Source organism: Streptomyces sp. NPDC048278, from assembly GCF_040652195.1.
In the GTDB taxonomy this organism is placed as follows: Bacteria; Actinomycetota; Actinomycetes; order Streptomycetales; family Streptomycetaceae; genus Streptomyces.
Genome location: NZ_JBEZLP010000013.1, coordinates 1 through 56,925, shown reverse-complemented (window position 1 = coordinate 56,925; position 56,925 = coordinate 1). Strand labels below are relative to the sequence as shown.

General features: G+C 73.6%; 48 protein-coding genes (1 of these 48 only partly in view). 19 read left to right on the top strand and 29 right to left on the bottom strand.

Annotated features, from left to right (window positions below; all coding sequences use genetic code 11):
- On the top strand, nucleotides 1-1,406 hold the 3' portion of the coding sequence (locus AB0D74_RS23160; RefSeq protein ID WP_362590024.1) for a bifunctional serine/threonine-protein kinase/ABC transporter substrate-binding protein. Its footprint begins 790 nt before the window's first position; 1,406 of the gene's 2,196 nt are visible here — the last part of the coding sequence; the start codon falls outside the window, past its left edge; it ends in the stop codon at nucleotides 1,404-1,406.
- Between the two features lie 5 nt (nucleotides 1,407-1,411).
- Nucleotides 1,412-3,535 (top strand): bifunctional serine/threonine-protein kinase/ABC transporter substrate-binding protein, encoded by a 2,124-nt coding sequence (locus AB0D74_RS23155; protein WP_362590021.1) that lies wholly within the window; start codon nucleotides 1,412-1,414, stop codon nucleotides 3,533-3,535.
- A 49-nt stretch (nucleotides 3,536-3,584) separates the two neighbouring features.
- Here the strand turns inward: AB0D74_RS23155 and AB0D74_RS23150 are convergent, their stop codons facing one another.
- The 5 genes from AB0D74_RS23150 to AB0D74_RS23130 form a co-directional block, all read right to left on the bottom strand.
- Entirely contained in the window at nucleotides 3,585-5,588 is a 2,004-nt protein-coding gene (locus AB0D74_RS23150; protein WP_362590018.1) for an SWIM zinc finger family protein, read from the bottom strand.
- Nucleotides 5,585-8,404 (bottom strand): DEAD/DEAH box helicase, encoded by a 2,820-nt coding sequence (locus tag AB0D74_RS23145; protein WP_362590015.1) that lies wholly within the window; start codon nucleotides 8,402-8,404, stop codon nucleotides 5,585-5,587. The genes AB0D74_RS23150 and AB0D74_RS23145 overlap by 4 nt, the downstream gene beginning before the upstream one ends.
- 104 nt (nucleotides 8,405-8,508) lie before the next feature.
- Nucleotides 8,509-9,090: a sugar kinase gene (locus AB0D74_RS23140; RefSeq protein ID WP_362590012.1), complete on the bottom strand. Its 582-nt coding sequence runs from the start codon at nucleotides 9,088-9,090 to the stop codon at nucleotides 8,509-8,511.
- Complete coding sequence (locus AB0D74_RS23135) at nucleotides 9,087-10,232, bottom strand: ROK family glucokinase (RefSeq protein WP_362590009.1); 1,146 nt, start codon at nucleotides 10,230-10,232, stop codon at nucleotides 9,087-9,089. The genes AB0D74_RS23140 and AB0D74_RS23135 overlap by 4 nt, the downstream gene beginning before the upstream one ends.
- A 218-nt stretch (nucleotides 10,233-10,450) precedes the next feature.
- A complete protein-coding gene (locus AB0D74_RS23130) occupies nucleotides 10,451-11,188 on the bottom strand; it encodes a GntR family transcriptional regulator (RefSeq protein ID WP_362590555.1) in 738 nt (245 codons plus the stop codon).
- Between the two features lie 130 nt (nucleotides 11,189-11,318).
- On the opposite strand from AB0D74_RS23130, the gene AB0D74_RS23125 reads away from it, so the two are divergent.
- Nucleotides 11,319-12,329, top strand: coding sequence for a Gfo/Idh/MocA family oxidoreductase (locus AB0D74_RS23125; protein ID WP_362590006.1), 1,011 nt, complete (start codon nucleotides 11,319-11,321; stop codon nucleotides 12,327-12,329).
- A gap of 27 nt (nucleotides 12,330-12,356) precedes the next feature.
- Here the strand turns inward: AB0D74_RS23125 and AB0D74_RS23120 are convergent, their stop codons facing one another.
- The 3 genes from AB0D74_RS23120 to AB0D74_RS23110 all read right to left on the bottom strand — a co-directional run bounded on the left by AB0D74_RS23120 (nucleotide 12,357) and on the right by AB0D74_RS23110 (nucleotide 15,624).
- Nucleotides 12,357-13,538, bottom strand: coding sequence for a cytochrome P450 (locus AB0D74_RS23120; RefSeq protein WP_362590004.1), 1,182 nt, complete (start codon nucleotides 13,536-13,538; stop codon nucleotides 12,357-12,359).
- Nucleotides 13,539-13,625: 87 nt separating this feature from the next.
- Entirely contained in the window at nucleotides 13,626-14,288 is a 663-nt protein-coding gene (locus AB0D74_RS23115; RefSeq protein ID WP_362590001.1) for a response regulator transcription factor, read from the bottom strand.
- A gap of 52 nt (nucleotides 14,289-14,340) precedes the next feature.
- On the bottom strand, nucleotides 14,341-15,624 hold the full coding sequence (locus tag AB0D74_RS23110) for a histidine kinase (RefSeq protein ID WP_362589998.1): 1,284 nt from the start codon (nucleotides 15,622-15,624) through the stop codon (nucleotides 14,341-14,343).
- Between the two features lie 170 nt (nucleotides 15,625-15,794).
- Here AB0D74_RS23110 and AB0D74_RS23105 point away from each other — a divergent pair, with 170 nt between their 5' ends.
- From AB0D74_RS23105 to AB0D74_RS23095, 3 genes are all read left to right on the top strand, one after another.
- Nucleotides 15,795-16,001, top strand: coding sequence for a hypothetical protein (locus tag AB0D74_RS23105; protein WP_362589995.1), 207 nt, complete (start codon nucleotides 15,795-15,797; stop codon nucleotides 15,999-16,001).
- Nucleotides 16,002-16,148: 147 nt separating this feature from the next.
- Nucleotides 16,149-17,249, top strand: coding sequence for an NADH:flavin oxidoreductase/NADH oxidase (locus AB0D74_RS23100; protein WP_362589992.1), 1,101 nt, complete (start codon nucleotides 16,149-16,151; stop codon nucleotides 17,247-17,249).
- A 247-nt stretch (nucleotides 17,250-17,496) separates the two neighbouring features.
- Entirely contained in the window at nucleotides 17,497-18,393 is an 897-nt protein-coding gene (locus AB0D74_RS23095; protein WP_362589989.1) for a DMT family transporter, read from the top strand.
- Between the two features lie 221 nt (nucleotides 18,394-18,614).
- Here AB0D74_RS23095 and AB0D74_RS23090 read toward each other — a convergent pair whose 3' ends face one another.
- From AB0D74_RS23090 to allB, 5 genes are all read right to left on the bottom strand, one after another.
- A complete protein-coding gene (locus AB0D74_RS23090) occupies nucleotides 18,615-19,010 on the bottom strand; it encodes a ribonuclease domain-containing protein (protein WP_362589986.1) in 396 nt (131 codons plus the stop codon).
- Nucleotides 19,011-19,116: 106 nt separating this feature from the next.
- Complete coding sequence (locus tag AB0D74_RS23085; RefSeq protein ID WP_362589983.1) at nucleotides 19,117-19,743, bottom strand: dihydrofolate reductase family protein; 627 nt, start codon at nucleotides 19,741-19,743, stop codon at nucleotides 19,117-19,119.
- A gap of 95 nt (nucleotides 19,744-19,838) precedes the next feature.
- A complete protein-coding gene (locus tag AB0D74_RS23080; protein ID WP_362589980.1) occupies nucleotides 19,839-20,651 on the bottom strand; it encodes an AIM24 family protein in 813 nt (270 codons plus the stop codon).
- 128 nt (nucleotides 20,652-20,779) lie between these two features.
- Nucleotides 20,780-21,892 carry an allantoicase gene (gene alc, locus AB0D74_RS23075; protein WP_362589978.1) on the bottom strand — a complete coding sequence of 371 codons (1,113 nt, stop codon included), beginning with the start codon at nucleotides 21,890-21,892 and terminating at the stop codon, nucleotides 20,780-20,782.
- 49 nt (nucleotides 21,893-21,941) lie between these two features.
- Nucleotides 21,942-23,282 (bottom strand): allantoinase AllB, encoded by a 1,341-nt coding sequence (gene allB / locus AB0D74_RS23070; protein WP_362589975.1) that lies wholly within the window; start codon nucleotides 23,280-23,282, stop codon nucleotides 21,942-21,944.
- 273 nt (nucleotides 23,283-23,555) lie between these two features.
- On the opposite strand from allB, the gene AB0D74_RS23065 reads away from it, so the two are divergent.
- On the top strand, nucleotides 23,556-24,344 hold the full coding sequence (locus AB0D74_RS23065) for an IclR family transcriptional regulator (protein ID WP_362589973.1): 789 nt from the start codon (nucleotides 23,556-23,558) through the stop codon (nucleotides 24,342-24,344).
- A gap of 110 nt (nucleotides 24,345-24,454) precedes the next feature.
- Here AB0D74_RS23065 and AB0D74_RS23060 read toward each other — a convergent pair whose 3' ends face one another.
- Nucleotides 24,455-24,769, bottom strand: coding sequence for a DUF5955 family protein (locus AB0D74_RS23060; RefSeq protein WP_362589970.1), 315 nt, complete (start codon nucleotides 24,767-24,769; stop codon nucleotides 24,455-24,457).
- Between the two features lie 156 nt (nucleotides 24,770-24,925).
- Here AB0D74_RS23060 and AB0D74_RS23055 point away from each other — a divergent pair, with 156 nt between their 5' ends.
- Together AB0D74_RS23055 and aceB are read left to right on the top strand one after the other, a co-directional pair.
- On the top strand, nucleotides 24,926-25,525 hold the full coding sequence (locus tag AB0D74_RS23055; RefSeq protein WP_362589967.1) for a nucleotidyltransferase family protein: 600 nt from the start codon (nucleotides 24,926-24,928) through the stop codon (nucleotides 25,523-25,525).
- Nucleotides 25,526-25,709: 184 nt separating this feature from the next.
- The gene (aceB, locus tag AB0D74_RS23050; RefSeq protein ID WP_362589964.1) at nucleotides 25,710-27,335 is read left to right on the top strand and encodes a malate synthase A; all 1,626 of its coding nucleotides are present in this window, start codon (nucleotides 25,710-25,712) and stop codon (nucleotides 27,333-27,335) included.
- 16 nt (nucleotides 27,336-27,351) lie between these two features.
- Here aceB and AB0D74_RS23045 read toward each other — a convergent pair whose 3' ends face one another.
- The 3 genes from AB0D74_RS23045 to AB0D74_RS23035 all read right to left on the bottom strand — a co-directional run bounded on the left by AB0D74_RS23045 (nucleotide 27,352) and on the right by AB0D74_RS23035 (nucleotide 30,131).
- Nucleotides 27,352-27,639 (bottom strand): Rdx family protein, encoded by a 288-nt coding sequence (locus tag AB0D74_RS23045; protein WP_362589961.1) that lies wholly within the window; start codon nucleotides 27,637-27,639, stop codon nucleotides 27,352-27,354.
- A complete protein-coding gene (locus tag AB0D74_RS23040; protein ID WP_362589959.1) occupies nucleotides 27,636-28,541 on the bottom strand; it encodes a HipA family kinase in 906 nt (301 codons plus the stop codon). Before AB0D74_RS23040 ends, AB0D74_RS23045 begins: the two co-directional genes overlap by 4 nt.
- 78 nt (nucleotides 28,542-28,619) lie before the next feature.
- Nucleotides 28,620-30,131, bottom strand: coding sequence for an IucA/IucC family protein (locus AB0D74_RS23035; protein ID WP_362589957.1), 1,512 nt, complete (start codon nucleotides 30,129-30,131; stop codon nucleotides 28,620-28,622).
- A 111-nt stretch (nucleotides 30,132-30,242) separates the two neighbouring features.
- On the opposite strand from AB0D74_RS23035, the gene AB0D74_RS23030 reads away from it, so the two are divergent.
- The 3 genes from AB0D74_RS23030 (at nucleotide 30,243) to AB0D74_RS23020 (ending at nucleotide 33,930) form a co-directional block, all read left to right on the top strand.
- Nucleotides 30,243-31,748: an IucA/IucC family siderophore biosynthesis protein gene (locus tag AB0D74_RS23030; protein ID WP_362589954.1), complete on the top strand. Its 1,506-nt coding sequence runs from the start codon at nucleotides 30,243-30,245 to the stop codon at nucleotides 31,746-31,748.
- 74 nt (nucleotides 31,749-31,822) lie between these two features.
- Complete coding sequence (locus tag AB0D74_RS23025) at nucleotides 31,823-33,085, top strand: VWA domain-containing protein (protein ID WP_362589951.1); 1,263 nt, start codon at nucleotides 31,823-31,825, stop codon at nucleotides 33,083-33,085.
- Nucleotides 33,085-33,930, top strand: coding sequence for a hypothetical protein (locus AB0D74_RS23020; protein ID WP_362589948.1), 846 nt, complete (start codon nucleotides 33,085-33,087; stop codon nucleotides 33,928-33,930). The genes AB0D74_RS23025 and AB0D74_RS23020 overlap by 1 nt, the downstream gene beginning before the upstream one ends.
- 53 nt (nucleotides 33,931-33,983) lie before the next feature.
- Here the strand turns inward: AB0D74_RS23020 and AB0D74_RS23015 are convergent, their stop codons facing one another.
- Entirely contained in the window at nucleotides 33,984-34,610 is a 627-nt protein-coding gene (locus tag AB0D74_RS23015; protein WP_362589945.1) for a winged helix-turn-helix transcriptional regulator, read from the bottom strand.
- Nucleotides 34,611-34,691: 81 nt separating this feature from the next.
- Between AB0D74_RS23015 and AB0D74_RS23010 the strand changes: the two genes are divergently transcribed.
- From AB0D74_RS23010 to AB0D74_RS22990, 5 genes are all read left to right on the top strand, one after another.
- The gene (locus AB0D74_RS23010) at nucleotides 34,692-35,900 is read left to right on the top strand and encodes a pyridoxal phosphate-dependent aminotransferase (RefSeq protein WP_362589942.1); all 1,209 of its coding nucleotides are present in this window, start codon (nucleotides 34,692-34,694) and stop codon (nucleotides 35,898-35,900) included.
- A 60-nt stretch (nucleotides 35,901-35,960) separates the two neighbouring features.
- Nucleotides 35,961-36,491, top strand: coding sequence for a hypothetical protein (locus AB0D74_RS23005; RefSeq protein WP_362589939.1), 531 nt, complete (start codon nucleotides 35,961-35,963; stop codon nucleotides 36,489-36,491).
- A 3-nt stretch (nucleotides 36,492-36,494) separates the two neighbouring features.
- The gene (locus AB0D74_RS23000) at nucleotides 36,495-37,094 is read left to right on the top strand and encodes a histidine phosphatase family protein (RefSeq protein ID WP_362589936.1); all 600 of its coding nucleotides are present in this window, start codon (nucleotides 36,495-36,497) and stop codon (nucleotides 37,092-37,094) included.
- A gap of 80 nt (nucleotides 37,095-37,174) precedes the next feature.
- Complete coding sequence (locus tag AB0D74_RS22995) at nucleotides 37,175-37,810, top strand: hypothetical protein (protein WP_362589933.1); 636 nt, start codon at nucleotides 37,175-37,177, stop codon at nucleotides 37,808-37,810.
- Nucleotides 37,811-37,923: 113 nt separating this feature from the next.
- Nucleotides 37,924-38,346, top strand: coding sequence for an acyl-CoA thioesterase (locus AB0D74_RS22990; RefSeq protein WP_362589930.1), 423 nt, complete (start codon nucleotides 37,924-37,926; stop codon nucleotides 38,344-38,346).
- 29 nt (nucleotides 38,347-38,375) lie between these two features.
- Here the strand turns inward: AB0D74_RS22990 and AB0D74_RS22985 are convergent, their stop codons facing one another.
- Nucleotides 38,376-38,777, bottom strand: coding sequence for a helix-turn-helix domain-containing protein (locus tag AB0D74_RS22985; protein ID WP_362589928.1), 402 nt, complete (start codon nucleotides 38,775-38,777; stop codon nucleotides 38,376-38,378).
- Nucleotides 38,778-38,908: 131 nt separating this feature from the next.
- On the opposite strand from AB0D74_RS22985, the gene AB0D74_RS22980 reads away from it, so the two are divergent.
- Entirely contained in the window at nucleotides 38,909-40,342 is a 1,434-nt protein-coding gene (locus AB0D74_RS22980) for an MFS transporter (RefSeq protein ID WP_362589925.1), read from the top strand.
- A gap of 113 nt (nucleotides 40,343-40,455) precedes the next feature.
- Here the strand turns inward: AB0D74_RS22980 and AB0D74_RS22975 are convergent, their stop codons facing one another.
- On the bottom strand, nucleotides 40,456-41,319 hold the full coding sequence (locus AB0D74_RS22975) for an NAD(P)H-binding protein (RefSeq protein ID WP_362589922.1): 864 nt from the start codon (nucleotides 41,317-41,319) through the stop codon (nucleotides 40,456-40,458).
- A gap of 93 nt (nucleotides 41,320-41,412) precedes the next feature.
- Here AB0D74_RS22975 and AB0D74_RS22970 point away from each other — a divergent pair, with 93 nt between their 5' ends.
- On the top strand, nucleotides 41,413-42,210 hold the full coding sequence (locus AB0D74_RS22970; RefSeq protein WP_362590552.1) for a helix-turn-helix transcriptional regulator: 798 nt from the start codon (nucleotides 41,413-41,415) through the stop codon (nucleotides 42,208-42,210).
- 50 nt (nucleotides 42,211-42,260) lie between these two features.
- Here the strand turns inward: AB0D74_RS22970 and AB0D74_RS22965 are convergent, their stop codons facing one another.
- From AB0D74_RS22965 to AB0D74_RS22925, 9 genes are all read right to left on the bottom strand, one after another.
- Nucleotides 42,261-43,643 (bottom strand): nucleobase:cation symporter-2 family protein, encoded by a 1,383-nt coding sequence (locus tag AB0D74_RS22965; RefSeq protein ID WP_362589919.1) that lies wholly within the window; start codon nucleotides 43,641-43,643, stop codon nucleotides 42,261-42,263.
- Between the two features lie 231 nt (nucleotides 43,644-43,874).
- The gene (locus AB0D74_RS22960; protein ID WP_362589916.1) at nucleotides 43,875-45,251 is read right to left on the bottom strand and encodes an 8-oxoguanine deaminase; all 1,377 of its coding nucleotides are present in this window, start codon (nucleotides 45,249-45,251) and stop codon (nucleotides 43,875-43,877) included.
- 126 nt (nucleotides 45,252-45,377) lie between these two features.
- Nucleotides 45,378-46,280 carry a factor-independent urate hydroxylase gene (gene pucL / locus AB0D74_RS22955; RefSeq protein ID WP_362589913.1) on the bottom strand — a complete coding sequence of 301 codons (903 nt, stop codon included), beginning with the start codon at nucleotides 46,278-46,280 and terminating at the stop codon, nucleotides 45,378-45,380.
- 6 nt (nucleotides 46,281-46,286) lie between these two features.
- Nucleotides 46,287-46,694, bottom strand: coding sequence for a hydroxyisourate hydrolase (gene uraH, locus AB0D74_RS22950; protein ID WP_362589910.1), 408 nt, complete (start codon nucleotides 46,692-46,694; stop codon nucleotides 46,287-46,289).
- A gap of 37 nt (nucleotides 46,695-46,731) precedes the next feature.
- The gene (uraD, locus tag AB0D74_RS22945) at nucleotides 46,732-47,241 is read right to left on the bottom strand and encodes a 2-oxo-4-hydroxy-4-carboxy-5-ureidoimidazoline decarboxylase (protein ID WP_362589907.1); all 510 of its coding nucleotides are present in this window, start codon (nucleotides 47,239-47,241) and stop codon (nucleotides 46,732-46,734) included.
- 127 nt (nucleotides 47,242-47,368) lie between these two features.
- Entirely contained in the window at nucleotides 47,369-47,737 is a 369-nt protein-coding gene (locus tag AB0D74_RS22940) for a helix-turn-helix domain-containing protein (RefSeq protein ID WP_362589904.1), read from the bottom strand.
- The gene (locus AB0D74_RS22935) at nucleotides 47,734-47,988 is read right to left on the bottom strand and encodes a hypothetical protein (RefSeq protein WP_362589901.1); all 255 of its coding nucleotides are present in this window, start codon (nucleotides 47,986-47,988) and stop codon (nucleotides 47,734-47,736) included. Before AB0D74_RS22935 ends, AB0D74_RS22940 begins: the two co-directional genes overlap by 4 nt.
- Nucleotides 47,989-48,136: 148 nt before the next feature.
- Nucleotides 48,137-49,411 carry an RICIN domain-containing protein gene (locus AB0D74_RS22930; protein ID WP_362589898.1) on the bottom strand — a complete coding sequence of 425 codons (1,275 nt, stop codon included), beginning with the start codon at nucleotides 49,409-49,411 and terminating at the stop codon, nucleotides 48,137-48,139.
- A 34-nt stretch (nucleotides 49,412-49,445) separates the two neighbouring features.
- Nucleotides 49,446-56,903 carry a hypothetical protein gene (locus AB0D74_RS22925; protein WP_362589895.1) on the bottom strand — a complete coding sequence of 2,486 codons (7,458 nt, stop codon included), beginning with the start codon at nucleotides 56,901-56,903 and terminating at the stop codon, nucleotides 49,446-49,448.
- Between the last annotated feature and the right edge of the window lie 22 nt (nucleotides 56,904-56,925).

Sequence of the window (56,925 nt, the reverse complement as noted above, 5' to 3'; positions counted from 1 at the left end):
TCGCCGAGGACTTCCGGCTCCGGCCGCCGACCGCCGACGCGGCGCAGTCGCCGTCGGCCTGGCTGCCGGACCCCGTCGCCCGCATGGTGGCGGCCCGGGCGGCGGAGAGCCTCGCCCTGCCGGACATCGAGCCCACGGTGGTCGACGACCCCGGCGCCGGCCGGCCGGCCCGCCCCGCCCGGCGGCGCCTGCTGCTGGCCGGGGGTGCGCTGCTGCTGGCGGGCGGCGGTACCGGGGCGGCGCTCTGGGCGGCGGGCCGCGACGACGGCTCGGGAGAGAAGACGGCGGCCCGGCCGTCGTACGTGCTCGGCGTGCAGGTGACGAGGAGCGGGGCGGCGGCACCCCTGGCGCGGGCCTGTGAACGGGCCGCGCGGCTGGCCGTCGCCGAGCACAACGCGACCGCGGGCCGCACCTTCGACCTGGGCGTACGGGTCCTGGACGACCACGGGACCGTCGACGGGGCGACCTCGGTCGCCCACGAACTGGCCGCGGACCGCGCCGTCATGGCCGTGCTCGGCCCGGTCACCGAACTGACGATGCGGGCCGCCTCGCGCGTCTACGCGTCGGCCAAGCTCACCCATGTCAGCAGCACCACCGGGCAGAACGACTACTACGTCTGGTCGCCGACCGTCACCTTCCAGACCGGGGTCGGCCACCAGGCGGCGGGCACCGCGATCGCCCTGCAGGCACTGCTGAAGGGCCTGACCGCCCCGTTGGGCATCGTCATCGACCGGTCCGGTGGCTCCGTCGAACACGACCAGGGCAGCATCCTGGTCACCCAGTGGCGGGACACGCTGCACGCCCGGGTGGTCCCGAAGGTCGTCGCCGAGGACACCGACGACGCCCCGGCCGCCGTCGCCTCCATCCTCGCCGCCCAGGTCCGCGACTTCGTCTACCTGGGCCCGCTGGAGGCGACCGTCCGGGCGGCCCGGCAGCTGTCCGCGGCCGGTTTCACCGGACCGCGCTGGATGTCCCATCTCCTCTACGGCTCCGACTTCCCGAAGCTCGCGGGCGCGGCGGGCGAGGGCTGGTTCGTGGTGACGCCGGCCGTCGACGCGAGCGTGCTCAAGACCAAGGCGGCCGAGCGGTTCACGGCGGCCTGGCGCAAGCGGTACGGCGGCGTCCCGGACCCGTACGGCGCCGAGGCGTACGACAGCGTCCGGATGGTGCTGCGCGAGTTCACCAGAACCCTGCCGTCCGGCGGTGGCCGCCCCGAACGGCTCGCGCTCGCCCTGCGGCTCCACAAGGCCAAGTACCAGGGCATCGCACGCACCTACGCCTTCAACCAGTTCAACCAGTTCGACGCCGACGTGAAGGCCATGGCCGGTGTGACCTACGTCCACCAGGTCCACGACGGGCGGTTCGAGCAGATCGGGCCGATCCTGGCCGCGCAGACGAAGGGGTAGCGGAGTTGGAGCGGCTCCGGCCCGCCGACCCGTCCTCCGTCGGCGGCCACCGGCTGGTGGGGCGGCTCGGGGCCGGCGGCATGGGCGTGGTGTACCTGGCCCGTTCGCCGCACGGCGCCTGGGTCGCGCTCAAGGTGATCCGCGAGGAGTACGCGGGAGACCCCGGTTTCCGGGCCCGGTTCCGCCGCGAGACCGAGCTGGCGGCCCGGCTCACCAGCCGCTGGACGGTGCCCGTGCTCACGGCCGACGCGGACGCCCGCGCGCCCTGGCTGGCCACCGCCTACGTGCCCGGCCTGCCGCTGTCCGAGGCGCTGGCGCTGTACGGCCCCTGGCCTTCCGGCCAGGTCCGGACGCTGGGCGCCGCCCTCGCCGCGGCCCTGGACGACGTGCACCGGGCCGGTCTCGTCCACCGGGACGTGAAACCGGCGAACGTCCTGCTCGCCGCCGACGGGCCGCGTCTGATCGACTTCGGCATCGCCCGCGCGGTGGGCGCGACGGCACTCACCACGGACGGCTCGGTCATCGGCTCCCCCGGCTACCTGTCACCGGAGCAGGCCCGCGGCAGGACCGTCGGACCGCCCAGCGACGTCTTCTCCCTGGGCTGCGTGCTCGCCCGTACGGCGACCGGACGACCGCCGTTCGGCGCCGGGGGCGCGGCGGCCGTCCTGTACCGGACGGTGCGCGAGGACCCGGACCTGGCCGGCGTCCCCGAGGAGCTCGCCCCGACGCTGCGGGCCTGTCTGGCGAAGGAACCGGGCGACCGCCCCACGATCTCCCGACTGCTGTCCTCTTTCGGTGAGTTCACGGCGGAGTCGTGGCTGCCGCCCGGCCTGCCCGCGCTGGTCGCGGACCGCGCGGCGCGCGTCCTCGACCTGCCGGTGCCGGAACCCACCGCCCTCTCCGAGGCACCGTTCACCGACACCCCGCCCGCCCCGTCGCGGCGCCGGCTGCTGATCGCGTCGGCGGCGGCCGGCGTCAGCGCGGTCGGCGGCGGCAGCGCCTGGTGGCGGTGGGGCCGGTCCGGGACGCCGGGGTCCGCCAAGGGCCCGCTGCCGAACCGTACGATCGCCCTGCTCGGGGACCTGTCCACCGCCGTCGTCCAGGCCCAGGTGCGCGGCGCCCAGCTGGCGGTCGTCCAGCACAACGCCCGCTCCGACCGGACGTTCGACCTCGCCCTGCGCACGGCCGACGACCAGGGCACCGCGGCCGGTTCGGCCGCTGCGGCAGCCCGGCTCGTGGCCGCCCGCGAGGTGTACGCGGTGATCGGCGCCGGCACCAACGCGGCCGTGCCCGCGGCCGTGCCGGTGTGCACCGAGGCCGGGGTGTGCCTGCTGGTCACCCGCGCCGATTCCACCGCCCTCAACGGCACCAACACGACGAGCTCCCTGAACCTGCGCAGCACCCGCACCACGGGGCCCGGTGCCGTCGTGAAATACCTCAACGTGGTGGCACGGCCGGCCCGGACCGTCGTCGTGCACGACCTCACCGACGCCGACGACGGCGAGGCCACCGTCCGCGGTGTCACCGTCTACGGGATGCTGACGGTGGGCAGAGTCGAGGTGGCCGAGGTCGCCGGGGGTACCGGCTTCACCGACGTGGCCCACGGCCTCGCCGCCCACCCGGACACGGCCGTCCTCTTCGCGGGCGGTCTCCCGGCCCGCGCCGCCGCCTGCGCGCAGGCCCTGACCGACGCGGGGCACCGCGGGTTCCACGGCGGCGACGAACACATCCTCGGCAGGCCCTTCCTGAAGGCCGGCACGGGCTGGTGGATCAGCACGGGGTACTGCGACCCGTCGGCCGACCCGAAGACCCGGGCGTTCGCCGCCGCCTACCGCACCCGCTACCGCACGGCTCCGCCACCGTGGGCGGCCGAGGCCTACGACGCCGTCGGCTACGCCGCGCACGGCCTCGCGGCGCCCAGCAGCGACGAACGCGAGTCGCTGCGCGCGGAGTTGATGCGCAGACCCTGGCAGGGCATCACCCGCAGGTACAGCTACGAGAGCCAGACCCAGTACCTGGAGACCGACCAGGACGGCGGTTGGTTCCTCTACCGCGTCGAGAACGGCAGGGCCCGGTTCGTGGCCCGGCACGACGACATCAAGAACCTCGCGAAGAAGAAGACGTCGTAGGCGCCCCTGGGGGCTGGGGGCCGGGGGCCGGGGGCGGCGGGGCCGGCCGCTAGAGGTCGTCCGCTGCGCCGAGGCCGGTCAGTGCGCCCACCGGGTCGAGGTCGGGGGTGCCTCTGGGCCACCAGTCGTCGTGGCCCGGCTCCGACTCGTAGGCGTACCAGAGGCCGTCGCGGCCGAAGCGGAGCTGGAGGTGGCCGCCGGGGTGCGTGAGGTGGTTGCGTGACGGCCGGAAGGCCGGGAGGTCGGCGGCGAGCAGCAGCGACCGGGCCCGGTCGAAACGGCCGGCCGGCGGGTCCCAGGGCTCTTCCAGTACGGCCAGTCCCTCCCTGCCGCCCTGGCGCCAGGCGGCGACCGCGCGCGCCAGGTCGCCCGGGGTGCGGCCGACGGCGTCCGCGAGCGTGGCGTAGAGGGCGCGGGTGGACGCGGTCAGGCCGGAACCGGGGCGGGCCGCGGCGAGTCGCACCGCGTCCTGCCAGAGGGTCAGTTCGCCGACCGGGTCGTGTCCGGTGGCGAGCAGGGCGTGGGCGCGGGCCGCCGCGTCGGTGGCCAGCTGGTCCAGCGCGAACGGGTCCGGGCCGCCGGGCACCCCCGGATACACCGGCGGCTGCTCGGGGTGGGCCGGAACCGACAACGGAGGTGGCAGCGGCGGGAGTTGACGCGGCAGGAGAGCCTCGGCCGCCCGGACTCCCGGCAGCGCCGCCGGCCGCCGCTCGCGGGCCGCGCGGGCGGCGTTGCGCCGGGACAGCGCGTCCAGCACCTCGCGCTCGCCACGGCCGCGGAGCAGGAGCAGCACGAACGGGTCGGCGTCCAGCAGCCGCGCGGTCTGGTAGCAGAGGGCAGCCGCGTGCTTGCACGGGTGCCCGAAGTCGGGGCAGCTGCACCGGGGTTCGAGCTCACCGGGCCCCGGCAGCAACGCGACCCCGCTGTCGGCGAGGGTCTGCGGCAACTCCTTGTCGAGCAGCGCCGCGATGTCGGCGGGCCGGTCGGCGGCGGCCGTCAGGAGCCGCTCCCACTCGTCCTCGCCGAAGGTCCGCAGCCGCACCTGCACGCGGTACGGGCGGGGCCGGCTCCCCTGCACGTACGCGAGGACCAGCCCGGGGGTCACGGTGATGGCGTCCACGTGCCCGCGCTCGGCGTAACCCCGCCCCCGCACCAGCCGCTTCACGTCCAGCGCGCCCTCTTCCAGCGCCCGCACCCAGGCATTGCCCCACCAGGTCTCGGCGAAGCCGGAGGCAGCGGCGGACGCATGGGAGGGGAGGGACGAGAGGGACGAGAGGGAGGGGAAGGTGCGGCGGAGTTCGGTGTCGCGGTGGGGGGTGGCCATGGTGCGCGGGAGGTGGGGCGTGGCGGTGGGTGCGGGGACGGGAGCGGGGACGGGAGCGGGAGCGGGGGGTTCCGGCTCCGGGCGGTCGGTGACGGTCTCGGGGGCGGGCTGGGGCTCGGAGGTTTCCGGCTCGGCCGCGTCGGTCGGCATCCGGAACGCGGTCGTCAGGAACTGCTTCAGGTCACGGGCGGTGCGACCGCGAGCCGCGGACGCCGGGGCCGGGGCCTGGGCGCGCGAGGTCGAGGGCGGGGGGAGCCGTCGTACCGCAGGGGCCGGGGACCGTTCCGAGGCCTCCGCCGCCGCGGCCTCCTCGGCCCGCCTCGCCTCCGCGCGCGCCGCCCGCAGCGCCGCCCGCGCGATGTCACCGGGACGGCCGCCCGAAGGTACGGCGGCACCGGCACCGGTACTGATGCTGGTGCTGGTGCCAGCCTCCTCGGCGTGCTCGGGCCGGTCCTGAACGGCGTCCAGCTCGTCCCCGTCCCCTTCCTGGTCCTCGTCCCCGTCCCCGTCCTGGTCCTCGGGCTCGGTCTGCCGCTGCTCCGCCTCCTTCGCGGCGGCGGCAGCCCGCAGCGCCAGGCGGGCGGCGTCCCCCGGCCTCGGGGCCCGTTCCTCACGCTCCCCCGAAAGCGTCGGACCCTCGTCGACCCCGCCCTCCGGCCCGCGCCCCCGCGCCGCCCGCAACGCGCGCCGTGCCGCGTCCCCGGGTCGCTGCTCGCCCGCGCCGGTCATGACGACGTCCTCCGCAACGACACCAGGTCGGACAGCTCGCGGTCCGTCAGCTCGGTCAGGGCGGCCTCGCCGGAGCCGAGGATGGCGTCGGCGAGGGCCCGCTTCGCCTCCAGCATCTCCGCGATGCGGTCCTCGACGGTGCCCTCGGTGACCAGGCGGTGCACCTGGACCGGCTGGGTCTGGCCGATGCGGTACGCGCGGTCGGTGGCCTGTTCCTCCACCGCCGGGTTCCACCAGCGGTCGAAGTGGACGACGTGACCGGCCCGGGTGAGGTTGAGGCCGGTGCCCGCGGCCTTCAGGGAGAGCACGAGGACCGGGGTCGCGCCGGCCTGGAAGCGGTCCACCATGCGCTCCCGCTCCGGCACCGGGGTGCCGCCGTGCAGCAGGTCGACCGGGACCGCGCGGGCCTGGAGGTGCGCGGTGATCATGCGGGCCATGCCGACGTACTGCGTGAAGACGAGCACCGAGCCGTCCTCGGCGAGCACGGTGTCCAACAGCTCGTCGAGCAGGGTGAGTTTGCCGGAGCGGGCGGCCAGGCCCTCGGCGCGGGACTCCTCCTTCAGGTACAGCCCGGGGTGGTCGCAGATCTGCTTGAGGGCGCCGAGGAGCTTGAGCACCAGGCCGCGGCGGGCGATGCCGTCCGCCGTCTCGATGGCGAGCAGCGACTCGCGCACCACCGCCTCGTAGAGCGCGGCCTGCTCGCGGGTGAGCGGGACCGGGTGGTCGGTCTCGGTCTTGGGCGGGAGTTCGGGGACGATCCCGGGGTCGGACTTCTTGCGGCGCAGCAGGAACGGGCGGACCAGGCGGGCCAGCCGGTCCACCGCCTGCTCGTCCTCACCGTTCTCGACGGCGCGCGCGTGCCGGGCGCGGAAGGACTTGAGGGGGCCGAGGAGTCCGGGGGTGGTCCAGTCGAGGAGGGCCCAGAGCTCGGAGAGGTTGTTCTCCACGGGGGTGCCGGTGAGGGCCACGCGCGCCGGGGTCGGGATGGTGCGCAGGGCTTTCGCGGTGGCCGAGTAGGGGTTCTTGACGTGCTGTGCCTCGTCGGCGACGACCATGCCCCAGGGCTGTTCGGCAAGGGTGGTGGCGGTGGCGCGCATGGTGCCGTACGTGGTGAGGACGAAACCGCCGGCGAGGCCGTCCAGGGTGCGGTCGGGGCCGTGGAAGCGGCGGACCGGGACGCCGGGCGCGAAGCGGGCGATCTCCCGCTGCCAGTTGCCGAGCAGCGAGGCCGGGCAGACCACCAGGGTCGGCTCGGTCCGGGCCCGCTTCAGGTGCAGGGCGATGACGGTGATCGTCTTGCCGAGGCCCATGTCGTCGGCGAGGCAGCCGCCGAGGCCGAGGGAGGTCATCAGGTCGAGCCAGGCCAGACCCCGGAGCTGGTAGTCGCGCAGGGTGGCCCGCAGACCGGGGGGCGGGTCGGCCGGGCGGATGCCGGCGGTGAGGCGGTCGCGCAGGGCCGCGAGGAGGCCGACGGGGACGGCCTCGACGGTCTCGCCGTCCACCTCGGCCTCCCCGGTGAGCGCGACGGAGAGCGCGTCGACCGGGTCGAGCAGGCCCAGTTCGCGCCTGCGCGCCTTGCGGACCAGGGCCGGGTCGACGAGGACCCAGCGGTCCCGCAGCCGTACGACCGGGCGGTGGGCCTCGGCTAGGGCGTCCATCTCGGCGTCGCTGAGCGGATCGCCGCCGAGCGCCAACTGCCAGCGGAACTGGAGCAGTTCCTCGCTCTCGAAGAAGCCGGTGCCGTCGGTGGCCGAGCCGGGGGCGGGCCGGACCACGGCCGCCGCGGTCAGGTCCTGGGCCAGGTCCCGGGGCCAGTGCACGGCGACCCCGGCCGCCGCGAGCCGGGTCGCCGCCACCCCGAGCAACTGCCCCAGCTCCTCTTCGGAGAGCGCGAGCACGTCCGGCACGTCCTGCTCGGCGAGGCGGTCCAGCGGTGGCCACACCCGCGCGGCCCGGCGCACGGCCAGCGCGGCGTCCACGCGCGCGCGGGGACCGAAGGCCGCGTCGGAGGCCCCCGACCACAGTGCCGCCGCGTCGGTCACCAGGGTGGGGTCGGCGAGGCTGTGCACCTGGACGATCGCCGCGCCCGCGCGCTGCGCGCCCTCGCCGTCGTCGAACAGGTCGTACGCCGACAGGTCCAGGCGCAGCGAGATCCGCACCCCCGCGTCCATGCCGGCCGCGACCTCCGCGGCCCACTCCTGGGCGTCGGGCAGCCGCTGGGCCTCGCGGGCGGCGAAGGGCCTGCCCGCGGTGTGCGGGGCGGCCGGGGTGCGGGGCAGGGTGTCGGCCACCGCGTCCAGGAAGGAACGGACCAGCGCCTCCGGCTGGGGCAGCAGGAGCGGGCCGGGGCCGGGCAGCGGGACGGCGTGTCCCTCGACGGGCAGGGCGGCGGCCACCGCGCGCAGGTGGGCGATGTCGGCGGGCTCCAGGGGGCCCGCCCGCCAGGCGTCGTGTCCTCCCGGGGTGAGGCCGGGCAGCAGACGGCCCCGGGCGGCGAGCCGCAGCGCGTGCAGGGCGGCGGCTCCCCAGCAGGCGGTGGCGGGGTGGGCGGCGGGGTCGCGGCGGGCCCGGACGAGCAGCGGGAGGGCGGCGGCGAGCGGCAGGGTGAGCGCGGGCACCTGCCGGCGGCGGATCCCGGTGGCGCCGTGCCGTCGTACGACCGTCAGCTCCGCGGTCGCGGTCGCGGTGGCGGGCAGCGGGGCTCCCTCGGGGTCCCAGAAGGCGACGCGGCCCTGGCGGGGAAGGGCGGCGGGCAGGTAGACCGCCGCCAGGCGCACCGGTACGTCCGTGTCGGCCTCGGCCGTCGTGCCGCTCATACGTTCTGTCACCTCCCGCCCGCCTGTCGGATCAGACGTCTTCGACTGTACGGGCGGGGTCTGACAATCGGTCGCGGCGGCCTGCCGGTGGGGCGCGGGCGCCGCTACGGCACGGTGCGGGAGACGACGTAGATCATCGGGTAGTTCGGGTCGGCCGTGTTCACGACCACGTCCTGGGTGGGCGCCGGGTTCTTCTGCTTGTGCGTCAGGCCCGACCAGGGTCCGGGGCCGGTGAACTCCCAGCCGGTGATCTTCCGGTCGCGGGCGCCGATGCTGATGTCGTCCTTCTTGAGCGCGTCCCGGTTGACGCCCATGCCCTCCAGGAAGCTGTCCAGTCCGGCGCTGTTGGTGCGGAACTGGACGTAGAGACGGCTGGTCTTCCAGTTGTTCGTCTCGTAGTACGCGATCCGGTCGGCCGGGTGTGGGACCGGCACCTGGTACAGGCGCCGCTGCACCTTCGAGGGCCAGCCCTCGGAGAGGCCGGTCGCCGAGTACTTGGACTCCTTGTCCTTGCCGCTGTTGCGGCTCTGGTTGGCGGAGATCACCAGATAGCCGGCCGGTACGCCGATGAGCAGCACGATGATCAGCAGCGTCAGCGCCCTCCGCTTGGCCTTGTGCCCCGGGGTCTCCGGCCGGCGCTGCGGCTCCTCGGGGGACGCGGCCTGGCGGGGCAGCGAAGCGGTCATGCGGTGTCCCGGGTGCGGCGGGCCTCCGCGTACCGCTCGTAGCGCTCGTACCGTTCCACCCGGCGCCGGTTGGCGCGCCGGAACCGGCGGGCGACGAGCCGGGCGAGGTCGGCGGCGCCGACCATGCCGGCCTCGGGGCCCAGCTGAGCGCGGGCGATCCGGGCCTCGGGGCGGTAGCCGCGGCCGGTGAGCTGGCGCTTGAACGCGTCGCGCGCGGGGCCGATGAGCAGGTCGTCGGCGGCGCTGACGCCACCGCCGATCACGAAGCAGGAGGGGTCGAGGGCGGCGGCGAGGTTGGCGATGCCGACGCCGAGCCACTGGCCGATGTCCTGGAGCAGCTCGATGCACATCGCGTCGCCCTCGCGGGCCAGCTCGGTGATCATCGGGCCGGTGATCTCGTTGATGTTGCCCTTGACGTGCTCGATGATCCCGTACGCCACCGGGGAGTCGGCGGCGGCCAGCTCCTTGGCCTCGCGGACCAGCGCGTTGCCCGAGCTGTACTGCTCCCAGCAGCCGCGGTTGCCGCACGGGCAGCGGTGGCCGCCGGGCACGACCTGCATGTGGCCGAACTCACCGGCGACGCCGTACTTGCCGCGCTTGACCTGGCCGTCCTCCAGGATCGCGCCGCCGATGCCGGTGCCGAGCGTGATCATGACCAGGTGGTCCTCGCCGCGGCCGGCGCCGAACCGCCACTCCGCCCAGGCGGCGGCGTTGGCGTCGTTGTCGACCAGGACGGGGACCGCCAGGCGGCCGGCGAGGCGGTCGCGCAGCGGCTCGTTGCGCCAGGACAGGTGCGGGGCGAACAGGACGCGGTTGCGGTCGGCGTCGACCCAGCCGGCGGCGCCGATGCCCACGGCGTGCACGTCGTGCCGGTCGGACAGGTCCAGGACCAGTTCGACGATGGTGTCCTCGACGACCTTCGGGCTCTTGGACTTGTCCGGGGTCTCCGTGCGGAGCTTCTCCAGGATGTTGCCGTCGGCGTCCACGACGCCCGCCATGACCTTGGTGCCGCCGATGTCGATGCCGACCGTGGGCACGCGGGGAGCGGTCAGGTGGGACCGGCGCTCCCGGGTGCCGACGGTGCGCAGGACCGGGGCTCGGCGGGAGCCGATGGGGGCGGTGAGGTCGCGGTAGGTGCTCATCGGGCTCGATTCTGCCGTACGCGTGCGCGCGGTGCCGTTCGGGGGAGATAAGGAACGGGACGGCACCGTTGCCGGGTGCGGGTGCGTGGGGGCTGGTCGCGCCCACGCGGCGGAGCCGCACATGTCACAGCCCCGCGCCCCTGAAGGGGCGCTGCGGTGCCCCTCCTCGACCCGCATGGTCACCTTGTCCGGACATTAGAACCAGAGCGTCGGAGTGTTCAGGACCGCACGAGCAGCTGGAACTCGAAGGAGTAGCGGGTCGGGCGGTAGATGTGGTCGCCGAACTCGACGGCGCGGCCGGTGTCGTCGTACGTGGTGCGCTGCATGGTGAGCAGCGGGGCGCCCTCCGGCTCGGTGAGCCGGTCCGCCTCGGCGGTCGTGGCGGCGCGCGCGCCGATGGACTGGCGGGCGCTGTGCAGGGTGATCCCGGCGGTCCGCATGAGGCGGTACAGGCCGGTGGCCTCCAGCTGGGCGGTGTCCAGGTCGAGCAGGCCGGGGGGCAGGTAGTTGGTCAGGTACGCCATGGGCTCGCCATGGGCCAGCCGCAGCCGTTCGACGCGGTGCACCTCGGTGCCCTCGGCGACCCCGAGCGCCGCGGCGACCTCGGCGGACGCCTGTACGACGGTGTTGACCAGGACGTTCGTCGCGGGGCGCTGGCCGGCCGACTCCAGGTCGTCGTAGAGGCTGCTCAGCTCCAGCGGGCGCTTGACCTGGCTGTGCACGACCTGGGTGCCGACACCCCGGCGGCGGACGAGCAGACCCTTGTCCACCAGGGACTGGATGGCCTGGCGGACGGTCGGGCGGGACAGGCCGAGCCGTGCGGCGAGTTCGATCTCGTTGCCCAGCAGGCTGCCGGGGGTGAGCGAGCCGTGCTCGATGGCCGCCTCCAGCTGCTGGGCGAGCTGGAAGTACAACGGCACCGGGGAGCTCCGGTCCACGCGGAGGTCGAGCGTCACGGTCGGGTCCACATCTGGTTTCGGCACGGGGCCGAGCGTATCCCCGTGACGGGTTGACGGGAAGTTGTGTAGTTCGATTGTCCGGACATACGGATTGACAGCGCCCGGGGTGCACCAGCACCTTGTTCCCATGCGCATCGGGGTCATCGGGACGGGCCGCATCGGCACCATTCACGCGAACACGCTCAGTCGTCACCGCGAGGTCGGATCGCTGATCCTCACGGACGTGAATCCCCAGCGGGCCCAGGATCTGGCGCACCGGCTCGGGGAGACGGCGGCGCCCGGGACGGACGAGATCTTCACGTGGGGCGTGGACGCCGTGGTGATCACCGCCGCCACCTCCGCCCACGCCGACCTGATCGGCCGCGCCGCGCGCTCCGGGCTGCCGGTCTTCTGCGAGAAGCCGATCGCCCTCGACCTGCCGGGCACGCTCCAGGCCCTGGCGGAGGTGGAGAAGGCCGGCACGGTCCTGCAGATGGGCTTCCAGCGGCGCTTCGACAAGGGGTACGCCGGTGCGCGGGAGGCGGTGCGCTCGGGCCGCCTCGGGCGGCTGCACACCGTACGGGCGCTGACCTCCGACCAGTCCCCGCCCCCGCCGGAGTGGCTGCCGCTGTCCGGCGGGCTGTTCCGGGACACCCTGATCCACGACTTCGACGTGCTGCGCTGGGTGACCGGCCGCGAGGTGGTGGACGTGTACGCGACCGGCTCGGACGCGGGGCCCGCGATGTTCCGCGAGGCCGGTGACGTCGACACGGCGGCGGCGGTGCTCACCCTGGACGACGGCACACTGGCCACGGCGACGGCGACCCGGCTGAACGGCGCCGGATACGACGTGCGGATGGAGCTGGCCGGGGAGCGGGACACCGTGGTGGTCGGCCTGGACGACCGTACGCCGGTGGCCTCGACCGAGCCGACCGGGCCGCCGCCCGCGGACAAGCCGTGGCCCGGTTTCCTGGAGCGGTTCGGGCCCGCCTACGAGGCCGAGCTGTGCGCCTTCGTCGACGTGGTGCGGGGTCAGCTGGCCAACCCCTGCGACGGGCGCGAGGCGCTCCAGGCGCTGCGGATCGCGGAGGCCTGCGAGATCTCCCGGCACGAGCGCAGACCGGTGGCGCTCGCGGAGGTCCCGGGCAGCCTGGCCTGACCGGCGACGACCACTGCCCGACGACGGCTACCAGCGCACCGGGAGGCTGCGCATCCCTCTCATCAGGGTGCCCGGCAGCCACTCGCCGTGCGGGCCGTCCAGGGCGAGGTCCGGGGCGCGCTCCAGGAGGGTGCGCAGGGCGATGCGGCCCTCCAGTCGGGCCAGGGGTGCGCCCAGGCAGTAGTGGATGCCGTGGCCGAAGGCGAGGTGGCCGCGGTGGTCGCGGCGGATGTCGAACCGGCCGGGCTCGGGATAGCGGTCCGCGTCGCGGTCGGCACCGGCGAGGCTGATCATCACGGGGTCGCCACGGCCGATGGCGGTGCCGGCGATCTCCAGGGGCTCGGCGGCGTACCGGTACGTGGCGTTCTCCACCGGGCCCTCCCAGCGCAGGGTCTCCTCGACCGCGCCGTCCAGGAGGCTCGTGTCGGCGCGCAGCGCGGCCAGTTGGCCGGGGTGGGTGAGCAGGGCGAGGACGCCGTTGCCGATGAGGTTGACGGTGGTCTCGTGGCCGGCGATCAGCAGCACGAACGCCATGCCGCGCAGTTCAGCGGCGGAGAGCCGGTCGCCGTCCTCGGCGGTGGTGCGGATCAGGTCGCTGAGCAGGTCACCGCTCGGGCCCGTGCACCGCTTGTCCTCGATGAGCTCGGCGAGGTACTCGGCGAGCGCGGCGAAGGCGTCGTACTCGCTGCCCGGGTGGCTGGACGCGACCACCTCGTTGGACAGCTTCCGGAACCGCGCGCGGTCCAGCTCGGGGACGCCGAGCAGTTCGCTGATCACCGTGATCGGCAGCGGGTAGGCGAGGGCGTCGATGAGGTCGGCGCGGCCACGCGGGAGCATCTCGTCGAGCAGGTGGTCGGTGATCTCCTGGATCCTCGGCTCCAGTGCGGCCACCCGGCGGGCGGTGAACGCGCGGGTGATCAGGCCGCGCAGCCTGGTGTGCTGGGGCGGGTCGGCGAGCAGCAGGTACTTGCCGATCAGCTCCTCGTCGAGGAACTTGAAGCCGATCTTCTCGGTGTCCTTGGCCAGCCTCGGGTCGGCCAGCGCCGCGCGCGCCTCCTCGTACCCGACGACCAGCCAGGTCTCGTGGTACTGGTCGGGTAGCGGCCACCGCACCCGGTGCACCGGGCCGCGCTCGCGCAGCCGCGCGTACACCGTGTGCGGGTCCGTGCGCAGTCCGTCGCCGTACTCGCCGAGGTCGGTCACCTGCATGCTCTGCTCCCCCTTCAGGAGGTCCCCCGAGGCCGTCCCGTACCCGGAGAACGCACGGGAGGCCCCACAGGTGCCCCCAGCGGCCCCCTATTCCTCCAGCAGTCCCGCGTCGTAGGCCAGCAGGGCGATCTGGACGCGGTTGTTGAGGCCGAGCTTGGCCAGGATGCGGGAGACGTGGGTCTTGACGGTGGCGACGCTCATGAAGAGGCCGGTGGCGATCTCGGCGTTGGCGAGGCCCCGGCCGACCGCGACGGCGACCTCGCGCTCGCGGTCGTTGAGGGCGGTGAGCCGGTCACGCGCGCGTGCCTGCCGGGTGTCGGCCCGCGCGCCGGCCGCGTGCGCCATCAGCTGCCGGGTGACGGCGGGCGACAGCACGGGGTCGCCGGCCGCTACCCTGCGTACCGCGGCCACGATCTCGGCGGGCGGGGTGTCCTTGAGGACGAACCCGGCGGCTCCGGCGCGCAGGGCGTGCAGCACCTGTGCGTCGGCGTGGAAGGTGGTCAGGACGACGACCTGCGGGGCGTCGGCACGCGCGCGCAGCCGCTCGGTGGCGGTGAGTCCGTCCACGGACGGCATCCGGATGTCCATCAGGACGACGTCCGGGTGGGTGCGGTCCACGAGCGCCTCGACCTCGTCGCCGTCGGCGCCCTCCCCGACGATCTCGATGTCCTCCGCTCCGCCCATCATGAGCGCGAGCCCCGCCCGCACCAGCGGGTCGTCGTCGACGAGCAGCAGTCTGATCGCGGTCATGGCTCCTACGTAATCACGCGGGTACGGCATCACGTGGCCGGTCGCCCGGTCGTCACTCGGCGGGAGCGGCGGCGGGGGCTGCGGCGGCCCAGGGCAGCCAGGCCCGCACCTCGAAGCCGCCGTCGCCGACGGCCCGGTGGTCCAGCCGTCCCCCGGCCAGCGTGGCGCGTTCGGCCAGGCCGATCAGGCCCTGGCCGGAGCCGGGGACGTGCGGGGCCTCGGTCGCGGGGGCGGGGTTGTGCACGGTGATGTCCAGGCCGTCGCCCGGAGCGCCGGTGACGCGGACGGTGACCTCGGCGCCCGGGGCGTGCTTGCGGGCGTTGGTGAGCCCCTCCTGCGCGATCCGGTAGGCGGTACGGCCGACGGAGGCGGGGACGGCGGCCGGGTCGCCGACGTGGTTGTCCAGCACCACGGTCATGCCGGCTCCCCGTGATTCGGCGACCAGGGAGTCCAGGGCGGCGAGCGTCGGCTGCGGCCGGCCGCCCGCCTCGTCGCCGTCGGCGGCGCGCAGCACGCCGATGATCTCGCGCAGGTCCTGGAGGGCCTCGTGGGCGCTCTCCCGGATGATCCCGGCCGCCCGGACGATCTCCTCCCGGGGTGCGTCGGGCCGGAACTCCAGCGCCCCGGCGTGCACGCTGAGCAGGGTCAGCCGGTGGGCGAGCACGTCGTGCATCTCGCGGGCGATGGCCTCCCGGGCCAGCCGCTGGGCCCGCTCGGCGCGCAGCCCGGCCTCGGTCTCGGCCCGCCCGGCCCGGTCGCGCAGGCTGACCATGAGCTGCCGCTTGGAGCGCACGAACATGCCGAGGCTGACGACCAGGAGGCTGAAGAGCACGACCAGGATGACGACGGCCAGGTAGGGCAGGTCGGGGTCGGGGCGCAGCCAGTAGAAGAGCGGAACCAGCGCGAGGTTGACGCCGGCGATCCAGGCGACGTGCCGGAACGGGCGGTGCACGGCGAGCGTGAACAGCGCGACCATGGCGGCGCCGCCCGCGGTGTCGGAGACGAAGCCGACCGGGACCATGGCGACGGCCAGGCCCGTCGGCCAGCGGCGGCGCAGCCAGACCGCGGCACAGGCCAGACCGCCGACCAGCTGGTCGGCGACGGCGAGGCCGTGCGAGACGTTCGGGTCCTGGCGCATGGTGTTGGCGGCGGCCACGCCGAGGAGGACGGCCAGCAGGAAGCAGCTGAAGTCGACGAGCCAGTCGCGCGCGGTGCGCCGGGGCCGACGGCCGGCCGGACCGGCGTCGGGGTCGAGTTCATGGATCACGGCGGAGGGGAACAGCCACCGCCGCCCCTCGAACGTCCGTATAGAGATGTCACCGCTCACGGTCGACAAATCTACGCAGGACCGGTCCGGGACACCTACTCGGGCACGGGATCGTCGACCAAAGTTGGGCCCGTGTGGACTTTCGGTGTGCCACGCGCGCGTGCGGAGGGTCTTCCAGCGGCCACGGCCCGCCCCACGGCCGATGGCGCGGCGGGAGGCGGCGGGGCGAGGGTCGTACCGTGAAACAGGTGCTGGAACTGCTCGGATTCGTCGCCCTCGTGCAGGGTGTGCTGGGGCTGCTGCACGAGTTCACCCACTGGCACGTGGGCCTCCTGCAACGGCTCGGCTTCCTCGACGGCTACGGCGTCTACGCGAGCGTCGCGCTGATCGTGCTGGCGTGCGCGCTGTTCGCCGCCGCGGGGAGCCGGAGGTCCGGTCAGGGGTGACCCGGACCGCAATATATGCACGTGCCGATAGGCAGCGGAAATAAAATACCCGCGCATGCAATTATGACTCCCGTGCCGCGCGCACCGGCCGTACCCGACGGCCCCGGCGCATGGCACCGGCCCACAGACCTGCCAAGGAGTCGCGCGTTGAACCCGCTCTTCACCCCCTTCGACCTCAAGTCGCTGTCGATCCCCAACCGCATCTGGATGGCGGCGATGTGCCAGTACAGCGCCGAGCCCGCCGGTGCGGCGGCCGGCGTCCCGACGGACTGGCACTTCACCCACCTGGCCGCGCGCGCCGCCGGCGGCACCGGCCTGATCATCACCGAGGCCGCGGCCGTCAGCCCCGAGGGCCGGATCTCCCCCTACGACCTCGGCATCTGGAACGACGAGCAGGTCGCCGCCTTCCGGCGCATCACCGCCTTCCTGAAGTCGCAGGGCACGGTCCCCGGCGTCCAGCTGGCGCACGCGGGGCGCAAGGCGTCGACCGAGCGCACCTGGGTCGACCGCGGGCGTCCGATCGCCCCGGACGAGCCCCACGGCTGGACGCCGGTGGGCCCCAGCGCGGTGGCCTTCGACGGGACGTCGACGGTGCCCGAGGAACTGACCACGGACGGCATCCGCGAGATCGTCCGGCAGTTCGCCGACGCCGCCGTCCGCGCCCTCGCGGCCGGTTTCCAGATCGCCGAGATCCACGGTGCCCACGGCTACCTGATCCACCAGTTCCTCTCCCCGCAGAGCAACCGCCGCACCGACGAGTACGGCGGCTCCTTCGAGGGCCGGACCCGCTTCGCCCTGGAGGTCGTCGACGCCGTACGCGCCGTGTGGCCCGAGGAGCTGCCGGTGTTCTTCCGGATCTCCGCGACCGACTGGCTGTCGGAGAACCCCGAGGACGGCCGGACGGGCTGGACCGCCGACGACACCGTCCGCTTCGCCGGGGAGCTGCAGGCGCACGGCGTCGACCTGATGGACATCTCCTCCGGCGGCATCGTCCCCGACGCGAAGATCACGAGTGGCCCCGGCTACCAGGTCCCGTTCGCCGACCGCGTCCGCAACGAGACCGGCATGCCCGTCGCCGCCGTCGGCATGATCACCGAGCCCGCGCAGGCCGACGAGATCATCGCCTCCGGCAGCGCCGACGCGGTGCTGCTGGCCCGGGAACTCCTGCGCAACCCCTACTGGGCGCGGCACGCCGCCGACCGGCTCGGGGGCAGTGTCGGCACGCCCGTCCAGTACCACCGGGCCTGACACCGGTCGCCCGCCCGGGTGTCCGGCCGGACACTGGACAGGTGAGTGTGCCGCTCGCGGCTTCGCCGTTCCCGGTCGTGAAACGCAACGTCGTGAACCGCAACGTCGTGAACCGCAGCGCAGTGAACCGCGCCGTCGTGAACCGCAGTCGGACCGCCCGGCCCCGGGGCACCGCCGGGGCCGTGCCGCCACGCCCGTGGAAGACGGCCGGCCGGCCGGAAGCGATGCGATCGACATGATCGTCGCGATGACCTGTGCCGTGCTCGCCGCCGCCAGCAACGCATGGGGCACGGTGCTGCAGCGACGGGCCGCCACGAGCACGCCCGAAGCGCACTCCCCCCTCGGTCTCGTCGGGAGCCTGCTGCGCAGTCCCGTCTGGCTCGGCGGCATTCTCGGAGTCGTCGGCGCGGCTCTGTTCCAGGCGCTCGCGCTCGACTTCGGGAGCCTGGCCGCCGTCCAGCCGGTCTTCATCCTCGAACTGCCGCTCGCGCTGCTCTTCGGCAGCCTCGTGTTCCGGGTCCGGGTGTCCCGCAAGGCGTGGGGGTGCGTCGCCGCCATCTTCGCGGGGCTGGCGATCAGCCTCTTCTCGGCCGCTCCCTCCGGTGGCCGCGAACAGGTCCCCGGCATGTGGTGGGCGCCCACGATCGCCGTGCTGGGCGCGACCGTGGCCGCACTCGTCCTCGTCGGCCTGCGACGCCCGCACGGCCTGGCGCGCGCCGCCGGCCTGGCCGCGGCAGCCGCCGTCGGCAACGCGCTGACGGCGGCCCTGGTCAAATCCGCGATGCACATCCTGTCCCGGCACGGAGCCACCGCGTTCTTCCTCGCGTGGCAGACCTACGGCTTCGCGCTCGTCGGCTCGTTCTCCATCATCCTGCTCGGCTACGCCATGCAGGGAGGCCCCCTCATCGCCTCCCAGCCGGCGCTCACCCTCGGCGATGCCGTGGTCAGCTTCTGCCTCGGCATCACCCTGTACGCGGAGTCGCCGCGCCACGGCATGTGGCTCGTGCCGGCCCTCTTCGGGGTCGCCCTGCTCTCGTACGGCGTCGTCACGCTCTCCCGCACCCGCTGCCTGGCGAAGTGCGTCGACCGGGACACGGCGGAGGAGGAACACCGGGCGGGACGTCCGGCGGCGACGGCGATGTAGCCGGGGCCCGGACGCGAACGTCACCGGGCGAGGGGCGACGCCGGCCACGAGCAGGCGGGGCCCCGTCCCGCGGTCGCCAACGTGGGGGGAGACGACCGCGGGGCGAGGCCCCTGGCAGGGGCCGGAAGCCCGGGCGAACGTGAACCGGGCCTCCGGCGGGTCGCGCCGTTCCTCAGCGGACCGTGATCTCTCCGGCCTGCCGGCTCAAGCGGGGAAGCAGCTCAGCAGTCGAAGTCGATCAGGTCGAAGGTGACGTAGTGGTCCGCCGTGTAGTAGTCCTCCTGGTACTCCTCGCCGGTCACGATGCGCCGTGCACCGCGCGTGGAGGAACCGGGCGTCTTCACGGTGTACTCGTGGTAGTAGCCGCTGGGCTCGCTCGGCAGCACGCCCTCCTGGTTGCGGAAGACCGTCCCGTCCTGCGAGTACGGGAACGGACCGCCCGACGCGATCAGGTCGAGCGTGTCGTACGCCTGCGACGGCAGGTCGCTGTAGCAGATACTGCCGACCGAGGTGGCAGCGGCGTCCGCCGTGACGGCGGAGACGGTGCCGCCCACGAGGAGGGCGGACAGCAGGGCGCCGGCGGCGCCGATGCGGGTGATTCGTGGGGGGAATCTCATGGCTCCATGATGACGCGCGTAGAGTGTGGCATGTCAATGACAAGTTCGAAGAATTTGCCGCCAAGTCCCGCGAGTTTTCAGGGAGTTAACTTGGGCGGCTGCGCGGCTAGGCGTTCTGCTCCGCGATGTACGAGCCGTAGTCGGGGCGGCCCGCGGTGTCGTACGACTGGATGGAGACGCCCGCCCTGGTGATCCGCCCGCCGGTGTGCCGGAACTTCGTGGGCAGGGCGCCTTCCTGGAAGAACCGGCGGCCGGAGCCGAGTACGACCGGGAAGGTCACGAGGTGCAGGGTGTCGACGAGGCCGAGGTCGAGCAGCGAGCGGACCAGGGCGCCGCTGCCGTGCACCTGGAGCTCGCCGTCGGTGCGCTCCCTGAGGGCGGTGACCTCCTTGACGAGGTCGCCGGCGAGGACCGTGGTGCCGGACCAGGCCGGGTCGGTCAGGGTCGCGGACGGGACGTACTTCGGGAGGGCGTTGAGCCTGGCCGCGATCGGGTTGCCGGGGTCGGTGATCTTCGGCCAGTAGGCGGCGAAGATGTCGTACGTACGGCGGCCGAGCAGGAAGGCGCCGGCCCGCTCGAAGACCTCGGCGACGAACCGGCCGAAGTCCTCGTCGCCGTAGGTGAAGCTCCAGCCGCCGTGGGCGAAGCCCCCGCGGGGGTCCTCCTCGGGGCCGCCGGGCGCCTGGTAGACGCCGTCGAGGGTGACGAACATGGTGGAGACGAGCTTGCCCATGGCGGTGCCTGCTTCCCGGGGGTACGGTCCGTTGTCGTCAGCTCAGACCCCCGCGGCGCCGGCAACTCATCGGTCGGCCGGTCTCCGGTGTGCCCTCACCCCGCGTGCGTCGAGAACAGTCCGCCGGTCGGGCCCTGCTTGTCGCCGCCCTGGGCCTTCTTCAGCGCGTTGGCGAGGCTCTCGATGGTGAGGGACTGCAGGATCACCCGGCCGTTGCCCTCCAGGGTGGCCAGGGAGAGGCCCTCGCCACCGAAGACGGCGTTCATGAGGCCCTGGCGGTTGAGGCCGCCGACGCGCTGGACGCCGTACTGGATGCCCTCCTCGAAGGCGACGACGCAGCCCGTGTCGACCTCGATACGGCCGCCGAAGTCGGCGGGGTTGAGGTCGATGAAGTTGCCCGCGCCGGCGATGATCACCGTGCCGTGGCCGGTGAACTTCTCCAGGATGAAGCCCTCGCCGCCGCTCATGCCGGTACGGCCGCCGGCGAAGGCGATGCCGAACTCGACGGTGGACTCGGCCGCGACGAAGGCGTCCTTCTCGGCGAACCACGCGCGCGTGCCGTTCAGCTCCAGGGCGCGCATCTCGCCCGGGAGCACGCCCGCGAAGCCGACGGTGCCCTCGCCGCCCTGGGAGGTGAAGTACTGGAACGCCAGCGACTCGCCGGCGAGCATGCGCTGGCCGACCTGCATGGCGGTGCCCATGGCCTGGCGGAGCATGCCGCCCATGCCGCCGCCACCGCCGCCCTGCTGCTGGCCGCCGCCGTTCGGGCCGCTGAGCCGGGTCTCCATGGTCACGTTCGTCGTCTTGAACAGGAACTTGCCGGCCTCGCAGTACACGGTCTGGCCGGGGTGCAGGTTCACGACCGCCATCTGCATGGCATTGCCGACGATTTCTTGCTGAAGGGTCACGGCAGAAGAACGTAGCCGACGGCCTCACGGTTCCCCTCGCCCGCCCACCGGCCCGGCCACCCGCTTCGTCGCTTTTCGAGTTCGCTGTGTGAGAAGGCGAGTCGGGTGAGTGGGTGGGCCAGGACGGGTCAGGACAGTTCGCGGTGCCTCGTGGTCAGGGCTGCTGCTCCCGCCTCCGTCGGTGTGCCGAACATCCGCAGGCGGGAGATTCCGCCGTCCGGGAAGATGTCCACGCGTGCGTGCGTGCCGACCGCGGGGGTCGGCAGGACGAAGCGGTGGTTCGTGTCCGGCTGGAGGCGGGTGCGCGGGAGGATCTCCGTCCAGGTGCCGTCCTCGCCGTCCTTGACCGACACCGACGCCCAGCCCGCGCTGTTGCCCTTCAGGTACGCCGTGTCGATCTCGACCGACCGGATCTGGGACTGGGCGGCGAGCCGGTAGCGGATCCAGTCGTTGCCCTGGTCGCGGCGCCGGCGCGTCTCCCAGCCGTCGTCCATCTTGCGGGAGCGGCCCGGCTGGATGGTGTTGGTGGCCGGCGAGTAGAAGAGGTTCGAGGCGTCCTCGACCCGGCCGCCGTTCTCCAGCGCGACCACGTCGAAGGTGCCGAGCACCGCGAGCCACTCGGGGTCGGGCACGACCTCGCCGTACACGCGCAGGCGTGCGATGCCGCCGTCGGGGTGCTGGTTGACGCGGAGGTGGGTGAAGCGCTGCTCGACGGAGACGGCGAAGCCGTTCGCCGCGTGGCCGCCGACGGGTGTGCGGGGGACGAGGGTCGTCCACTTCACGTCGTCGCCGAGGAGCTCCTCGGGGGACGGCGAGCCGGCGACCGACGTGCCCTCGACCGAGACCGCCTGCGGGTAGTTGCCGCGGAAGTGGGCCGTGTCGACGACGATCCCGCGGACCACGCCGGCCGCGCCGAGCCGGACCAGCGCCCAGTCGTGGTCCTCGGCGGTGGGCCAGGGGTGGCCGGCCGAGGCCCCGCGGCGCCGGCGCGTCTCCCAGCCGTCCATGATCTTGCCCTTGTGCCCGAAGTGCTCGGGGTCGAACTCGGCCCGCCCGGGCACCAGCAGGTTCTCCCGCTGGGCGAAGAACTCGTCGTTGGCGGCGACGACCCCGGCGCCGAGCTGCCGGCCGGCGAGGTCGGCGTACTGGGTGAAGGGGAAGTCCGCGGTGCGGTAGTCCGCGTACGGGTCGCCGCCGGAGTAGGGGTGCGCGTCGCCGGTGAAGCTCGGGATCGCCGTCAAAGGTGTTCCTTTCGGTGTCGGCCGCTGCGGGTGCGGGAGGAGCGGGCGGTCAGGGGGTACGAGTGAGGAGGCGGGCCCGCGGGGGCGTGAACTCGCCGTCCGCGACGATGCGTTCGCCGCGCAGCCAGGTGGAGCGCACCACCCCGTACAGGGTCTTGCCCGCGTACGCGGTGACCCGGTTGCGGTGTTGCAGGCCCGCCGGGTCCACGGTGAAGGTCTCGTCGGGCGCGAGGACGGCGAAGTCGGCGTCCCGGCCCGCCGCGATGGCGCCCTTGCGGTCGTCGAGGCCGACCAGCGCTGCCGTGCGGGCCGACATCCAGCGGACCACGTCCTCCAGACCGTGGCCGCGCCTGCGGGCCTCCGTCCACACCGCGGCGAGGCTGAGCTGGAGGCCGGAGATGCCGCCCCAGGCGGTCGCGAAGTCGCTGGTCTTCAGGTCGGCGGTGGAGGGCGAGTGGTCGGTGACAATGCAGTCGACAGTGCCGTCGGCCAGTGCCTGCCAGAGCAGGTCCTGGTTGGCCGCCTCGCGGATGGGCGGGCAGCACTTGAACTCGCTGGCGCCGTCCGGGACCTCCTCGGCGGTGAAGGTGAGGTAGTGCGGGCAGGTCTCGACGGTGAGGCGGACGCCGTCCGCCTTGGCCGCCGCGATCAGCGGCAGCGCGTCGGACGAGGACAGGTGCAGGACGTGCACGCGCGCGTGCAGCCGTTTCGCCTGGGCGATCAGCTGGGCGATCGCCGTGTCCTCCGCGTCGCGCGGGCGGGAGGCGAGGAAGTCGGCGTACCTGGGGCCGCCGTGCTGCGGGGCGGCCTCCAGGTGGTGCGGGTCCTCGGCGTGCACGATCAGCAGGCCGTCGAAGGAGGCGATCTCAGCCAGCGACCGGGCCAGCTGCTCCTGGTCGAGGTGCGGGAACTCGTCCACGCCGGACGGCGACAGGAACGCCTTGAAGCCGAAGACCCCGGCCTCGTGCAGCGGGCGCAGGTCCTTGACGTTGTCGGGCAGCGCGCCGCCCCAGAAGCCCACGTCGATGTGTGCCTTGTCGGCGGCGACCTGCCGTTTGACGCGGAGGTTCTCGACCGTCGTGGTCGGCGGGAGGGAGTTGAGCGGCATGTCGACCAGGGTGGTGATGCCGCCGGCCGCCGCCGCGCGGGTGGCGGTCCAGAAGCCCTCCCACTCGGTGCGGCCCGGGTCGTTCACATGCACATGGGTGTCGACCAGGCCGGGCAGCAGGACGTCGTCGCCGAAGTCCTCCAGGCGGGCGCCCGCCGGGACGGGGGCGTCGTGGGGCAGTACGGCCGTGATCGTCCCGGCGGACACGGCGACCGAGGCGGCCCGTGTCCCCTCCGGGGTGATGACGCGCGTCGAGCGCAGCACCAGTTCAGCGTCGGACACCCGGACCCCTCTCTCTGCCGCCGTTTTACTTCCGCGAAACGGGATTTACACCCACGCAACGGAATTCAACGTTCTGTTGAAGGAGTCTTCACTCCCGCCTCCGCGCCGTCAAGGGCACACTGCTCGCCAGGGCCCCACGGACGCCACACTCTGGACGTTTCCACAGAGCGGAATTACAATTCCGGTGAGCAGAACGTAGCCACCTACGACCGGGGCGTCAACCGACCGCCGGGTAGGCTTCAGCCCTTCCCGCCCGTGCGAAAGGAACGCGCCGTGCCGACGTCCAGCGCCAGCACCACCGACTCCGCCAAGTCAGGCGGCGGCGTCCAGTCCCTCGAGCGCGCCTTCGATCTGCTGGAGCGGATGGCGGACGCGGGCGGCGAGGTGGGCCTCAGCGAGCTGTCCGCGAGCAGCGGGCTGCCGTTGCCGACGATCCACCGGCTGATGCGGACGCTGGTCGCCTGCGGCTATGTGCGCCAGCAGCCGAACCGCCGGTACGCGCTCGGCCCCCGGCTGATCCGGCTCGGCGAGTCGGCGTCCCGGCTGCTCGGCACCTGGGCGCGGCCGTACCTGGCGCGGCTGGTGGAGGAGACCGGGGAGACGGCGAACATGGCGCTGCTCGACGGGGACGAGATCGTGTACGTGGCGCAGGTGCCGTCGAAGCACTCGATGAGGATGTTCACCGAGGTGGGGCGGCGGGTGCTGCCGCACTCCACGGGGGTGGGGAAGGCGTTGCTGGCGAACGTGCCGGATGCCGAGGTGCGGGCGCTGCTGGGGCGGACGGGGATGCCGGCGGCGACCGAGAAGACGATCACCACTCCGGAGGGTTTCCTGGCCGCCCTGGCGGAGGTGCGGCAGCTCGGGTACGCCGTGGACGACAACGAGCAGGAGGTGGGGGTGCGGTGCCTGGCGGTGTCCGTGCCGGACTCGCCGACGGCGGCGGCCATTTCGATCTCCGGGCCCGCGGGACGGGTGACGGAGGCGGCGGTCGAGACGATCGTGCCGGTGCTGCAGCAGGTGGCTGTGGAGTTGTCCCGGGCGTTGGCGAGTTCGGGCGCCTGAGGGGCAGGGACCGCTTCACCGTCGGCGGGTGCGGGCCGTGTGTGGCTGGTCGCGCAGTTCCCCGCACCCCTTCGGGGCGCTCAAGCTCGGGGCGGTCAGGTTCGGAGCGGTCAGGTTCGGGGGGTTTGGCCGAAGAGGTCGACTGCCTGGCGTACGTCCGACAGGCCTCGCGACAGGGCGCTCATCGAGCCGATGGCTCCTGCGATCAGTAACAGGGAGCGGCGCAGCCGGGGGATCTCCGGGATGCCGCCCGTCGCCATCGCCGCCAGGGCCGCCAGCTCGTCCTCGGCTATCGCGCGGTCCGGGAACTCGGCCGGATGTGCGGCCAGTTCGCGGCGCAGCCGGGAGACCGCCGTGCGTAGTTCCGTCACTCTCGGATCCTCGTCACTGCCGGTCACTGGCCTCTGTCCCAAGCTCCGCAACACAGCTCTCCCCCCCTCGCCAGGTGCCCCTGAACGGTGGTCGGGCGCCCGGGGACGCGGGTCAGTAAACGCCCTCTCCCACGGGAAGCGCTACAGCGCGGACCGAATTTCAGCCCTGGGGAACCGGCCGCCCACCCCGGTGTCGGGTATGCAGGACCCATGACGGACACGCACGACCGGATCGCGGGGCTGCTGCTGGCCGCCGGCGCCGGCAGACGGCTCGGCGGCCGGCCCAAGGCGCTGCTGACGCATCGGGGACGGCCGCTGGTGGAGTACGCGGTCGGGGTGCTGCGCGCGGGCGGCTGCGGGCCGGTGCACGTGGTCCTGGGGGCCCGCGCGGACGACGTGCGGGAGCGGGCCGAGCTCGGCGGCTGCGTGGTCGTGGAGAACCCGGACTGGGCCGAGGGCATGGGGTCCTCGCTGCGGGTGGGGCTGGAGTCGCTCGCCGGGGCGGGCGTGCGGGCCGCCCTGGTGTCGCTGGTGGACCAGCCGGGGATCGGGGGCGCGGCCGTGGCCCGGGTGCTCGGCGGCTGCCGGGACGAGAACTCCCTGGTGTCGGCGGCCTACGAGGGGGTGCGCGGGCATCCCGTGCTGTTCGGCTCGGCGCACTGGGCGGGCATCGCGGCGAGCGCGACCGGGGACCGGGGCGCCCGCGCGTACCTCAAGGCCCACGAGGAGGCGATCACGCTCGTCGAGTGCGGGGACGTGGCCGAGCCGTACGACATCGACACGGAAGCGGATCTGGGCCACCTTGAGTGAACGGAGTGGCACTGAGCGCCACCTTCGCTCGACCCGAAGAATCTCGACGTCAACAAACCATTGAACTTCCACAATGAGGAAACTAGTATCCACTGTTCAGAAGCGCTCGACCCCCGATCGGGTCCGCTTCGCTCTACCCGGAACGCCTGGCACCCGGTGCCACCGCTGAAGGAAGTGACAGCTCATGTCCGCACCAGCGCCGTCTCCGTCGGCCGTCGTCGTCGACGCCGAGCCCCTGCCCCGGCAGGAGGAGGTCCTCACCGACGCGGCGCTCGCCTTCGTGGCCGAGCTGCACCGGCGGTTCTCGCCGCGCCGCGCCGAACTCCTCGCCCGCCGTGCCGAGCGCCGCGCCGAGATCGCCCGCACCTCGACCCTGGACTTCCTCCCGGAGACCGCCGCGGTCCGCGCGGACGACTCCTGGCGGGTGGCCCCCTCCCCCGCGGCGCTGAACGACCGCCGGGTCGAGATCACCGGTCCCACCGACCGCAAGATGACCGTCAACGCCCTCAACTCGGGCGCCCGGATCTGGCTCGCCGACTTCGAGGACGCCTCGGCCCCGACCTGGGAGAACGTCGTCCTGGGCCAGCTGAACCTGATCGACGCCTACCGCCGGAACATCGACTTCACGGACCCGGCGAACGGCAAGTCGTACGCCCTGCGCCCGGACGGGGAACTGGCGACCGTCGTCATGCGACCGCGCGGCTGGCACCTGAACGAGCGGCACGTCGTGGTCGACGGCGAGCAGGTGCCCGGCGCCTTCGTCGACTTCGGGCTCTACTTCTTCCACAACGCGCAGCGCCTGCTCGACCTCGGCAAGGGACCGTACTTCTACCTCCCGAAGACCGAGTCGCACCTCGAAGCCCGGCTCTGGAACGACGTGTTCGTCTTCGCGCAGGACTACGTCGGCATCCCGCAGGGCACCGTCCGCGCCACCGTGCTGATCGAGACGATCACCGCCGCGTACGAGATGGAGGAGATCCTCTACGAACTCCGCGACCACGCCTCGGGGTTGAACGCGGGCCGCTGGGACTACCTCTTCTCCATCATCAAGAACTTCCGTGACGGCGGGCCCCGGTTCGTCCTCCCGGACCGCAACGCGGTCACCATGACGGCCCCGTTCATGCGGGCGTACACCGAACTCCTCGTCCGCACCTGCCACAAGCGCGGCGCGCACGCGATCGGCGGCATGGCGGCCTTCATCCCGTCCCGCCGGGACGCCGAGGTCAACAAGGTGGCCTTCGAGAAGGTGCGCGCCGACAAGGACCGCGAGGCGAACGACGGTTTCGACGGCTCCTGGGTCGCCCACCCGGACCTGGTCCCGATCGCCATGGAGTCCTTCGACCGGGTCCTCGGCGAGAAGCCGAACCAGAAGGACCGGCTGCGCGAGGACGTCCACGTCGAGGCCGCCGACCTGATCGCGGTCGACACGCTGGAGGCGAAGCCGACCTACCCCGGTCTGGTCAACGCCGTTCAGGTGGGCATCCGTTACATCGAGGCCTGGCTGCGCGGGCTCGGCGCGGTGGCCATCTTCAACCTCATGGAGGACGCGGCCACCGCGGAGATCTCGCGGTCGCAGATCTGGCAGTGGATCAACGCCGGTGTCGAGTTCGAGAACGGCGAGAAGGCCACGCCGGAGCTGGCCCGCAGGATCGCCGCCGAGGAACTCGACGCCATCCGCGCCGAGACCGGCGACGAGGCCTTCGCGGCCGGCCACTGGCAGCAGGCCCACGACCTGCTGCTCACCGTCTCCCTCGACGAGGACTACGCGGACTTCCTGACGCTGCCCGCGTACCAGCAGCTGCGCGGCTGACCCCGCCGGACAGCCCCTAGTCCGGCGCAGCCTTGTCCGAGTGGCCCAGGGACTTCCCCGGGGCCACTCGGTCGCGTACGGCCTGCTTCACGGCCGTCGGCTCCGGGAACCCCTGTTCGCGCCGGTCCCAGACCACCTCGTCACCGACGCGCACGACGAAGATCCCGCCCTTGCCCGGCTTCAGCGCCAGCTCCGTCAGCTCGGTCTCGAAGGTGGTCAGCAGCTCCTGCGCCAGCCAGGCCGCCCGCGGCAGCCAGCGGCACTGGGTGCAGTACTCGATCTCGACGCGTCGGCTGTCAGTCATCCGAGGTGCACCGACCAATCCTGTTGGGCCGCGGGTTTGCCGTGCAGGTCGGGTACCCGCTGAAGCCAGGCCGGGCGTCCCCGCCGGGTCCTGGCCGCGCGGGCGGCCTCCTCGGCCGCGAGCTGGTCGCGGCCCGGGAAGTCGGTGGGAAGCCACTCGGCGGAGGCCCGCACCCGGGCGAGCAGGTAGCCGACGTAGGTCTCGCGCATCTCGTCGGGTGTGCCGAAGCCGGTGAGCCAGGCGTCCGGGACCTCGGCGAGGACGTCCCGGAGCAGCTTCTCGGTCACCCTGGGCGCGAGTACGGCGTCGGCGGCCCTGGTGTCGGGGCCGTACCGGCCCAGGGCGTGATGGCGGAAGTCGTACGCCTTCCCCGGGGCCGAGGTGTCCCAGCGGTGGTGGAAGACGAGGGCGGCGCCGTGGTCGATGAGCCACAGGCGCGGGGGTGCGATGCCGAGGGTCGGCCAGACCATGAGGTTGGAGCTGTGCACCGTACGGTCGACGTTGACGGTGAGCGCGTCCAGCCAGACGATCCGGCCCGCCTCCAGCGGGTCCACCGGGAAGACCTCGGCGATCTCGGGGGTGAGGTCCTCCGCACCGGGCAGGAAGTCCATCCCGAGGTTCACCCCGCCGCTGGCCGCGTGCAGGTCGCGGACCTCCTGGTGCGGCTCGTCCCCGGCGATCGCGGGGTCGAAGTGGACCAGGACCAGCTCGGGGAACCGCAGCCCGAGCGCCCGCGCCAGTTCCCCCACGATCACCTCGGCGACGAGCGCCTTGCGCCCCTGCGCGGACCCGGTGAACTTCACCACGTAGGTGCCGAGATCGTCGGCCTCGACGATGCCGGGCACGGATCCGCCGGAGTGCAGGGGGGCGACGTAGCGGGTGGCGGTGACCTCCCTCAGCATGCTCGCCCCTCGTTCTCCGGCCTCGGACCTGAAGTGACCAGCGTAACCGGGCGTGGCGGGGCGCGGTTCCCCCCGGTGTCAGGCCAGAGGGTTCGGCAACGGCAGGTAGCGGGCGTCGGCCCCGTCCGCGCCGGTCCAGCGCAGCAGGAGGTTGGTCTTGCCGGGCAGGGTCGGGGAGGCCAGCAGGTCGGTCACCTCCGGGAGCGGATGCCGGGCCAGCTCCCGGCGTGCGGCCGGCCACGGGTCGAACCCGGGGTGCCGTTCGGCGAGCGCGGCGGCGACCTCGGTCAGGTGGTTGACGACCAGGCAGTACACCAGCCGCTCCCACCCGGCGGCCCGGTCCACGTCGGCCAGCAGCTTGACCCCTTCGGCGTCCCGGTACAGCGCCTGCACCGGCAGGCCGGCGGCGTCGACGGCGACCAGGGTGTTCTGGAGGTGCGCTTCGAGAACGACGCCGTGCTCGGCGAAGGCGGTCAGGGCGGGGGGTACGACGGCCCGCAGATACGCCTCCCACCAGGCGCCGGGGTCCGCCGCCGCGGCCAGCGGGTCGCCGTCGAAGCCCTCCACCAGGCCTGCGGCGAGCAGCGGGGTGGCCCCCGGCAGCAGCTTGTCCCGCAGCCCGTCCCGGACCAGCACGGCGAGCTCCTCGAAGGCGAACCGGGCGGTGCGGTAGCCGCGGTCGCCGAGCCAGCCGGCGGGCCCGTCCATCGCCGTGAACGCGGCGGTCGCGGCGGCGTCCGTGCGGCGCAGTCTGCGCAGGTCGTGGGCCCAGAGGCGACGGATGTCGTTGGTGATCCGGACGTCCAGGCTGAACTTCAGGAAGAGGTCCCGCTCCGGCTCGTACACCGTGCGGATCGCGGCGGTCGGCCAGGTCGTGAAGGCGGTCTCGGCGAGGCGCAGCAGCCGTCCGTCCGCGAAGGCGGGGGCGAGGTCGCGGGCGACCAGGTCGAGCTGCCAGGGGTGGGCGGGCAGCAGCCGGTAGCCCTGCGGTACGGCGGCCGGCGCGGCCAGGGCGTCCAGCGCGGCCGTGTCGCCCTCCTCCACCATCTCGTCCTCGCGGACCGCGAGCAGCACCAGCGGGAACCGGGCGTGCGCCTCGGGGGCGTACGGCAGCCAGGCGGTGACCGGGCCGCCGCCGCGCGCCTTGGGGGCGGGGTGGTAGGGATGGCCGGTGATGAGGGACTGTTCCGAACGCAGATACGCGTCGTCGGGCGCCGTCGCCCGGGCGCGTGCCGTGAGCAGCGCGGCGACCGCGTCCCGGCTGTCGATCATCTCGGCCGGCAGGTCGCCGTTGGACAGCCCGGTGTGTCTGCGCAGTTCCTCGGCGACGAGTTTCACCAGTTCGGGGTGGCCGAGACGGTGCCAGGTGCCGTCCGCGTACACCTCGGGCGCGGTCGGCCGGCGTTCGCCGCGCACCCGCAGCAGCCGTCCGCCGCCGGGCAGCCGGTAGACCCGCGACGGCCCTTCCCCGGCGTCCGGGAGCGGTTGGGCCACCTCCCGCAGCAGGCAGTTGAGCAGGGGCGCGGCAGCGTAGGCGTCGGCGCGTTCGCCGACGTCGTCGCTGGGGGTCATGAGATCCACGCGTTCCATTCGTTCGCTACGTCCACACAGTTCGCTACGTCCACACAGTCCGTTCCTGATCAGTATGTCGCTCGTCACCGGTCATCATGACCGTCGTACCCGTCCCCGAGGAGCCCTCCCGTGCACCGTCCCTCCCCCATCGAGACCCGGCTCGCCGCGGAGCTGGCCGAGGCGCGGCCGGACCTCGTCGACCGGTACCGGGCCGAGCTGCCCGGCGCCCGGGCGGCGGTGCTGACCCGGCTGTGGCGGGCGCTGGCGCACGAGCCGCTGCCGTGGGTGGAGCGCCGGGTGCGCGGGGCGCACAGCCTCGCCCTGCGGCTGGCCGACGGGCGGGCGCTGCACGGGCCGCGGGCGGATCCGTACGCCACGGACGCGTACGTGACCGCGGTACGTCTGGACGGGGAGGCGTACGACGATCCGGCGCGGCTGATGACGGACCTGGGGTGGCCGCACTCCGCCGGGTTCGCGGCCGAACTGGCGAACAGCGCTGCGTCGTTGGCGCTCTCGCGGGCCGACCGGGAGGCTCCGTCGCAGGAGTGGCCGGACCGCGACTGGGAGTGGGAGCAGCGGGTCGTCGACGGGCATCCCTTCCACCCCAACTGCCGTTCCCGGTCCGGTTTCTCGGCGGTGGAGCAGCTCGCGTACGGGCCGGAGCACCGGGCGGTCGTCCGGCTGGAGACGGTTCCGGTCGCGGCCGGGGACTGCCTGCTGACCGGCGACTGGCCGGACGAACTCCGGGACGGGGAGCGGCTGTTGATTCCCGTGCACCCCTGGCAGCGGGTCCATGTCCTCAAGTCCGGCTCCGCCGTACCCTGGCGGGACGCGCACCCGCTGATGTCCCTGCGCACGCTCGCGCTCCCCGGCGGACCGCACGTGAAGACGGCGCTCAGTGCCCGGCTGACCTCGTCCGTGCGGGACATCTCGGCGTACTCGATCGGCGCGGCGATGACGCTGTCGGCGTTCGCCACGGACCTGGCGTCCCGCACCGACGGGCTCCTGCACATCACCCGCACGCTGGGCGCGGTGACCGCCGACTCCCCCGATCTCGCGGCGCTCCTGCGCGAGTCGCCCGAGGTGTACGCGGCGGCCGGCGAGCGGGTCCTCCCGGTGGCCGCCCTGCCCGGCACCGGCCTGCCCGAATCGCCGTCCTGGCTGGCGGAGTTCACCCGGCTCGCGCTGACGGTGGGGCTGCGGCTGCTGGACCTGGGCGTGGCCCTGGAGGCGCACGGCCAGAACCTCCTGGTCGTGCTCTCCGGGACCGGCGCCCCACTCCGCCTGGTCTACCGCGACCTGGCCGACATCCGGCTCAGCCCGGCCCGCCTCCGCGGCCACGGCATCACCCCGCCCGGCCTGACGGGCCGCCTGGTCACGGACGACGAGGCGACCCTGCGCCGCAAGCTCTTCGGCTCCCTGGTCGGGGGCGCCCTCGCGGGCACCGCGGGTTCGGGACCGGCCCTGGCGGCGGCCCTGGCGGCGGCCGTACCGCACCTGCCCGCCACTCCTGACCTGGCAGCACTCCTCGAAGGTCCGCTGCCGGCCAAGGCGTTGACCCTGATGCGGCTCTCCCCGGAGGTGCCCGGCGACCAGTGGACGGCCCTGCCGAACCCGCTCGCCGTCCCGCGTTGACGTGGGGGTCACTCCGGTTTCGGGCTCCGGACCTCGTTTTGGAGCCCGGCGCCTTTGATCAATAGGATCCGCCGATGATCAGAACACATCGGCCGGCGGCAGGAGTCTGTGCTCTGCTCGCCGCCCTGGCGGCCGGGATCGCGTTCCCCGGCCATGCGGTCGCCGACGAGACCGAACAGGCCGCTCCCAAGGTGGAGCTCGTGCTGGACGTCAGCGGTTCCATGCGGACGGCGGACATCGACGGCGGGACGCGCATGGCCGCGGCCAAGCAGGCGTTCAACGAGGTGCTGGACGCGACGCCCGAGGGGGTCCAGCTCGGCATCCGCACGCTGGGCGCCAACTACCGCGGCAACGACCGCAAGGAGGGCTGCAAGGACACCGCGCAGCTCTACCCGGTCGGCACGCTGGACCGCACCGAGGCGAAGACCGCCGTCGCCACGCTCTCGCCGACCGGCTGGACCCCGATCGGCCCCGCGCTGCTCAAGGCGGCCGACGACCTCCAGGGCGGTGACGGGACCCGCCGTATCGTCCTGATCAGCGACGGCGAGGACACCTGCCCGCCGCTGGACCCGTGCGAGGTGGCCCGCGAGATCGCCGCCAAGGGCGTCGGGCTGACCATCGACACCCTCGGCCTGGTGCCGGACGCCAAGACCCGCGACCAGCTCAGCTGCATCGCGGACGCGACCGGCGGCACGTACACCTCCGTCCAGCACAAGGAGGAACTGACCGACCGCGTCGGCCAGTTGGTGGAGCGGGCGGCGGACCCCGTGGTCACGCCGGTGGCGACCGAGGGGACGGACCAGTGCTCGTCCGCGCCCACTCTGAAGTCGGGGCTGTACACCGACCGTGAGGAGTTCGGGCAGCAGCGCTGGTACAAGGTCGACGTCGACCCGGGCCAGGAGCTGCGCGCCTCGGTGAGCGTCGCGGCCGACCGGGCCGTCAACGCCGACTACGGGGTGCTGCTGCGCGCGGTGACCGTGCACGGGCGGGAAATAGTGCGCGGCGAGGCGTCGGGCCTCGGGCGTACGGACGTCATCTCGACCGGACTGCGGTACCCGAAGGCGGAGAGCGACGACGAGGACACCACCCCGGAGACCGTCTGCCTCCAGGTGACCAACTCCTTCTCGGCCGCGTCCGGGGTGAAGACCAGCCCCGGTCTGCCGGTCGAGCTGACGGTCGACGTGGTGGACGGGCCGTCGAAGGCGAGCGACGTCGCCTCCTTCGGTCTCGGCCGCGGCTGGTGGCTGCTCGGCGCGCTGGTGCTGACCGGCTTCCTCGCGGGTCTGGTGTGGGGCTGGGTGTCGCGCTGGCGGGTCGCGGTCTGGAGGACCAACTGATGTCGATCACACGAGTGTTGAGCACCGCCCTGCTGGCGGTGGGCCTGGCGGCGGCCCCGGCGGTCGCCGACGACGCCTCCCCCTCGCCGAGCGCCTCGGCGGACGGCGGCGCGCCCACCCAGGCGGGCACGTCCTTCCGTACGGCGGCCGAGATCGACCAGGGGCAGCAGGCGACGGCCAGCGGCTCCACCGGCGACTACCTGTACTGGTCCTTCCCGGCCGACGCCGGCCAGCGCCCCGACGTCAAGGCGACGGTGAAGCTGCCCGACGCGCACGCCGGACAGACCTGGCAGCTCGACGTGTACGACGGTCTGCGGCGCCGGCAGGCCTGCCAGTACGGCGCGCAGACCCGCACGGCCGCCCAGGGCGCCACGTCGGTGGAGCTGGCCTGTGTCATGCGGACCGTGCGTGCCTGGTCGGAGCCGTGGGCCGACGACCCGCTGCCCGGCACGTACTACATCCGGCTGACCGTGGTCGACCTGACCTCGGCCGACCTCGGCCAGCCGGTGAGCGCCGAGGTGAAGGTGGACTCCAAGGACATCGGCGGCTCGGCGGCGGTGGACGGCTCGCTGGCCGAGCCGCTGGTGCCGGGGATAGCGGTCAAGTCCGCGTCGGACGACAGCAGTTCCTCGTCCGACAGTTCCTCGTCCGCCGACAGTTCCTCGTCCACGAAGTCGGCGGTGCTGTCCAGCATCGAGCCCGACGGCGGCTGGTCCTCCGGCTGGTGGAGCGACCGCTGGGTGTGGACCGGGATCGGCGGCGTGCTGGCCGCGCTGGCGGGGATCGGCGGGTACGCGCTGACCCGGGGGTCCGGACGCCCGTCGCGGGTGCCGCCGGGCGCGTGACCCTGTAGAGAACCCGGCGACTGGGCCCCGTTCGCGGCGGCCCAGTCGTCGTTTCAGGCCTCGCGCAGCTCCTTGGCCAGCGCCCCGTCCCCGGTCACCGTGACCCGCCCGTCCCGCACCGCGTCCGCCAGTTCCAACTCGCCCCGGGCCAGGGCGGTACCCGTACCGGCGTCGAGCACGAGCCGGGCGTCGGGCTCGGCGGGTGCCGGCCCGTCGCCGTACACCGGGCCGTCCTCCGCCCCGACGTACAGGTGGAAGTCCCCCTCTCCCAGCCGGACTTCGACGAGCCCCTCGCCCGTCAGCGCCCGCAGCAGCGGCAGCGCGAGCCAGTGGGCGCGTACCGCGTCGGTGGGCCGGCGCTCACCCAGTTCGGGCTCCCCCCACTTGCCCAGCGCCTGGAGCACCGGGAGCAACTCCCGCCCCCGTGCAGAGAGTTCGTAGACGTACGCCGCACCCGGCGGAGGCAGCCGCCGCCTGGTCGCGAGACCGTCGCGCTCCATGTCCTTCAGCCGGGAGGCGAGGACGTCCGTGCTGACCCCCGGCAGATCCGCGTGCAGATCCGTGTAGCGCCGGGGACCGCCCAGCAGCTCCCGGACGATCAGCAGGGTCCAGCGGTCGCCGACCGCGTCGAGGGCGCGGGCCGCGGAACAGTACTGGTCGTAGCTTCGGCGAGGTGACATGCGACGCAGTCTAGACAAGATGTTGGACTTTCCAAGCTCCTACTTGGTAAAACCAAGCAACACGAGTTTCCGGAGGGGCGCATGGAGTTCCGGCAGTCCAACAAGCTCAGCGAGGTCTGTTACGAGATCCGCGGACCGGTGATCGAGCACGCCAACGCGCTGGAGGAGGCGGGCCACAGCGTGCTGCGCCTGAACACCGGCAACCCCGCGGTGTTCGGCTTCGAGGCGCCGGAGGAGATCCTCCAGGACATGATCCGGATGCTCCCGCAGGCACACGGCTACACGGACTCCCGCGGCATCCTCTCCGCCCGCCGGGCCGTGGCGGGGCGCTACCAGACGCTGGGCCTGGAGGTGGGCGTCGACGACGTCTTCCTCGGCAACGGCGTCTCGGAACTGGTGTCGATGGCCGTCCAGGCCCTCGTCGAGGACGGCGACGAGATCCTCATCCCCGCCCCGGACTTCCCGCTCTGGACCGCCGTGACCACCCTCGCCGGCGGCAAGGCGGTGCACTACCTCTGCGACGAACAGGCGGACTGGTACCCGGACCTGGCCGACATGGAGTCGAAGATCACGGACCGCACCAAGGCCGTCGTCATCATCAACCCGAACAACCCGACCGGCGCCGTCTACCCGAAGGCGATCCTGGAGGGCATCCTCGACCTGGCCCGCCGGCACGGCCTGATGGTCTTCGCGGACGAGATCTACGACCAGATCCTGTACGACGACGCCGTCCACCACTCCACCGCGGCGCTCGCCCCCGACCTGGTGGTCCTCACTTTCTGCGGCCTCTCCAAGACGTACCGGGTGGCCGGCTTCCGCTCGGGCTGGCTGGTGGTCACCGGCCCGAAGCAGCACGCCAAGGACTACCTGGAGGGCCTCACCATGCTGGCCTCCATGCGGCTGTGCGCCAACGCCCCGGCCCAGTACGCCATCCAGGCCGCGCTCGGTGGCCGCCAGTCCATCCGCGAGCTCACCACCCCCGGCGGCAGGCTGTACGAGCAGCGCAACGTGGCCTGGGAGAAGCTCAACGAGATCCCCGGCGTCTCGTGCGTCAAGCCGAAGGGCGCCCTCTACGCCTTCGCCCGCATCGACCCCAAGGTGCACCCGATCCACGACGACGAGAGGTTCGTCCTGGACCTCCTCCTCCAGGAGAAGATCCAGGTCGTCCAGGGCACCGGCTTCAACTGGCCCGCCACCGACCACTTCCGCATCCTCACCCTCCCGCACACGGAGACCCTGGAGACGGCGATCGGCCGGATCGGACGGTTCCTGAGCGGCTATCGGCAGTAACCGGGCGGTGGTCGCGACAGGCGCGGTAGCCATCGGGGGCCGTCCGGGTATGCCATCCCCATGACCCAGCGGCCTCTGCTCCTCCTCGACGTCGACGGCCCCCTGAATCCCTTCCGGGCCCGGTTCCTGCGGCACCGCGGGTATGTGACCCGCAGGCTGCGCCCCGCCGAGTGGTCCGCACGGCAGCGGCCCGGCTCCCGCGCGCTGCGCCGGGGGCTGCGGGTGCGGCTGCATCCGGGGCACGGGGCGCGGCTGCTCGCGCTGCCGTACGAGCTGGCCTGGGCCACCACCTGGACGCACCAGGCCAACGAGATGATCGGGCCGGTCGTCGGGCTGCCCGAGCTGCCCGTCATCGAGTGGCCGGAGCTGTTCGCGAAGGATCCGGACGGCCTGTACTGGAAGACCCGGACCGTGGTGGCGTGGGCGGCCGGGCGGCCGTTCGTGTGGGTCGACGACATGGTCACCGAACTCGACGTCCGCCACGTCGCCGAGCACCACGACGGGCCCGCACTGCTCCTTCCGGTGGACCCGCGGCACGGCCTGCGGGCGCGTGACTTCGCGGAACTGGAGCGCTGGGCTCTTAGCCTCTGACGTATGGCTGATGTCTTTCTCGTCCGGCACGGTGAGACCGAGTGGTCGCGGTCCGGACGGCATACCGGGTGGACGGACGTGCCGCTCACCGAGCACGGCAGGGACGAGGCGCACCGGCTGCGGCCGTTGATCCGCTCGCTCCGTATCGGTGCCGCCTTCGTCAGCCCGCTCCAGCGGGCCCGTGACACCGCCGAGCTGATCGGGGTGCCCGACGCCCGGGTCGACGACGACCTGCGGGAGTGGGACTACGGCGGCTACGAGGGCGTGACGACCGTGGAGATCCAGCGCACCCGGCCCGGCTGGTTCCTGTTCACGGACGGGGTGGCGCCCGGCCCGCCGGAGCATCCCGGGGAGAGTCCCGAGCAGGTCGGGGAGCGGGCCGACCGGATGCTGGCCAAGGTGGAGGCGGCCCTCGCCGACACCGAGGGGGCCGGGCTGCTGGTCGCCCACGGGCACTTCCTGCGCGTCCTGACCGCCCGCCGCCTCGGCCTGCCACCGTCCGGCGGGGCCCTCTTCCAGCTGGCCACCGGGACGCTGTGCCGGCTGGGTACGGAGCACGGGCGACCGGTGATCGCGGGGTGGAACATCCGGCCGGGCGGGTAGCCGGGCCGCGTTGTCAGTGGCCGGTCGTAACCTTCGGAGCAGGGATCGGTTCCGCGTTCGACGCCGGGGAGGTGTGCACCGTGACCCGACCGCCCACCGCCGCCCAGCGACGGGTCATCGACGCCGCCGACCCGGTCACCGGACGGCTGCGCGGGACCGAGGCGCAGCTGACGGCCCTGGTCGGGCGCGGGCTCGCCTTCCGGCACCCGCGCCCACCGCACGACCACTTCCTGACGCCGGCCGGGCATCGGATACGGGAGGCTCCGGAGCCGCTGAAGGCCACGGAACCCCGGGCCACGGGGGAGGCCGAGCCGGCCGGGGGGTTCGCCGCGCGGGTCGGCGGGGAGGAGTCGGCCGCGGGCGGGCCCGCCCGCGCCCGTGAGGTGCACAGCGCCTGGCAGGGGCTGCTCGAACTGCGCCGGATGACCAATCCCGACGGCGCCACCGACCGGCCGTGCGGCTGGGAGCGCACGCATCTGGTGCGGGCCGCCGCGCTCGCCCTGGAGGCGGCCGGTCAGCCGCCCGAGGGGCCGGACGCCCCCGGGTACCGGGTGCGGGCGACCCCGCAGCCGGAGGCGGTCGCCGTGTACGCGCCGGAGGGCGAGCGGTTGCGGGCGTGCACGGACGCCCTGGAGCGGGCGGGCTGGCAGACGGGTGAGTACACGGAGCCGCGCACCAGGACGCGCTATCTGCTGGCATCGCCGCGCCGGGTGTGACGGGCGTGTCAGGATGCCGCCGAAGGATCAGTGCGTCGTACACGTGACGCCGTACGCGAGACGCCGTACGCAAGACGCCGTCGACAAGGCGCCGTACGCGAGAAGGGGAAGTCGTGAGCGAACCGTATTCCGTCCGGGTGACCGTCCGTGGCTACGAGACCGATGTGCAGGGTCATCTGAACCAGGCGGTGTACATCAACTATGCCGAGCACGCCCGCTGGTCGCTGCTCCGGGCGGCCGGGGTCACGCAGGCCGAGCTGATCGGGCGGGGCGTGGGCCCGGTGGGCCTGGAGACGACCATCCGTTACAAACGGGAGCTGCTCGCCGGTGACGAGGTCGATGTGACCTGCGCGTTCGAGTGGGGCGGCGGCAAGACGTTCCGGATACTCCAGAAGATCACCAAGGCGGACGGCACGCTGGCCGCCGAGGTCGACGCGGTCGGCGGGCTGCTGGACCTGAAGGCCCGGAAGCTGGTCGCCGACCCGCGGGCGGTCTTCAAGGAACTCGCCGCGGTCCCGGAGCTGTTCGGGTTCTGACCCGGTCCGCGCGCCGCCCGCGCGGCCGTCTACGCGTCGAGCAGTTCCGGCTGGTGCTCGGCGTCGTAGACCGCCCGGGCCTGCGCGACGTAGTGGCGGTTCTGCTCGGCCCAGTCGGTCAGCCGCTGCAGGGTCTCGTGCAACTCCAGAGCCACCGGGGTGAGTTGGTACTCCACGCGCGGGGGCACCGTCGGATACACGGTGCGGGTCACCAGGCCGTCGCGCTCCAGGTTGCGCAGGGTGAGGGTCAGCATCCGGCGGCTGATGCCCTCGATGCCGCGCTCCAGTTCCGTGAACCGGATGGGCCCGTGCGAGGCCGCCACCAGGATCTGCACGCTCCATTTCCCGGCCACCCTGTCAAGAACCTCGCGGACCGGGCAGGCGTGCGCGTTCACGACCTGGCTGGTAACACCGGTGTTCCTCTGGGACATCGAACTGCCTCCTTACGCCGTCCTCTCATGGTCACTCACCATGAACCCCGTTACAAGTCGTGCACCTTGCGCACGACCGGTTCCTGTTGATGTCCCTGGCGAGCTACGGCGATTGCGGAGGCCAGAAGGCCATGTCGACCACGACCGGCACACCGGCCGCACCGGTGACTCTCTCCCGAACATACCCGCGTCGGGCGTCCCTCGCCGTCCTGTGCGCGGGCGCGCTGATGACGATCCTGGACGGCACGATCGTCACCGTGGCGATGCCGGCCGTCCAACGCGACCTGGGCTTCAGCGGTCCGGGGCTGGCCTGGGTGGTGAACGCCTATCTGATCCCGTTCGGCGGACTGCTTCTGCTGTTCGGCCGTCTGGGTGATCTGGTGGGCCGGAAGCGGATGTTCACGGCCGGGCTCGCCGTGTTCACCGCGGCCTCCGTGGCGTGCGGTCTTGCGACCACCCAGGGTGCGCTGATCGCGGCGCGGGCGGTGCAGGGCGCGGGCGGCGCGATGACCTCGGCCGTCGTGCTCGGCATGCTGGTCTCGCTCTTCCCCGAGCCGCGCGAACAGGCCCGTGCCATCGCGGTGTTCAGCGCGGTGGGATCGGTGGGCGCCACCCTGGGCACCTTCCTCGGCGGGGCGCTGACCCAGGCGCTGAGCTGGCACTGGATCTTCCTGATCAACCTGCCGATCGGGGTCGTGGCCTGGCTGGCCGCGGTACGGATCCTGGCCCGCGAGCCCGGCGCCGGGCTCCGCAAGGGCGCCGACGGTCCTGGCGCGGCCCTGGTCACCGGCGCGCTGATGCTCACCGTCTACGTCATCGTCGGCTCCGGCGACCGGGGTCCGGCCGCCACCCTGCTCCTGGCCGCGCTCGCCCTCCTGCTCCTGGTGGCGTTCACCGTCCGCCAGGCCCGGGCCGAACACCCGCTGCTGCGGCTGCGGATGCTGCGCTCCCGGACGCTGAGCGGCGCGAACGGCGTGCAGGTCCTGATGGTCGCGACGATGTACGGCTTCCAGTTCATCGGCGCGCTCTACCTGCAACGCGTGCTCGGCTACGGCGAGTTGCACACCGGGCTCGCCTTCCTGCCGGCGCCGCTGGCGATCGGCGTCCTGATGCTGGGGCTGTCGGCGCGGATGACCGGCCGCTTCGGCGCGTACCGTGTGCTCCTCGCCGGGCTGGTCCTCATCACCGTCGGGATGGCGCTGCTGAGCCGGGCGCCCGCCGACGGGTCGTACGCGGCCGACGTGCTGCCCCCGATGCTGCTCATGGCGGCCGGTTTCGCCGCGGCGATGCCCCCGCTCACCGGCCTCGCCATGGCGGGTGCCCGCGCGGAGGACGCGGGGCTGGCCTCCGGGCTCTTCAACACCACGCAGGTGGTGGGCGGTTCACTGGGCCTCGCCGCCCTGTCCACCCTCGCGGCGAGCCGTACCGACGGCCTGCTGCTCGCGGGCGCGGGGCCGGTGCCGGCCACGGCGGCCGGCTACCAGCTGGCCTTCCGGGTGGCCACAGTGGTCGCGGCGGCGGCCCTGGGCCTGGCGGCGGCCACGCTGCGACCGCGGCGCGCCTGAACCGGGCAGGTCGGCGGGCCTGAGCCGGGCAGGTCGGCGGGCCTGAGCCGGGCAGGTCGGCGCGCCCGAAGCGCCCGGCGCCGCGACACTCCGGCGCCGGGCGGAACCGGCTCTCAGGCCGCCCCGAACGCGTCCCTGTGGTCCTCCGCCCACTCCCGGTAGGTCCGGGCCGGGCGGCCGAGCACCTCCCGGGCGTCCTCGGTGAGCACCGCGTTGCCTCCGGCGCGGACGAACGCGAGGCCGGTCAGGACGCCGTCCACCTGGGCCCCCTCCATCCCCCAGGCCGTGCGGAGGAAGTCACGGGTCTCGTCCGGGGACAGGTCGCGGGTCGGGACCGGTCGGCCCAGGACCTCGGCGAGCACGGCGGCCTGGCCGGGGACGGTGATCGCCTCGGGGCCGGTCAGGGTGTACGTCCGCTCCGCGTGCCCGGCGTCGAGCAGGGCCCGTACCGCCACCTCGGCGATGTCTCGGGGGTCGATCACGCCCGAGGCGCCGTCCCCGGTCATGTTGGGGACCGGTTCGCCCGTGCGCAGGGCTTGCAGCCAGGTCAGCGTGTTGGAGGCGAACGACGAGGGCCGCAGCACCGTCCAGGCGAGCCCGCTGTCCCGCACCGCCCGCTCCCCGGCCATGTGCCAGGAGCCGGAGGGACCCGAACCCGGATCGCCGGTCGCGATGGCGGACAGCTTCACCAGCCGCTCCGCGCCGGCGGACCGGGCCGCGGCGACCAGGGCCGCGTCCTGACCCTCGTCGGGACCGGCCGCCCTGAGCAGGAACACGGCCGTCACACCGGCCAGCGCGGCCTCCAGGGACGCCGGTTCGGCGTAGTCCCCGCGCACCACCTCCACCCCGGTGGGCACGGCCGCCTTCGCCGGGTCGCGGGTGAGCGCGCGCACCTTGGCGCCGCGCCCGGCCAGTTGTCGTACGACGTCACGTCCGATGGTGCCCGTGGCACCCGTCACCAGAATCATGCGGTCCACGGTGGGCCCGCCGGGGTGCCCTTCTCTTGGAAATTCCGGCACGGCCGGCCCGCCCGGACGGCGGTGCGGGTCGCTTACGGTGGAAGGGTGCCGATGACCATCGCCGAGCCGCTCGCGACCGTGCCCGACACGCTGCGCCCCTGGGTCGCCGGGGTGCGGACCATGTCCTTCGCGGAGCCCCCCGAGGGGACGTTCGTCCAACTGCCGGACGCGCTGACGAAGGTGGTGCTGCGGGTGACGGCGGACGGGCAGCGTGACGTCCTCGCGGTCGGGCCGCGGGTGCGGGCCGCGTACCACGAGGGGAAGCCGCACCTTTCGTGCGTGGAGCTGGTGCTCGCTCCGGGCACCGCCCGGGCCCTGCTGGGCGTACCGGCCGCCGGGCTGGTCGGCCGGGTGGTGCCGCTGGACGCGCTGCCCGGCGGGGTGGCCCGCCGGTTCGCCCGTGAGGTGCGGTGGCTGGACCCGCCGACGGCGCTGCCGCGGATCGCCGAGGTGCTGCCCGGCCTGCTGTCCGAGCAGACGGACGCGGACCGGACGGCGTTGCTGCGGGCGGGTGTGGAGGCGCTGTCCGTGCGGCTGGACCGGGCGCCCGCGCAGGTACGGGACGTGGCCCGGGAACTGGCCGTCAGCGAACGCCAGTTGCGGAACCTGTTCAGCGACGGGGTCGGGGTCTCCCCGAAGCACTACGCCCGTATCGACCGGGTCCGCACGGTCGCGGCTCGCGCGGGCAGCGTCGGCTGGTCCGAACTGGCGGCTGCCACCGGCTACTTCGACCAGTCGCACATGACGACCGACTTCCGCGCCCTGATGGGCGTACCGCCCCGCTCGTACTTCACCGGCCGCCTGCCCGCGATCACCCCCTGCCAGGCACTCCGGCTCCGCCGGCCCTGACTCCAATCGCCCGGGCAGCACGCTCACGGCGCGCAGCCGCGGCCCCTGCGTCACGTGATCGACTGCGGTGCCGCCAGCGGTACGGCGGCCTCCGTCGTCGTCGCCCTCGCTTCCGCGCGCCGTCGGCCCAGGTGGTTGAAGACCAGGTTCAGTACCACCGCGGTCACGCACCCGGTCGAGATCCCCGAGTCGAGGACGATCCGGGCGGTCTCCGGGAAGGCGTGGTAGAAGTCCGGCTCGGTGATCGGGATGATGCCGACCGCGAGGGAGACGGCGACGACCAGGACGTTCTCGCCCTTCTCCAGGCCGGCCCCGACCAGGTTCTGGATGCCGCTGGCCGCCACCGAGCCGAACAGGACCACGCCCGCGCCGCCCAGGACCGGACGGGGTACGACGGCGATCAGCGAGGCGGCCACCGGGCACAGGCCCATCAGCACCAGGAAGCCTCCGCCGGCCGCGACCACGAACCGGCTGCGGATCCGGGTCATCGCGACCAGGCCGATGTTCTGCGCGAACGCGCTGCACATGAAGCCGTTGAAGAGCGGGCTCAGCGCCGAGCCGAGGGTGTCGGCGCGCAGCCCCGCCGCGATCGTCCGCTCGTCGGCGGGCCGTTCGACGATCTCCCCCAGCGCCAGCATGTCCGCGGTCGACTCGGTCATCGAGACCACCATCACCACGCACATGGAGAGGATCGCGGCGAGCTGGAACTGCGGGGCGCCGAAGTGGAAGGGGGTCGGGAAGCCGATCAGGTCCGCGTCCGCGACCGGGCCGAAGTCGGTGACGCCGAACGGGATCGCGACGACCGTGCCGGCGACCAGGCCGAGCAGCACGGCGATCTGCTTGACGAAGCCGTGGGTGAAGCGGCGAAGGAGCAGGACGATGAGGAGAGTTGTGGCGGCCAGCCCCAGGTACCCGGCCGAGCCGTAGTCCTTCGCCGCGGGGTCGGGGCCCTGCGCCCAGCCGAAGGCGACCGGGAGCAGCGAGACGCCGATGAGCGTGATGACGGTGCCGGTGACGACGGGCGGGAAGAAGCGGATGGCCTTGCTGAAGAAGGGGGCGGCGAGGAAGCCGAGCAGGCCGGCGACGACGACCGCGCCGAAGATGACGGGCAGGGCGTCGGACTTGTCGTGGGTGGACGCGGCTATCGCGGTCATCGGGGCGACCCCGGCGAAGGTGACGCCGTTGACGAAGGGCAGCCGGGCGCCGATCTTCCAGACGCCGAGGGTCTGCAGGAAGGTGGCGAGGCCCGCGGTGAAGAGGCAGGCGGCGGTCAGGAAGGTCAGTTCGGTGCCGGTGAGGCCGATGGCCGCGCCGACGATCAGGGGCGGGGCGACCACTCCCGCGTACATGGCGGCCACGTGCTGCAGGCCCGTGGTGGCCATTTTCAGGGCGGGGAGTTTCTCGTCGACGGGGTGCACTGGTTGCGCGGACACTGCGGCTCTCCTCCGGTCGGTTACGCATCGGCTCTGACGCGGGTTTCAGGGAGGTGGTGCGGGTGGTCGAGGTCGTGCGGGACCCGAGAGGAGGACGGTGACCGGGCCCGGGCGCGCGCAGGGCAGCGCGCGCCCGGGAGACGGCCGCCGTGGGCCCTTTCGGGGTCCACGGCCACCGGCCGGGAGCCGTCCCTCCCGACCGGAGCTCAAGTGCCTTGCGGGGAAGCGGAGTCAGCGCCCGGCGATCTCCGCCAGCCGCCGGGCCTCGGCCCGCGTCGCGCGCGCGATGGCGTCCTCGTCGACGCGCAGCAGCCGGTTGTCCTCGACGATCTGACGGCCGTTCACGAAGGAGGCGGTGACCGGCGCGGCGGCGCCGAGGACCAGGGCGGTCACCGGGTCGGCGATGGAGGCGTGGGCGAGGGTGTCCAGCTTCCAGAGGACCAGGTCGGCGAGCTTGCCGGGTTCGAGGGAGCCGATCTGCTCCGCCCGGCCGAGGACCTGGGCGCCGCCGTAGGTGCCGAGGCGCAGCGCCTGGCGGGCGTTCAGGGCCGCCTCCCGGTGCGCGCCGAGGCGGTTGATCAGCAGCGCGTTGCGCAGTTCGGTGTGGAGTTCGCCGGACTCGTTGGACGCGGTGCCGTCGACGCCGAGGCCGACCGGGACGCCGGCGGCGAGCATGTCGGGGACGCGTGCGATCCCGGCCGCGAGGCGGGCGTTGGAGGACGGGCAGTGGGCGACGCCGGTCCCGGTGCGGGCGAACGCGGCGATGTCGGAGTCGTTCATGTGGACGCAGTGCGCCATCCACACGTCCTCGCCGAGCCAGCCGGTGGACTCGAAGTAGTCGGTCGGGCCCGTCCCGAACAGTTCCTTGCAGAACTGCTCCTCCTCGACGGTCTCCGAGCCGTGGGTGTGCAGCCGCACCCCGAGCCGACGGGCCAGCTCGGCTCCCTGCCGCAGGAGTTCGGTGGAGACGGAGAACGGCGAGCAGGGCGCGACGGCCACCTGGGTCATGGCGTCGAAGGAGGCGTCGTGGTGCTCCGCGACGGTCGCCTCGGTGGCGGCCAGGGCGCCTTCGAGAGTCTCGACGGCGAAGTCCGGGGGCAGCCCGCCGTCCTTCTCGCTGCGGTCCATGGAGCCGCGGGCGAGGGTGAAGCGGACGCCCGTCTCGCGGGCGGCGCGGATGATCGCGCCGGACAGGTCGCCGGAGTCCTTCGGGTAGACGTAGTGATGGTCCATCGCGGTGGTGACACCGCCGCGGGCCATCATGGCGAGCGAGCCCTGCGCCGCCGCGTACACCATGGGCTCGTCGATGCGCGCCCAGGTCGGGTAGAGGGCGACGAGCCAGTTGAAGAGGTTGTGGTCGGTGGCCAGGCCCCGGGTGATCCACTGGTAGTAGTGGTGGTGGGTGTTGACCAGGCCGGGGGTCACCAGGTGGCCGGTGGCGTCGATGCGGCGTACGACGTCCTCCAGGCCCTCGGGTGCCCTGCCCGCGCCGAGCGACTCGATGCGGTTGCCGGCGATGACGACGTACCCGTCCGCGTACTCGGTGTCGTGGGCGTCGACGGTCGCGATCGAACAGTTCTCGATGACGATGCGCTGGCCTGCTGCCATGATGTGTCCTTTTCGCTCAGCGGACTCGTGGTGAGGGCACGGCAGGACCCCGGGGATTTGAGTGCCGCGGCCGGGGAGCCCGAAGAGCCCGCTCCCCGGCCGAGGGTGCCGAAAAGAGTGAGGAGGTCAGAGGTTGGTGAGGTCCACCGGGATCCTCGCCTCGCAGCCTTCCCGCAGGACGGTCGCCTCGATCAGGCCGTAGGGCCGGTCGGCGGCGTAGTACACGGCCCCGTCCTCGGTGGCGTTCTTCAGCCCGAAGGGCTCCAGGTCGACGAGGAAGTGGTGCTTGTTCGGGAGCGAGAAGCGGACCTCGTCGATCTCGCCGCGGTTGTCGATGATCCGCGAACCCATCTGGTACAGCGTCTGCTGCAACGAGAGGGAGTACGTCTCGGCGAAGGCCCGGAGCATGTGCTTCTTCGTCTGCTCGTAGGACTGCTCCCAGTGGGGCATCTCCTGCTCGTCGTCGGTCCAGTTGAACCGCCAGCGGGCGGAGACCTCGGTGGCCAGGATGCGGTCGTACGCCTCGGGGAGGGTCGTGTACTTGTCCTTGACGTAGCCCCAGAACTCCGAGTCGGTCGAGTTCATCACGACGAGGTCCTTGAGGCCGGAGACGACCTCCCACCCGGAGCCGTCGTAGCTGATCTGCGTGAGCCGGGTCTCCTGGCCCTTGCGCACGAACGAGTGCCTGGCGTCGGAGGCGTCGATGCGCTCCCAGGCGTACTCCTCGATCCGGATCCGGGCCCGGTGGATCGGCTCCTGGCTGGTCACGAAGTGCCGGGCGAGGTGGATGCCGAACTGCTCGGCGGACTCGATGCCGTGCTCCTTGGCGAACGCGAACACCGTGTTCTTGGTGGTGTCGGTCGGCAGGACGTTGGCGTTGGAGCCGGAGTAGTGGACCTCGTCCATGTCGCCGGAGAGCGACACCGAGACGTTGAGGTCCTTGATGTGGTGGGTGGCGCCGTCCCGCGTGATCTTGACGACCCGGTTCTCGGCCTTGCCGTACTGGTTCTGTCCAAGAATCGTAGGCATGTGTAGCTAGCTCCCTCGGTAAACGGAGTAGCCGAACGGGTTGAGCAGCAGCGGTACGTGGTAGTGCTCGCCCGGTACGACGGCGAACGTGATCGCCACCTCCGGGAAGAACACGGCCGGTCCGCTGTCCCGATTCGCGGGGGCGTCCTGCTGCGCATCGGCTTGCTTCTTCTCGAAATACGGCTCCACGGCGAAGTCGAGCCGTACGTGTGCGGTCCCCACCGGCAGCGCCGGCAGGTCCTTGCACCGGCCGTCCGCGTCGGTCGCGGAACCGCCGAGCGCCTGCCAGTCCGCTTCCCGGCCGGGGCGGGCGGAGAGCCGGACGGCGACGCCTTCGGCGGGGCGGCCGACGCTGGTGTCCAGGATGTGGGTGGACACGGAGGCGGTGGTGCTGGTGCCGGTGCTGGTGCTCATGGTGTCAGGCGTCCTCTTCAGTCTGCTTCGGCCGGCTTCAGTCCGCTTCGACCAGCCGGCCGAGCCGGATGCGGTTGATCCTGCCCAGCTCGGTGCGGACGATCTCCCGCTCCTGCTCGGGCGGGTTGCCGATCCGCTCCTTGACCGCGTCCCGCATCTCCTCGCCGGTGCGGCCGGTGGCGCAGATCAGGAAGACATGGCCGAACCGCTCCTGGTAGGCGAGGTTGAGTTCGAGCATCTCCGCCTTGAGGGCGTCGGCGGCGCCTGCCATGCCGGACTGCTCCCGGGCCGAGGTGGGGTCGCCGGGCCTGGGGCGGCCGATCGGCGGGTGTCCGGCCATGGCCTCGGCGAGGTCCGCCGCGCCCAGCTCGGCCATGACGGCGTCGCTGGCGGAGTAGAGGGCCTCCGGGGTGGCGTAGGGGCGGGCGGCGAGCAGGTGCCGGGCCCAGGCGGTGGAGGCGCACGCCTCGTGGAGGACGGCGAGTGCCGCGTGCTCCTCCAGTTCGTTGAACCGGGCCAGGCCCGGGGGCGTGGAAGTCGACGTCACGGGAGCCTCCGTGGCCGTGTGCGGCCTTCGTGCTGAACGGGCTGCCGTTAGCTAACGCCCTCCGGAACCCAGCGTCAACACTTTGTTGAAAATTCCGCGTAACAACCCCCGCCGCACACCGGGAGGGTCAGCCTTCCTTCTCGCGGTTCAGGTAGTTGTAGACGGTGAAGCGGCTCACGCCGAGAGCGCCCGCCACGGTCTCCACGCCGTGCCGTACGGAGAAGGCGCCCCGCGCCTCCAGTATGCGCACGACCTCCTGCTTCGCCTTGCGGTCCAGGTCGGCCAGCGGCTTGCCCTGCTTGCGCTCCATGGCGGCCAGGATGTGGTCGAGGGAGTCCGCGAGCTGCGGCAGCCGTACGGCGACCGCGTCGACGCCCTCCCAGGCGAGCACGACGTCGTCGGGGCCGGCCTCGTCGGGCGGGAGCATCTCCCCGCCCATGGCGTCGACCAGCGGCTTCACGGCGGTGATGAAGGGCTCGTCCCCGTTTCCGGTCACTTGTCGCCGCCCTCCCCCACCACGTTGACCTGGAGCGAGATCCGGGTGGCGCCGGCCTCCAGCGCCTTGCGCAGCAGCGCGTCCACGGCGGTGAGCACGGCGTCGGAGCCGCCCTCCGCCGTGTTCCCGAACGGCCCGACGTCCACCGCGTCCAGCTCGGCGCCCTCGATGACCTCGCGGGCGACCAGCGCGTGCGCGGGGGCCTCGTCGAGGTCGAAGGGTTCGGTCGTGAACTCCACTCTCAATCGCATTGCGCCCCCAGAAAACGCACTTCCGGCCTGGGCTTCGGCCGACCACCGCACAGCCGCGACACACCCCGGGCCAGTCAGATCCACGGTGACGGAGCCGCTGCGTCCGCCACGAGCCGACCCTAACCGACCGGGGCGCCCCTCCGCCCGGTCAGCGGGTGCTCCACTTCTGGTTGTCCTGGCCGTTGCAGTCCCAGAGCTGGAGCCGGGTGCCGTTGCCGGTCTGCTCGTCCTTGACGTCCACGCACTTGTTCGCCTGCGGATTGACCAGGTCGTTGCTGGAGTTCAGGCGGAACTGCTGAGCCGGGTTGCCGCTGCACACCGCGAGCTGGATCACCGCGCCGTTCTGCGAGGAGCCCCAGGCGACGTCCATGCAGAGGCCCATCGAGCGGATCGTGCCGTCGGAACGGAAGTCCCACTTCTGCCAGTTCTTGCCGTTGCAGTTCCAGATCTCCAGCGGCGAGCCGTCCGCGCCCTTGTGCCCCACCATCTCGATGCACCGGTTGGAGGCGTGACTGTAGATGGTGGTGCCGGGCGCGCTGGTCACCGTGGCGGTGACCGTGGCCTTGGTCCCGGTGGTCTTCTTCTTGGAACTCCCGCCGGAGGACGCCTTCTTGGGTGCCTCGGCGGAGCTGCCCGCGACCACCCCGGCGCCCGCCGCGGCGGCCCCCGCGCCCTTCTTCACCGTGTTCTTCCTGCCGCCGTCCGCCGGCCGGGAGGGCGACGCGGTCGGCGAGGAGGACACCGGGTCCGGGGTGGCCGAACCGTAGGCGCCGGGTCCGGCGTCCGTCGTCGCCCCGTTCAGTACGGTGCCGGCCTCGGCGGCCCGGTCCGACGTCTTCCCGTCCGGACCCGACCGGCCGAGCATTCCCGACACCAGGAACGGCACCCCGATCAGCAGCGCCCCCGCGATCGCGGCTCCGGCCAGCAGCCCCCGCGAGGGACGGCCGAAGGCGGGGGCGGCCACGACGTCCGTGTCGGCGCCGGAGCCCGCTCCGGCGCCGGTTCCGGTTCCTGGGGCGGCCTCTGCCTCGGTGTCGGCGTGGCCCTCGGGTGCCGCTTCCGGGCCCGGGCCGGCGCTGGCCTCTCGCTCCGGGGCCGCGCCGACGTCGGCGCCCGCGTCGGCGCCCGGGGCCGGAGACGTTCCCGCGGCCTGACCCGGCGCCGGGGCCGGGGCCGCGACCGGGGCCGCCGCGGCAGGCCGGGACCGGGCCGTGAGAGCCTCTTCCGCCCGCGCGGCGGTCTCCGTCCCGCCGGGACCGGTCGCCGGTTCCCCGCCGACGGCCGGGGCCGCCGCCGCTGCCGTGGCCTGGGCCTCCCGCGCCGCTCCGGTCGCGGGCGCACCGCCCGAGGTGGGGTCCGGGGCCGCACCCGACTCCGTCTCGCCCGTCGTCGGCTGCTGCCGCGGGCTGTTCTTGCCGGACATGGTGTTCCTTCCGATGTGATCGGGTGGCGACCGGTCAGTCGTCGTCCGCGGCGGGCGGAGCGGCCGAGAACCGGTTGCCGTCGAAGTAGAGGGTCAGCGGGGCGCCGTCGGCCGGGCCGAACCGGTGGCTGCGGTCGCCGGGGCCGAGCACCAGGACCGGTCGCCCGGTGTCCCGTGCGACCAGTGCCGCCAGGGTGGACACGTAGACGGGGGTGTCGGGGCGGGCCAGCACCAGTGCGAGGCGTGCGAAGTCGTCCAGTCCGGCCTCGGCGACGGTCACCGTGCCGTTCTGGAGGATCGCCTGGGCGCGCACCTCCTCGGTGAGGGCACCGACGTGCGCCAGCGCGGCGGTCGTCAGCGCCGTGTCGGGGCCCGGGAGCGCGGCGTCGTCGGGGGCCCCGTGCGCGGCCACGTCGCTCCGGGCCCAGGCGAGGAGCGCGCCGTGCGGGTCACCGGTACGGGTCCAGGCCGGGGCGGTGCCGGAGGAGGCGAGCAGCCCGGCCAGGGAACGCGCGAACGTCTCGGGACGCTCCTCCCGCGACACGACGGGCCGACGACCCGCGGGGCCCACACCGCCCCGGCCGTTCCCGTCCTCGCCGTCCGCGTCGTCCTCGTCGTCCGCGTCGTCCTCGTCGTCTTCGGTTTCCTCGTCCTCGGTGTCCTCTTCCCCGCCCCCGCCGTGGCCGCCCCCGGTGCCCCGGGCGGTCCCGCCCCCGGCTCCGGCCGGCCCGGTCTCCCGCTCCTGCGGCGGTTCCTCCGGCTCTTCCTCGGTCTCCTGCGCCAACTCCGCCGCGGGACCGGCGCCGCTGCGTGCCCGGGGCGGGCGGGGGGTGCGGCGGGGCCAGGTGGCCGGGGTGGCGGCCAGGGAGCCGGTGGGCAGCGGCACGGTGCCGTCGTCCGCCGCCGCCCGCTCCGTCTCCAGGAGGGCGACCACGTCGGCGAGGTCGTTCTGGGCGTTGCGCTGCCGGGCCGCCTGCCGGCCCTGCTCGGCGAGGGTGGCGTCGACCTCGCGGCCGAGGGCGTCCAGGGCCTCCTGGGCCGTGTCGCGCGCGGCGACCGCCCGGTCGTGCCGTGCGACGGCCACGGCGAGTGCCTCCCGGGCCGTGCGGTCGGCCGTGGCCGCCGTCGCGGCCGTGTCCTGGGCGTGGGCCAGGGCCTCGGCGGCGGTGCGGGCCGCGTCCCGGGCCAGGCCGAGCCGGCGCGCGGTGTCGTCGGCGGCGTGCCGGGCGGTCTCGGCGGCCCGGTCGGCCGCCTCCGCCGCCGTCCGGGCCCGGGCCAGCGCCGTGCGCGCCCGGTTCCGGCGCGACTCTCGCCGGGCCAGGGACTCACGCCGGGCAACGGACTCACCCGAGGCGGCGCTGCCCGTGCCGCCGTCCCGCGCGGCCGGGGCGGCGGCCCGCCGTACGGCCTCCTCCGCCTCCTCCAGCTCGGCCTGCGCGGTCCTGACCGCCTCGTGGGCTTCGTCGGCGGCGTCGGCCGCGGCCGTGGCCCGCCCGGTCCGCTCACCGAGATCGGCCGTCAGCTCCGTCACCCGGGCCCGCCGTTCCCGGTCGGTGCGGGCGGCCTCGGTGACGGCGGTGTCGGCGGCGGTGCGGGCGTCGGCCGCGATACCGGCCGCGGCGCGGGCGTCGGCCAGCGCCCGTTCCGCCTCCGTCACCGGCGGCAGGGCGTCGTCCCGCGCGCGCAGGGCGTCCGGCATCCGTGCCTGGAGCAGAGCCTCGTGCGCGCGTGCCGCGTCCTCGGCCTGCCCGGCCTCCTCCAGCGCGCGTATCTGATCGCGTACGGCCGTCCAGCCGTCGCCCCGGCCGTCCCCCGCGCCCCCGTCCCGGTCCGCCGCCTGGTCCTCGTCCCGGTCCGCCGCCCTGTCCGCCGCCTGGTCCTCGGCCGGTGTGCTGTCCGGGTCGCCGTCGGCGTCGAACCGGCGGAACCGGACGCCGTCGCCGTCGCGCAGGGCCAGTTCGACCGGTCGCCGCAGGAGGGCGGCGGTGCCCGAGGCGGCGTACAGGGCGCGGGCGGTCTGTGCCGCGCTGCCGTCGACGGCCAGCCACAGCTGGACCATGCCGGAGCCGCCGTCCGGGCCCGCCCCGATGCCGTCCGCCAGCAGGGTGGGCAGGTCCCGCAGCGGCACGGTCCGCCAGTCCCGCAGCACGTCGTCGGCCCTGCCGTCCGCCGCCCGCGCGTCCGCGGCCTCCCGGGCGAGGGAGGCGCCGTCGAACACCCCCGGGGCGGTCCGGGCGCCGGTGACCCCGAACCCGAGCAGATCGCGTTCCAGGGGCCGGATCCGCACGGTGCCGGTCACGTACCGGACGCCGTTCGGGCCGTGCACGGTGATCAGGGCGTCCGCGAGGGCCTCGTGGCTGCGGGTGCCGCGGGAACCCTCCGGGGTGGTGGTGTTGCCGTGCTTGAGCCAGTCCCTGCGGGTACCGCTGACGGCGGCGCCCGTCCCCGGCTGCTGCGGCTGGCGGGCCAGCACCGGCAGGGTGAAGCCGAGCAGCTGCCGGTTCGCGTCGTCGGCGCTGAAACCGCCCTGCGCCGAGAGGCTTCCGGTGAGGCCCGCCTGCGAGGCGGAGCCCGCGCTCACCGTGCTGATCCGCAGCCGGTCCACCGTCACGTCGCCGGTGTCGGTCACCGGGCGCGGCCGGTACAGCTCCACGGTGAGCCGGGGCGGGGTGCCCGGACGGCCCTGGAACGGGTAGGCGCCCGGCATCACGGTGGTCACACCGGCCGGGCCGCGCGGATGGTCCAGCGAGACCGTGCCCGCCTGGACGAGTTCGCCGATCCGTACGGCGCCGGCGTCCGCGGAGTCCGAGGCGGTCAGCGACCGCCAGGAGTGGGTGAGGTCCGGGGCCACCTCGCCGAGCGCGGCGGCGAGTTCGGCGCCCCCGTCGAAGCCGAACACCGGCGCCGGGCCGCCCGGGGTGAACCGCCGCCCGGTCACCGTGGGGCGCTGTCGGTGCCGTCCCACCGCCAGGGGCTCCTCGGCAGGCGCGGGTTCGGCGGTCTCGCTGCCCGTGAAGCGCAGCGCGGCGGCGGCGTGCACGGTGACGGTCCGGGCGGGCCGGCCCAGGAACAGGTGCGTGACCCGGTCGGCGAGCGAGGTGTCCGCGTCGGTCAGGCTCAGCACTCCGTGCTGGAGGACGCTGCCCGGCAGGTCCAGCAGCCAGTCGGCGGTCGGGGTCGAGCGGACCTCGGCGACGATCCGGTACGGGACGCCCTCGAAGTCGGCGGCGTTGTCGGTGCGCAGCCAGTAGCGGTCCTCGGCGGCCCGGGTCGCCCGCGCCGAGTTGCCGCGGACCGTGTCGCCGCCGAGCAGGACGTTCGCCCGGTCGGTACGGGGGCCGCCGGTGAGCCTCGGGATGCGGGACTGGAGCTGGACGAACCCCGAGTGCCGGACGGTACGCGCGGTCCGGTCGGTCACCGCGGACGGGGTGTGGCCGAGGAAGTGCTCGATCCCGGCGCCCGGTGCCGCCGGGAACCCGCGCAGCAGGCGCAGCGCGTGGTCGTCGGCGTCCGGTTCGGCCCGCAGCGTCACCTCGACCAGGCGGGCACCGCCGTACCCGACGTGCCGGTACCGGAACCGCTGCACCCGGCCAGGTCCCCGCCCGGCCAGGGTGCGCAGCCCGGCCGTGGAGGTGAGGTCGGCGATCCTGGTGGCCACCCCCGGCAGATACGACGAGTGCCCCGGCCGGGTCGTGCCGGGCGCCTCGTCCTCCACCAGTCCGAGCAGTCGCTGCCGCAGTTCGTCGGGGCGCCGCACGGTCCGGGTGGCGTCGGTGAACTGGTCCATCGCCTGGACGCTGCCGAGGCCCACCTCGCGGGAGGCGACGAACCGGCGCGGCAGCGGCACCGAGCCCGGCACCTGCGCGGGCACCGTGAGACCGGCCACCCCCGCGAACCAGGCGGCGTGGCGCCGGATCTGCGCCGGTGTGGCCAGGAACCGCACGGCGTCCGGCAGTTCCACCGCCACCGTCACCGTACGGCCCTCGCCCTGCCCGAACGCGTTGCCGACGGCGTTGCGGCGGCCCCGCCGGAACGTCACCAGCAGCAGTCCGTCGGCCGCGATGCGGTGCTGGGCGCCGCTCTCGGTGGCCGTGCGGTTCACGACCGTCGAGGAGGCGAGCGCCCGGGACCGGTCGCCTCGGGTGGTGCGGCTGTGCCGGACCGACGGGTTGAGGGTCGACGGCCGGTGCGCGGACGCCGTCGTGCCGCCGCCCTGCTGCTGCGCCGGGTCGTCGGCACGGCGGTGGTGCATGCCGCCGTCGTCGTCGTTGCCCGCGGCCTGGTCGGCGGCCGGGGTCTGCGCCGACGAGGTGTTGCGGACCGCGGTGAAGCCGCCCGCCCACTGGACGCTGCTCGACACCCCCCGCTGCTGTCCGGCCCCGTCGCCTGCGCTCAGCCCGGTCTCGAAGTACTGCGAGACGTCGCCCGCCGCCCGCGGCCGTCGCAGGGCGCCCCGGATCTCCACCGACAGCACCTCGTCCGCGGCGAGCCCGGGCAGGGTGAGCCCCTCGATCACATAGGCGCCCTTGAACACCTGGTGGCCGCGGGCCAGCAGGGCCGCGGGGCTGCGGGCGGCGGTCAGCATCTCCGCGGCCACCGTGGTCGGGTCGGTGGCCGCGGACCCGGCCAGCGACTCGCCGATGGCCCGCCCGACCCGCGCCACCGGCGCCGGGGTGTGTTCCGCCACCGCGTCCCGTACGTCGTCCAGCAGGCCCCGGGCGGGATGCCCGGGGTAGGTGTTGCCGAGCACGGACCGGAACGCCTCGTCCAGCGCGGCCGACGCCCGGAACACCTCCACCATCGAGTCGTCCGGCAGCGGCACCGAGTCCGGCAGCGGGGTGCCGTGGTCGTCGGTCAGGTCGAGCAGGGTGCGGTCGGCCGGGGTGGCGGCCCGCACGGTGTGGGCCGCGGGCGCCGCCGGGGCGGGCGCGGCGGCGGGCAGCGTACGGTGCGTCGGCACCGACAGCCGCAGTGTCCCCGGCACCCGGTCCGGCGGCGGGGGCGGCGGGTCCGCCGGCGGGGCACCGTGCGGTACGTACGGTTCGGTCACCGTCTCGTGCGCGAACCGCACCAGGGGCTGCTCCCCCGGCCCCTCGTACAGGTCGAGCGCCAGCTCGGCCGGCACCTCGAACACCTCGCTGCGCTGCCCCGGCCCGCTGCCGATGAAGAACTGGTCGTGTCCGACCGACAGTTGCACGCTGTTGTCGTGCTGCACCTGGTGGCCGCGCACATGGTCGCCGGTGCCGCCCAGCGTCCACGCGCCCTTGCGGACCGGCAGCCCGAACGAACCACCGCCGCCGTACGACATCCCGTACGACGACCCCCGCTGGTCGTTGCCGGCCGTCGACAGGGACGCCACGCCCATGCCCTGTACATCCGGCAGCACCCGGGTGTGCACGCTGTCGCCCTCCCCGCGCACCGCGCTGAGCACCAGCCGCACCCGGCGGCTCCCGGACAGCGTCGGGATCTCCAGGAAGAGCGGATGGCCGCCGTCCACCATGGCGTCCGTGGCGGCCCGCTGCCCCACCTGGGACCTGGCCTGTTCGAACCTGCTCAGATTGTTCAACTGGGCCTGCACCAGGGCCTCGTCGGGCAGCACCCGGTTGCGCGAAGAGGTGTCCGCGGGCAGGAAGCCCTCCCGGCGCAGCCAGTTCTCGGCCTGCACGAAGAGGGGCTCGGCGCCTTCCACGCCCAGCGGCGTCGTGGTAGTGCCGATCGCCTGGAGATGCTCCAACTCGGCCGGGAGACGCCGCAGTTCCTCCGGAGACGGAGCGTGGCCCCGGGCGTCCTCGGCGGTCAGCAGCCGCAGGTGCATCCCGCGCGGCCAGTCGCCCGGCGTGAAGTCCAGATGCCCGCCGCCCGGCAGGTGGAGCACCAGCGTGTGCCGTACCTCGGCGGGCGCCAGCAGATGGCTCCGGTTGCTGCGGACCGCGTGCATCAGGGCCGCGCTGCCGCTCTGCGCCAGCGACTCGTTCGTCCCCGCCTGGGCCGAGGCCCGCCCCAGCACCCCGCCCCCGACCCGCCGCACCGCTTCCGGATGCCCCTCGGCGTGGTCGCCGGTGAGCGCCGGACCGACGCTCCCGGACAACGACAGGCCGCTGCTGAACCTCGACTGGGAGTCGATCCGCACCACCTGGGTCAGATGGCTCTCCAGATTGATCTTCCCGGGGACACTGCGCCGCAGCGGATCCCCGACGGCCACCTCGGTGAGCAGCTGGAACATGCCGACCGCGCGCCCCGACCCGTCCAGAAGCACCGGCGAGAAGACCCCTCGGTCCCGCTGCATCGGCAGGGTGCCCCGCAGCAACGGCTCCGACAGGAACGTCTCCAGTTCGGCGAGGGAGTCCTCGTCCAGGGACCGCAGCCGCGCCCCGAAGTGCTCCAGCGCCTCCGCGAACAGCCGCCCCGGCTCGGCCACCGTGTCCACGCCCCACACCGGAAGGTCGTCGAGATCCGCCGCCTCCGGCAGCTCCCCCTCCTCGTCCCGCGCCAGGTGCTGCGGGAACCAGAAGGTCACCGGCCCGTGCGACACGGCCGCCCCCCAGGTGACCGGAGCGGCCAGTGCCGGGGTGTCCAGCCGCACCTCCCACAGGGCGGTGAAGTCGTACGGCTCCGACGGCTCGTTGCTGCGCTGCGCCGACGTCGTCTGCACCACCGTGGTCACCGACGACGTCGACGCGAGCTGGTTCAACGTCAGCGCGAGGGTCAGCGCCACGTCGACACCGCGGACCGGGATCGCCCTGGTCACCGGGAACAGCCCGGTCCACGGCAGCAGCAGGGTACGGACCGTGCCGGACGCCTCCGACGACACCGACTCCTGGGTGCCGACACCGCGCCGCTCCACCCGCACGTCCCGCTCGGCACCCTCGGCCTGCCCGTACCGGGCCGCCGCCACCGGGTCCGCGAGGCGCATCCGCAGATCCACCACCCGGTCCCGGCCGTTCACCCGCAGCGTGATCCGATGGCCCAGACTGCCGCGCAGATACGGCAGGTTGAGCACCAGCTCCTCCGCGCTCGCCACGGTCCGCAACTGCTCCCGCACCGGGTGCGTGTCGGGCGCGTGCGCCAGCCCGAGCGCCGCCATGACCTGCGCGTGCAGCCCGTCCACGACCGCCGCCGACAGCGGTTCGAGGAACACCAGCCCCACATTGCCGTCCAGCTGCCGGCCGTACGCGAGGACGTACGAGGACGACGGTGCCGGGACCGGTGCGTGTGAGGTGGGCCAGGCGGGCGGGGTGTCGGCCGGGATCGGGGGGTCGGCGGGCTCCTGAACGGGACCACTGTGCACGCCGCCGTCGAAGGGGTGGTCGTGGAGCCGGGGGCCCGCCGCCGTGACGCTCTCGATGATGTCGAGATAGCGCTGGGGAATCTCCACTCCGGACTCGGTCGTCGCCATCACGCCCGCGGTGTGCACCGCCATGCTGTTGGCATGGGACCGGAAGACGAAGTCGTTGTCCCGCTGCTCGTCCGGCAACCCCAGATAATGCAGCACCTCGTGCAGAAGATCCTCGTCC

Coding starts and splice junctions, on each gene's coding strand:
- AB0D74_RS23150 (WP_362590018.1), bottom strand. CDS start 5,588: ATGACCGGCGCGGGCGAGCAGCGACCCGGGGACGCGGCACGGCGCGCG.
- AB0D74_RS23145 (WP_362590015.1), bottom strand. CDS start 8,404: ATGAGCGGCACGACGGCCGAGGCCGACACGGACGTACCGGTGCGCCTG.
- AB0D74_RS23140 (WP_362590012.1), bottom strand. CDS start 9,090: ATGACCGCTTCGCTGCCCCGCCAGGCCGCGTCCCCCGAGGAGCCGCAG.
- AB0D74_RS23135 (WP_362590009.1), bottom strand. CDS start 10,232: ATGAGCACCTACCGCGACCTCACCGCCCCCATCGGCTCCCGCCGAGCC.
- AB0D74_RS23125 (WP_362590006.1), top strand. CDS start 11,319: ATGCGCATCGGGGTCATCGGGACGGGCCGCATCGGCACCATTCACGCG.
- AB0D74_RS23120 (WP_362590004.1), bottom strand. CDS start 13,538: ATGCAGGTGACCGACCTCGGCGAGTACGGCGACGGACTGCGCACGGAC.
- AB0D74_RS23115 (WP_362590001.1), bottom strand. CDS start 14,288: ATGACCGCGATCAGACTGCTGCTCGTCGACGACGACCCGCTGGTGCGG.
- AB0D74_RS23095 (WP_362589989.1), top strand. CDS start 17,497: ATGACCTGTGCCGTGCTCGCCGCCGCCAGCAACGCATGGGGCACGGTG.
- AB0D74_RS23090 (WP_362589986.1), bottom strand. CDS start 19,010: ATGAGATTCCCCCCACGAATCACCCGCATCGGCGCCGCCGGCGCCCTG.
- AB0D74_RS23085 (WP_362589983.1), bottom strand. CDS start 19,743: ATGGGCAAGCTCGTCTCCACCATGTTCGTCACCCTCGACGGCGTCTAC.
- AB0D74_RS23055 (WP_362589967.1), top strand. CDS start 24,926: ATGACGGACACGCACGACCGGATCGCGGGGCTGCTGCTGGCCGCCGGC.
- aceB (WP_362589964.1), top strand. CDS start 25,710: ATGTCCGCACCAGCGCCGTCTCCGTCGGCCGTCGTCGTCGACGCCGAG.
- AB0D74_RS23045 (WP_362589961.1), bottom strand. CDS start 27,639: ATGACTGACAGCCGACGCGTCGAGATCGAGTACTGCACCCAGTGCCGC.
- AB0D74_RS23040 (WP_362589959.1), bottom strand. CDS start 28,541: ATGCTGAGGGAGGTCACCGCCACCCGCTACGTCGCCCCCCTGCACTCC.
- AB0D74_RS23035 (WP_362589957.1), bottom strand. CDS start 30,131: ATGGAACGCGTGGATCTCATGACCCCCAGCGACGACGTCGGCGAACGC.
- AB0D74_RS23025 (WP_362589951.1), top strand. CDS start 31,823: ATGATCAGAACACATCGGCCGGCGGCAGGAGTCTGTGCTCTGCTCGCC.
- AB0D74_RS23020 (WP_362589948.1), top strand. CDS start 33,085: ATGTCGATCACACGAGTGTTGAGCACCGCCCTGCTGGCGGTGGGCCTG.
- AB0D74_RS23015 (WP_362589945.1), bottom strand. CDS start 34,610: ATGTCACCTCGCCGAAGCTACGACCAGTACTGTTCCGCGGCCCGCGCC.
- AB0D74_RS23010 (WP_362589942.1), top strand. CDS start 34,692: ATGGAGTTCCGGCAGTCCAACAAGCTCAGCGAGGTCTGTTACGAGATC.
- AB0D74_RS23005 (WP_362589939.1), top strand. CDS start 35,961: ATGACCCAGCGGCCTCTGCTCCTCCTCGACGTCGACGGCCCCCTGAAT.
- AB0D74_RS23000 (WP_362589936.1), top strand. CDS start 36,495: ATGGCTGATGTCTTTCTCGTCCGGCACGGTGAGACCGAGTGGTCGCGG.
- AB0D74_RS22985 (WP_362589928.1), bottom strand. CDS start 38,777: ATGTCCCAGAGGAACACCGGTGTTACCAGCCAGGTCGTGAACGCGCAC.
- AB0D74_RS22980 (WP_362589925.1), top strand. CDS start 38,909: ATGTCGACCACGACCGGCACACCGGCCGCACCGGTGACTCTCTCCCGA.
- AB0D74_RS22970 (WP_362590552.1), top strand. CDS start 41,413: ATGACCATCGCCGAGCCGCTCGCGACCGTGCCCGACACGCTGCGCCCC.
- AB0D74_RS22960 (WP_362589916.1), bottom strand. CDS start 45,251: ATGGCAGCAGGCCAGCGCATCGTCATCGAGAACTGTTCGATCGCGACC.
- pucL (WP_362589913.1), bottom strand. CDS start 46,280: ATGCCTACGATTCTTGGACAGAACCAGTACGGCAAGGCCGAGAACCGG.
- uraH (WP_362589910.1), bottom strand. CDS start 46,694: ATGAGCACCAGCACCGGCACCAGCACCACCGCCTCCGTGTCCACCCAC.
- AB0D74_RS22935 (WP_362589901.1), bottom strand. CDS start 47,988: ATGCGATTGAGAGTGGAGTTCACGACCGAACCCTTCGACCTCGACGAG.
- AB0D74_RS22930 (WP_362589898.1), bottom strand. CDS start 49,411: ATGTCCGGCAAGAACAGCCCGCGGCAGCAGCCGACGACGGGCGAGACG.